Source organism: Roseateles sp. So40a, assembly GCF_048081605.1.
In the GTDB taxonomy this organism is placed as follows: Bacteria; Pseudomonadota; Gammaproteobacteria; order Burkholderiales; family Burkholderiaceae_C; genus Roseateles.
Map to the genome: position 1 here is coordinate 4571782 of NZ_CP182288.1, position 57671 is coordinate 4629452.

General features: G+C 67.3%; 46 protein-coding genes and 4 tRNA genes (2 of these 50 only partly in view). 12 read left to right on the top strand and 38 right to left on the bottom strand.

The genetic code is table 11. The features are described 5' to 3' along the window. The 3 genes from fusA to rpsL all read right to left on the bottom strand — a co-directional run. Positions 1-690 carry the 5' end (the start) of an elongation factor G gene (fusA, locus tag ACNI65_RS20835; RefSeq protein WP_416759108.1) on the bottom strand. Its footprint begins 1413 nt before the window's first position, so only the first 690 of its 2103 coding nucleotides appear in the window; its start codon is at positions 688-690; its stop codon lies off the left edge, out of view. Positions 691-759: 69 nt separating this feature from the next. Beyond that, positions 760-1230, bottom strand: a complete 471-nt coding sequence (gene rpsG, locus ACNI65_RS20840; protein ID WP_067070490.1) for a 30S ribosomal protein S7 — start codon at positions 1228-1230, stop codon at positions 760-762. Positions 1231-1384: 154 nt separating this feature from the next. After that, the gene (gene rpsL, locus ACNI65_RS20845) at positions 1385-1762 is read right to left on the bottom strand and encodes a 30S ribosomal protein S12 (protein WP_058933591.1); all 378 of its coding nucleotides are present in this window, start codon (positions 1760-1762) and stop codon (positions 1385-1387) included. A gap of 235 nt (positions 1763-1997) precedes the next feature. On the opposite strand from rpsL, the gene ACNI65_RS20850 reads away from it, so the two are divergent. Then, positions 1998-2489 (top strand): PIN domain-containing protein, encoded by a 492-nt coding sequence (locus tag ACNI65_RS20850; protein ID WP_416759109.1) that lies wholly within the window; start codon positions 1998-2000, stop codon positions 2487-2489. Between the two features lie 97 nt (positions 2490-2586). Here ACNI65_RS20850 and ACNI65_RS20855 read toward each other — a convergent pair. From ACNI65_RS20855 to ACNI65_RS20920, 14 genes are all read right to left on the bottom strand, one after another. Continuing rightward, a protein-coding gene (locus ACNI65_RS20855) for an IS3 family transposase (RefSeq protein WP_416759111.1) occupies positions 2587-3812 on the bottom strand; the annotation gives its coding sequence in 2 pieces (ribosomal slippage) (positions 2587-3470 and positions 3470-3812; 1227 coding nt in all). 143 nt (positions 3813-3955) lie between these two features. After that, a complete protein-coding gene (gene rpoC / locus ACNI65_RS20860; protein ID WP_416759112.1) occupies positions 3956-8179 on the bottom strand; it encodes a DNA-directed RNA polymerase subunit beta' in 4224 nt (1407 codons plus the stop codon). 18 nt (positions 8180-8197) lie between these two features. Continuing rightward, positions 8198-12319, bottom strand: a complete 4122-nt coding sequence (rpoB, locus tag ACNI65_RS20865) for a DNA-directed RNA polymerase subunit beta (RefSeq protein WP_416759114.1) — start codon at positions 12317-12319, stop codon at positions 8198-8200. Positions 12320-12698: 379 nt separating this feature from the next. Then, positions 12699-13079: a 50S ribosomal protein L7/L12 gene (rplL, locus tag ACNI65_RS20870; protein WP_416759115.1), complete on the bottom strand. Its 381-nt coding sequence runs from the start codon at positions 13077-13079 to the stop codon at positions 12699-12701. Positions 13080-13128: 49 nt separating this feature from the next. Then, the gene (gene rplJ / locus ACNI65_RS20875; protein WP_416759116.1) at positions 13129-13656 is read right to left on the bottom strand and encodes a 50S ribosomal protein L10; all 528 of its coding nucleotides are present in this window, start codon (positions 13654-13656) and stop codon (positions 13129-13131) included. A 316-nt stretch (positions 13657-13972) separates the two neighbouring features. Next, positions 13973-14680, bottom strand: a complete 708-nt coding sequence (gene rplA / locus ACNI65_RS20880; protein ID WP_377158121.1) for a 50S ribosomal protein L1 — start codon at positions 14678-14680, stop codon at positions 13973-13975. Position 14681: 1 nt separating this feature from the next. Continuing rightward, complete coding sequence (rplK, locus tag ACNI65_RS20885; protein ID WP_416763671.1) at positions 14682-15113, bottom strand: 50S ribosomal protein L11; 432 nt, start codon at positions 15111-15113, stop codon at positions 14682-14684. Positions 15114-15331: 218 nt separating this feature from the next. Further along, positions 15332-15916 carry a transcription termination/antitermination protein NusG gene (gene nusG, locus ACNI65_RS20890; protein WP_416759117.1) on the bottom strand — a complete coding sequence of 195 codons (585 nt, stop codon included), beginning with the start codon at positions 15914-15916 and terminating at the stop codon, positions 15332-15334. A gap of 22 nt (positions 15917-15938) precedes the next feature. Further along, a complete protein-coding gene (secE, locus tag ACNI65_RS20895) occupies positions 15939-16322 on the bottom strand; it encodes a preprotein translocase subunit SecE (RefSeq protein WP_416759118.1) in 384 nt (127 codons plus the stop codon). Positions 16323-16470: 148 nt separating this feature from the next. Continuing rightward, positions 16471-16546: transfer RNA gene (locus ACNI65_RS20900), tRNA-Trp, on the bottom strand. A 17-nt stretch (positions 16547-16563) separates the two neighbouring features. Next, a complete protein-coding gene (tuf, locus tag ACNI65_RS20905; protein WP_416759106.1) occupies positions 16564-17754 on the bottom strand; it encodes an elongation factor Tu in 1191 nt (396 codons plus the stop codon). Positions 17755-17796: 42 nt separating this feature from the next. Continuing rightward, a tRNA-Thr gene (locus ACNI65_RS20910) sits at positions 17797-17871 on the bottom strand. 72 nt (positions 17872-17943) lie between these two features. Further along, positions 17944-18017: transfer RNA gene (locus tag ACNI65_RS20915), tRNA-Gly, on the bottom strand. A gap of 82 nt (positions 18018-18099) precedes the next feature. Then, positions 18100-18185 (bottom strand) — tRNA-Tyr (locus ACNI65_RS20920). Positions 18186-18686: 501 nt separating this feature from the next. Between ACNI65_RS20920 and ACNI65_RS20925 the strand changes: the two genes are divergently transcribed. After that, positions 18687-21332, top strand: a complete 2646-nt coding sequence (locus tag ACNI65_RS20925) for a TonB-dependent receptor (protein ID WP_416759119.1) — start codon at positions 18687-18689, stop codon at positions 21330-21332. Positions 21333-21441: 109 nt separating this feature from the next. On the opposite strand, the gene ACNI65_RS20930 is transcribed toward ACNI65_RS20925, so the two are convergent. The 15 genes from ACNI65_RS20930 to trpE form a co-directional block, all read right to left on the bottom strand. Beyond that, the gene (locus ACNI65_RS20930) at positions 21442-22143 is read right to left on the bottom strand and encodes a DUF6445 family protein (RefSeq protein ID WP_416759120.1); all 702 of its coding nucleotides are present in this window, start codon (positions 22141-22143) and stop codon (positions 21442-21444) included. Positions 22144-22212: 69 nt separating this feature from the next. Continuing rightward, positions 22213-23286: an acyltransferase family protein gene (locus ACNI65_RS20935; protein WP_416759122.1), complete on the bottom strand. Its 1074-nt coding sequence runs from the start codon at positions 23284-23286 to the stop codon at positions 22213-22215. 46 nt (positions 23287-23332) lie between these two features. Continuing rightward, a complete protein-coding gene (locus tag ACNI65_RS20940) occupies positions 23333-24232 on the bottom strand; it encodes a glycoside hydrolase family 16 protein (RefSeq protein WP_416759123.1) in 900 nt (299 codons plus the stop codon). Between the two features lie 8 nt (positions 24233-24240). Continuing rightward, positions 24241-25593, bottom strand: coding sequence for an MFS transporter (locus tag ACNI65_RS20945; RefSeq protein ID WP_416759124.1), 1353 nt, complete (start codon positions 25591-25593; stop codon positions 24241-24243). A 38-nt stretch (positions 25594-25631) separates the two neighbouring features. Further along, positions 25632-27116 carry a beta-N-acetylhexosaminidase gene (nagZ, locus tag ACNI65_RS20950; protein WP_416759125.1) on the bottom strand — a complete coding sequence of 495 codons (1485 nt, stop codon included), beginning with the start codon at positions 27114-27116 and terminating at the stop codon, positions 25632-25634. Between the two features lie 63 nt (positions 27117-27179). Next, on the bottom strand, positions 27180-28190 hold the full coding sequence (locus ACNI65_RS20955; protein WP_416763672.1) for an SIS domain-containing protein: 1011 nt from the start codon (positions 28188-28190) through the stop codon (positions 27180-27182). Beyond that, a complete protein-coding gene (gene nagA, locus ACNI65_RS20960; RefSeq protein WP_416759126.1) occupies positions 28180-29319 on the bottom strand; it encodes an N-acetylglucosamine-6-phosphate deacetylase in 1140 nt (379 codons plus the stop codon). The genes ACNI65_RS20955 and nagA overlap by 11 nt, the downstream gene beginning before the upstream one ends. Further along, the gene (locus ACNI65_RS20965) at positions 29316-30059 is read right to left on the bottom strand and encodes a GntR family transcriptional regulator (RefSeq protein WP_416759127.1); all 744 of its coding nucleotides are present in this window, start codon (positions 30057-30059) and stop codon (positions 29316-29318) included. The genes nagA and ACNI65_RS20965 overlap by 4 nt, the downstream gene beginning before the upstream one ends. A 16-nt stretch (positions 30060-30075) precedes the next feature. Beyond that, complete coding sequence (locus ACNI65_RS20970; protein WP_416759128.1) at positions 30076-31020, bottom strand: BadF/BadG/BcrA/BcrD ATPase family protein; 945 nt, start codon at positions 31018-31020, stop codon at positions 30076-30078. A 278-nt stretch (positions 31021-31298) separates the two neighbouring features. Next, positions 31299-32000, bottom strand: a complete 702-nt coding sequence (locus tag ACNI65_RS20975) for a uracil-DNA glycosylase (RefSeq protein ID WP_416759130.1) — start codon at positions 31998-32000, stop codon at positions 31299-31301. Then, the gene (trpC, locus tag ACNI65_RS20980) at positions 32000-32791 is read right to left on the bottom strand and encodes an indole-3-glycerol phosphate synthase TrpC (RefSeq protein ID WP_416759131.1); all 792 of its coding nucleotides are present in this window, start codon (positions 32789-32791) and stop codon (positions 32000-32002) included. The genes ACNI65_RS20975 and trpC overlap by 1 nt, the downstream gene beginning before the upstream one ends. 11 nt (positions 32792-32802) lie before the next feature. Further along, entirely contained in the window at positions 32803-33843 is a 1041-nt protein-coding gene (gene trpD / locus ACNI65_RS20985) for an anthranilate phosphoribosyltransferase (protein WP_416759133.1), read from the bottom strand. A gap of 14 nt (positions 33844-33857) precedes the next feature. Further along, a complete protein-coding gene (gene ltaE / locus ACNI65_RS20990; protein WP_416759135.1) occupies positions 33858-34925 on the bottom strand; it encodes a low-specificity L-threonine aldolase in 1068 nt (355 codons plus the stop codon). After that, complete coding sequence (locus tag ACNI65_RS20995) at positions 34922-35506, bottom strand: anthranilate synthase component II (protein ID WP_416759137.1); 585 nt, start codon at positions 35504-35506, stop codon at positions 34922-34924. Before ACNI65_RS20995 ends, ltaE begins: the two co-directional genes overlap by 4 nt. A gap of 20 nt (positions 35507-35526) precedes the next feature. Then, positions 35527-37011 carry an anthranilate synthase component I gene (gene trpE, locus ACNI65_RS21000; protein ID WP_416763673.1) on the bottom strand — a complete coding sequence of 495 codons (1485 nt, stop codon included), beginning with the start codon at positions 37009-37011 and terminating at the stop codon, positions 35527-35529. 381 nt (positions 37012-37392) lie between these two features. On the opposite strand from trpE, the gene ACNI65_RS21005 reads away from it, so the two are divergent. Beyond that, entirely contained in the window at positions 37393-38070 is a 678-nt protein-coding gene (locus tag ACNI65_RS21005; protein ID WP_416759138.1) for a chalcone isomerase family protein, read from the top strand. A gap of 18 nt (positions 38071-38088) precedes the next feature. Here ACNI65_RS21005 and gph read toward each other — a convergent pair whose 3' ends face one another. Next, the gene (gph, locus tag ACNI65_RS21010; protein ID WP_416763674.1) at positions 38089-38715 is read right to left on the bottom strand and encodes a phosphoglycolate phosphatase; all 627 of its coding nucleotides are present in this window, start codon (positions 38713-38715) and stop codon (positions 38089-38091) included. A gap of 278 nt (positions 38716-38993) precedes the next feature. Here gph and ACNI65_RS21015 point away from each other — a divergent pair, with 278 nt between their 5' ends. After that, on the top strand, positions 38994-39206 hold the full coding sequence (locus ACNI65_RS21015; protein ID WP_416759139.1) for a cold-shock protein: 213 nt from the start codon (positions 38994-38996) through the stop codon (positions 39204-39206). 3 nt (positions 39207-39209) lie between these two features. Here the strand turns inward: ACNI65_RS21015 and ACNI65_RS21020 are convergent, their stop codons facing one another. Both ACNI65_RS21020 and ACNI65_RS21025 read right to left on the bottom strand, forming a co-directional pair. Continuing rightward, entirely contained in the window at positions 39210-40157 is a 948-nt protein-coding gene (locus ACNI65_RS21020) for a LysR substrate-binding domain-containing protein (protein WP_416759141.1), read from the bottom strand. An 88-nt stretch (positions 40158-40245) separates the two neighbouring features. After that, positions 40246-41763 carry a methyl-accepting chemotaxis protein gene (locus ACNI65_RS21025; protein ID WP_416759142.1) on the bottom strand — a complete coding sequence of 506 codons (1518 nt, stop codon included), beginning with the start codon at positions 41761-41763 and terminating at the stop codon, positions 40246-40248. 224 nt (positions 41764-41987) lie between these two features. On the opposite strand from ACNI65_RS21025, the gene ACNI65_RS21030 reads away from it, so the two are divergent. Together ACNI65_RS21030 and ACNI65_RS21035 are read left to right on the top strand one after the other, a co-directional pair. After that, the gene (locus ACNI65_RS21030; protein WP_416759143.1) at positions 41988-43115 is read left to right on the top strand and encodes a patatin-like phospholipase family protein; all 1128 of its coding nucleotides are present in this window, start codon (positions 41988-41990) and stop codon (positions 43113-43115) included. A gap of 21 nt (positions 43116-43136) precedes the next feature. Next, positions 43137-44294, top strand: a complete 1158-nt coding sequence (locus ACNI65_RS21035) for a hypothetical protein (RefSeq protein WP_416759144.1) — start codon at positions 43137-43139, stop codon at positions 44292-44294. Between the two features lie 44 nt (positions 44295-44338). Here ACNI65_RS21035 and ACNI65_RS21040 read toward each other — a convergent pair whose 3' ends face one another. Continuing rightward, entirely contained in the window at positions 44339-45859 is a 1521-nt protein-coding gene (locus tag ACNI65_RS21040; RefSeq protein ID WP_416759145.1) for a CHAT domain-containing protein, read from the bottom strand. Next, positions 45852-48368 carry a PAS domain-containing protein gene (locus tag ACNI65_RS21045; protein ID WP_416759147.1) on the bottom strand — a complete coding sequence of 839 codons (2517 nt, stop codon included), beginning with the start codon at positions 48366-48368 and terminating at the stop codon, positions 45852-45854. Before ACNI65_RS21045 ends, ACNI65_RS21040 begins: the two co-directional genes overlap by 8 nt. Positions 48369-48789: 421 nt before the next feature. Between ACNI65_RS21045 and ACNI65_RS21050 the strand changes: the two genes are divergently transcribed. Together ACNI65_RS21050 and ACNI65_RS21055 are read left to right on the top strand one after the other, a co-directional pair. Continuing rightward, on the top strand, positions 48790-49722 hold the full coding sequence (locus ACNI65_RS21050) for an endonuclease/exonuclease/phosphatase family protein (protein WP_416759149.1): 933 nt from the start codon (positions 48790-48792) through the stop codon (positions 49720-49722). Beyond that, on the top strand, positions 49719-50126 hold the full coding sequence (locus tag ACNI65_RS21055; RefSeq protein WP_416759150.1) for a hypothetical protein: 408 nt from the start codon (positions 49719-49721) through the stop codon (positions 50124-50126). Before ACNI65_RS21050 ends, ACNI65_RS21055 begins: the two co-directional genes overlap by 4 nt. A gap of 197 nt (positions 50127-50323) precedes the next feature. Here the strand turns inward: ACNI65_RS21055 and ACNI65_RS21060 are convergent, their stop codons facing one another. Then, positions 50324-52417, bottom strand: coding sequence for a sigma-54-dependent Fis family transcriptional regulator (locus ACNI65_RS21060; protein ID WP_416759152.1), 2094 nt, complete (start codon positions 52415-52417; stop codon positions 50324-50326). A gap of 321 nt (positions 52418-52738) precedes the next feature. On the opposite strand from ACNI65_RS21060, the gene ACNI65_RS21065 reads away from it, so the two are divergent. The 4 genes from ACNI65_RS21065 to ACNI65_RS21080 form a co-directional block, all read left to right on the top strand. Continuing rightward, complete coding sequence (locus tag ACNI65_RS21065) at positions 52739-54259, top strand: aldehyde dehydrogenase family protein (protein WP_416759153.1); 1521 nt, start codon at positions 52739-52741, stop codon at positions 54257-54259. Between the two features lie 96 nt (positions 54260-54355). Next, positions 54356-55456 carry a carbohydrate kinase gene (locus ACNI65_RS21070; protein ID WP_416759154.1) on the top strand — a complete coding sequence of 367 codons (1101 nt, stop codon included), beginning with the start codon at positions 54356-54358 and terminating at the stop codon, positions 55454-55456. Positions 55457-55494: 38 nt separating this feature from the next. Next, positions 55495-56430: a pseudouridine-5'-phosphate glycosidase gene (locus tag ACNI65_RS21075; protein WP_416759155.1), complete on the top strand. Its 936-nt coding sequence runs from the start codon at positions 55495-55497 to the stop codon at positions 56428-56430. 282 nt (positions 56431-56712) lie between these two features. After that, positions 56713-57671: the 5' portion of an efflux RND transporter periplasmic adaptor subunit gene (locus ACNI65_RS21080; protein ID WP_416759157.1), read on the top strand. It continues 355 nt past the right edge of the window; only the first 959 of its 1314 coding nucleotides appear in the window; it begins with the start codon at positions 56713-56715; its stop codon lies beyond the right edge, outside the window.

Sequence of the window (57671 nt, forward strand, 5' to 3'; positions counted from 1 at the left end):
GGTGGCCTCGGCAGCCGCCTCGACCATCTTCTCGCGCCATTCCTGGGCCACTTCGACCAAGTCAGCCGGGATGTCCTCGAAGGTGAACTTCATGCCCTGGGACGCTTCGTCCCAGATGATGGCCTTCATCTTGAAGAGGTCCACCACGCCCTTGAAGTTTTCCTCGGCGCCGATGGGGATCACCACGGGCACGGGGTTGGCCTTCAGGCGGGTCTTCATCTGGTCGACGACCTTGAAGAAGTTCGCGCCGGTGCGGTCCATCTTGTTGACGAACGCCAGACGGGGCACCTTGTACTTGTTGGCCTGGCGCCAGACGGTTTCCGACTGGGGCTGCACGCCACCGACGGCGCAATAGACCATGCACGCGCCGTCCAGCACGCGCATCGAGCGCTCGACTTCAATCGTGAAGTCGACGTGCCCGGGGGTGTCGATGATGTTGAAACGGTGCTCGGGGTAGGACATGTCCATGCCCTTCCAGAAGCAGGTCGTCGCGGCCGACGTGATCGTGATGCCGCGCTCTTGTTCCTGCTCCATCCAGTCCATCGTGGCGGCGCCGTCGTGCACTTCACCGATCTTGTGGTTCACACCGGTGTAGTACAGGATGCGTTCCGTCGTGGTGGTCTTGCCGGCATCGATGTGCGCCGAGATACCGATGTTGCGGTAGCGCTCGATGGGGGTCTTGCGGGACATGGTGTCACTCCAAATGCATGGAGCCGCCATCGGGTCGGTGAAAACCCGAGGCGGCCAGAGAGGTCTTGATTAGAAACGGAAGTGCGAGAACGCCTTGTTGGCGTCTGCCATGCGGTGGACTTCGTCGCGCTTCTTCATCGCGCCACCGCGGCCTTCGGAGGCCTCCAGCAGTTCGTTGGCCAGACGTTGGGCCATCGACTTCTCACCGCGCTTGCGCGCGGATTCCTTCAGCCAGCGCATGGCGAGGGCCAGACGGCGGACGGGGCGAACTTCCACGGGAACTTGGTAGTTCGCACCGCCAACACGGCGGGACTTCACTTCGACCATGGGCTTCACGTTGTTGATCGCGATCATGAAGATCTCGAGCGGATCCTTGCCGGACTTCTGCTCGACTTGCTCCAGGGCGCCATAAATGATGCGCTCTGCAACGGCCTTCTTGCCCGATTCCATGATGACGTTCATGAACTTGGACAGATCGACGCTACCGAACTTCGGGTCCGGCAGGATTTCGCGCTTGGGTACTTCGCGACGACGTGGCATGGGATTTTTCCTTCAATGCTTCAGTTGGTCAGGGCTCTCGCCCCGCCGCGGATCACCACCGACATCTGGGGGGATCCACTTACTCGGCTGCCAGTGCACCAGCATCTGGGCCGCAAAAATTCGATGACCTCTCGGCCACCAAGACCTTGGCTGATTAAGCCTTCTTCGGGCGCTTCGCGCCGTACTTGGAACGCGACTGCTTGCGATCCTTGACGCCCTGCAGGTCGAGCGAACCGCGCACGATGTGGTAACGCACACCGGGCAAGTCCTTGACCCGGCCGCCGCGCACCAGCACGACGCTGTGCTCTTGCAGGTTGTGGCCTTCACCGCCGATGTACGAGATGACCTCGAAACCGTTGGTCAGGCGCACCTTGGCGACCTTACGAAGCGCCGAGTTCGGCTTCTTCGGGGTGGTGGTGTAAACGCGGGTGCAGACGCCACGACGTTGCGGGCACGACTGCATGGCCGGCGACTTGGATTTCGTCACCTCGGTCTCACGACCGTGGCGAACGAGCTGATTGATGGTTGGCATAAGTAACTTGTTCCCGTTTGAAGTCACATCCCCGGCTTGTCCTGGCCTTGCGCGCACCGCGTGAAATCGGGGCGCTCCACAAGCGACAAAAGCGCAGCACCTTGCGGCACCACGCTCGGATCAACCCCGGATCCGGTTCGAAACCTGGACCCCAGGCGCATCAAGACATGCTGGAGAGCCGGCGATTGTAGGCGAGTTCGACGAATTCGCACAAGGCGCTATGCTCGCGGACCCTATGCACGACGCTGTTTCCCTTCCCTCGACGCCGGAGCCGGCGAACGCAGTCGCGCCCGCTCGCCGGGTCATCCTCGACACGCAGATCGTGATGGACTGGCTGGTGTTCAACGAAGCGAGCCTGTTGCCGCTCATTGCTGCCGTTGAGAGCCGGCACTTACATTGGACAGCGACTGAAGCCATGAAGGCCGAGCTGCTGCACGTGATCGGACGCGGCGTCGCGGCCCGGTACGCCCCCGATGTCGCGCGCGTGCACGCAGCCTTCGACCAACACTGCCACGTCGTCCCCGAGCCCGTCCTCAGCATGGCGCGCCCGCGCTGCAGCGACACCGACGATCAGAAGTTCATCGATCTCGGCCTCGCGCTGGCGCCGACACAGCCGATCTGGCTGATCTCCCGCGACCGCGCGGTGCTGAAAGTGGCCAAGCGGGCCGCCAAGCTCGGTCTGCCGATTCTTTCTCCGGCCGCCTGGCTGAAGCTCCACGCCGGCTGACCGGCGCCCTCCCCCGCCTCCTGCTGAAACGCTGGGGCGACCTCCATGACCCGTCCTGAACTGCGTTGACAGTCTCGGACGGTTGTAAAGGTCGGCGTCAGCCGACCAGTAGCGCCCGATGCACAGCATCGGGCGTTTGCATTTTCAGCGACAAATGCAGTCGCTCCTCGTTGTAGATCTGGACCGACTCTTGCACCATCCGCCTGGCTTCCTTCAGGTCGTTGGGCCTGTCCAGCAGGAACTCCATTTTCAGGATCCCGTTGACCCGCTCGGCCAACGCGTTCTGGTAGCAGTCATACCCGTCTGTCATCGAGCAGGTCAGTCCATGCCGTCCGTGCAGCTCCTGGTAGAGCGTCGAGCAGTACTGGATCCCTCGATCCGAGTGATGCACCAGCCGCTGTCTGGTCTTCCTCCCTTTGAGCGCAACCTTCAGCGCTTGCGCCACTTCCTCCGTTTGAAGACTCGCGTGCACGTGCCAGCCCACGATCTTTCTTGAATACGCGTCCGTGACCAGGCTCAGGTAAACGAATCGCCCCGCCGTCGGCAGATACGTGATGTCAGCCACCCAGACCTGTTCCGGCCCGGTTGGCCTGATCTGCTCCGGCCCAGGCTTGAGCAGGTTCGGATGACGCCTGAAGCGGTGATGGCTATCGGTCGTCTTGTGATACGCCCTGCGCGGCGCCACCAGCAACCTCGCGTTGCGAAGCACATCAAACATCGCATCTCGCCCCACGCTGATGCCTTGGCGCTCCAGCGGCTCGCGCAGCATGCAATGCAACTTTCGCGTACCCACCCGCGGCTGCCTCAGTCGCCTCTCCCGCACCAGACTCACCACCGCCTGCGCCCTCTGCGCCAGCGCTGCCTGGCGGCAGCGGTCCTGGTAATAAGCCTGACGGCTTATGCCCATGTGTCGGCAAGCCCCGCTGACGCTCAACCCTTGGACAAGGTCTTGCTCGAGGACTTGCCTGAAGGCTTTTTTACGACGCGTACTCCGTAATCCTTCTTCAACACATCGATCACGGCTTCAAACAGCTGCGCCTTCTGCTGCGCTTCCTTGAGCTGTACTTGCAACGCCTTGATCTGCTGCTCCGGCGTCAGCGGCGTGGGGGTCTTGTCTATCGGCATGGCTGCCGATGATGCCCCAGCTCCCCAGCCCAGACGACCATGTTTGCGCAGCCACTTCAACACCGTCGATCGGCCCTGGATGCCGTACTCGGCCTGTGCCTGCCGGTAGGTCAGCTCCCCCCTCTCCACCTGCGCCACGACCGCCAACTTAAAGGCCATCGTGTAATCGCGCTGCGTTCTCCTGATCCCCTTATCCATCGATCCCGCCCTTTCAGCGAGCCCGAGGTGTCAACGTGGGGCAGGACGGGTCACCAAAGAAAAAAAGGCTGCCGCCCTTTCGGGACGGCAGCCTTTGAGGCGACGTCGATCGTGCCGCGGGCGGCACGATCGGATCAGCCGGCTTACTCGCCAGTGGCGGCGTCGCTGGCCGCGTCGAGCGCGGACAGCTGCACCGCGGCCATTTCCTCGGCTTCCTGGATGGCGATGGAGCGACGCTCGGCGTCGTCCATCTCTTCCTTGGCGCGACGCGCCAGGTGGAAGGCCATGCCGGTACCGGCCGGGATCAGACGACCGACGATGACATTCTCCTTCAGACCACGGAGTTCGTCGCGCTTGCCCATGATCGCGGCTTCGGTCAGCACACGGGTCGTTTCCTGGAACGACGCCGCCGAGATGAACGAGTCCGTCGACAGCGAGGCCTTCGTGATGCCCAGCAGCACGTCGGCGTGCGTGGCGATCATCTTGCCCTCGCCGCGCAGGCGGTCGTTGGTGTCCAGCAGCTCCGAACGCTCGACCTGCTCGCCAGCGATGTACGACGAGTCGCCCGGGTTCGTGATCTGCACGCGACGCAGCATCTGGCGAACGATCACCTCGATGTGCTTGTCGTTGATCTTCACGCCCTGGAGTCGGTACACGTCCTGCACTTCGTCGACGATGTAACGGGCCAGCTCTTCGATACCCAGCAGACGCAGGATGTCCTGCGGATCGGCCGGGCCGTCGACGACCAGTTCGCCGCGGTTCACCACCTGGCCTTCGTGGACCAGGATGTTCTTTTCCTTGGGCACCAGCAGCTCGTGCTTGCGGCCTTCCGGATCGGTGATCTCGAGGCGGACCTTGCCCTTGGTTTCCTTACCGAACGAGACCGTACCGGTCTGCTCAGCCAGGAAGCCGGCGTCCTTCGGCGAACGGGCTTCGAAGAGTTCCGCCACACGCGGCAGACCGCCGGTAATGTCGCGGGTCTTCTGGCCTTCCACCGGAATACGCGCCAGGACTTCGCCCGGAGCCAGTTCCTGTCCGTCGCGGATCTGCACCAGCGAGCCGACCTGGAAGCCGATCGTCACCGAGTGATCGGTGCCGGGGATCTTCACTTCCTGGCCGTTCGGATCCAGCAGCTTGACCTGCGGACGGACGACCTTGGCGGCGCCGCGGCGCTTCGGGTCGATCACGACCAGCGTGGACAGACCCGTCACCTCGTCGACCTGCTTGGCCACGGTGACGCCTTCCTCGACGTTCTCGAACTTCGCCTGACCGGCGAATTCCGTGATGATCGGGCGGGTCAGCGGGTCCCAGGTCGCCAGGATCGTGCCGGCCTTGATGGTCTGGTCAGCCTTGATGTTCAGCAGGGCGCCGTACGGCACCTTGTGACGCTCGCGCTCACGGCCGTGCGGGTCGGTGATGATGATTTCGCCGGAACGCGAGATCACCACCAGTTCGCCCTTGCCGTTCGTGACATAGCGCATCGTGGCGTTGAAACCGATGATGCCGTCCGACTTGGCTTCGACGCTCGAGGCCACCGCTGCACGCGAGGCCGCGCCACCGATGTGGAACGTCCGCATGGTCAGCTGCGTGCCCGGCTCACCGATCGACTGGGCGGCGATGACGCCGACCGCTTCACCGGTGTTGACCATGCCGCCGCGACCCAGGTCACGGCCGTAGCACCGGGCGCACAGGCCGAAGCGCGTGCCGCAGGTCAGCGGGGTGCGGACCTTGACCTCGTCCACGCCGGCCGCTTCCAGCACGTCCAGCACATCCTCGTCGAGCATGTTGCCGGCGGTCAGCAGCGTCGCTTGCGTTTCCGGGTGCAGGACGTCGATGGCGGCCACGCGACCCAGGATGCGGTCACGCAGGGACTCGATCACCTCACCGCCTTCCACCAGGGCGCGCATGTTGATGCCGTTGTCGGTGCCGCAATCGGATTCGGTCACGACCAGATCCTGCGTCACGTCCACCAGACGACGGGTCAGGTAACCCGAGTTCGCGGTCTTCAGCGCCGTGTCCGCCAGGCCCTTACGAGCACCGTGGGTGGAGATGAAGTACTGCAGAACGTTCAGGCCTTCGCGGAAGTTCGCCGTGATCGGCGTCTCGATGATCGAGCCGTCCGGCTTCGCCATCAGGCCGCGCATGCCGGCCAGCTGACGGATCTGCGCCGCGGAACCCCGCGCGCCCGAGTCGGCCATCATGTAGATCGAGTTGAACGACTCCTGCTCGACTTCCTTGCCGTTGCGGTCGAGGATCTTCTCCTTCGACAGCTGCGACATCATGACCTTGCCGACCTCGTCACCGGTCTTGCCCCAGATGTCGACGACCTTGTTGTAGCGCTCGCCGGCGGTCACGAGACCCGAGACGTACTGCTGCTCGATCTCCTTGACTTCCTTCTCGGCGCGGTCGATCAGCTCGGCCTTCTGCTTCGGGACCAGCATGTCGTCGATGGCGATCGAGATGCCGGCGCGCGTGGCGAGCTTGAAACCGGATTGCAGCAGCTTGTCTGCCAGCACCACGGTTTCCTTCAGGCCGCACTTGCGGAAGGACGTGTTGATCAGTCGCGAGATTTCCTTCTTCTTCAACGCCTTGTTGATGTTGGAGAAGGGAAGGCCCTTGGGCAGGATCTCGGACAGCAGCGCGCGACCGACGGTGGTGTCGGTCAGCTTGGTCTCGGGGACCCATTCGCCGGTGTCCTTGTCCTTGCTGTACTCGGTCAGGCGGACGCTGATCTTGGCGGTGATCTCCACCGCGCCGTTTTCCAGCGCACGGATCATCTCGGGGATGTCCGTGAAGATCATGCCCTCGCCCTTGCCGTTGGTGCGCTCGCGGGTCGCGTAGTACAGACCCAGCACCACGTCCTGCGACGGCACGATCGACGGCTCGCCCGAGGCCGGGAAGAGCACGTTGTTCGAGGCCAGCATCAGCACGCGGGCTTCCATCTGCGCTTCGATCGACAGCGGCACGTGGACGGCCATCTGGTCACCGTCGAAGTCGGCGTTGAACGCCGCGCAGACCAGCGGGTGCAGCTGGATCGCCTTGCCTTCGATCAGCACCGGCTCGAACGCCTGAATGCCCAGGCGGTGCAGCGTCGGCGCGCGGTTCAGCAGGACCGGGTGTTCCTTGATGACCTCTTCCAGGATGTCCCAGACGACGGGGGTGCCGCTCTCGACTTCCTTCTTCGCGGCCTTGATCGTGGTCGCGATGCCCATCGCTTCCAGGCGCGAGAAGATGAAAGGCTTGAACAGCTCCAGCGCCATCAGCTTGGGCAGTCCGCACTGATGCAGCTTGAGCGTCGGGCCCACGGTGATGACCGAACGGCCCGAGTAGTCGACGCGCTTGCCCAGCAGGTTTTGACGGAAGCGACCGCTCTTGCCCTTGATCATGTCGGCCAGCGACTTCAGGGCACGCTTGTTCGCGCCGGTCATCGCCTTGCCGCGGCGGCCGTTGTCCAGCAGCGAGTCGACGGCTTCCTGCAGCATGCGCTTTTCGTTGCGCACGATGATCTCAGGGGCCTTCAGCTCGAGCAGACGGGCCAGGCGGTTGTTGCGGTTGATGACGCGACGGTAGAGGTCGTTCAGGTCGGAGGTCGCGAAACGACCGCCGTCCAGCGGCACCAGCGGACGCAGGTCCGGCGGCAGCACCGGCAGCACTTCCAGCACCATCCAGTTCGGCTTGATGCCCGAGCGTTTGAAGGCCTCCATCACCTTGAGGCGCTTGGAGTTCTTCTTGATCTTCAGCTCGGAGCCGGTCATGTCGTTGCGCAGACGGTCGATCTCGACATCGAGATCCATTTCCGCCAGCAGCTTCTGGATGCCTTCGGCGCCCATCAGCGCGATGAACTCGTCACCGTACTCGACGCGCTTCGCGTCGTAGTCGTCCTCGGACATGATGCTGAACTTCTTCAGCGGGGTCATGCCCGGGTCGACGACGACGTACGCCTCGAAGTACAGCACGCGTTCGATGTCGCGCAGCGTCATGTCGAGCACCATGCCCAGACGCGACGGCAGCGACTTCAGGAACCAGATGTGCGCGCAAGGAGCGGCCAGCTCGATGTGGCCCATGCGCTCACGGCGCACCTTGGTCTGGGTGACTTCGACGCCGCACTTCTCGCAGATCACACCACGGTGCTTCAGGCGCTTGTACTTGCCGCACAGGCACTCGTAGTCCTTGATCGGGCCGAAGATCTTGGCGCAGAACAGGCCATCACGTTCCGGCTTGAACGTCCGGTAGTTGATGGTCTCGGGCTTCTTCACTTCACCGAACGACCACGAGCGGATCTTCTCGGGCGAGGCCAGCCCGATCTTGATCGCGTCGAAATGTTCGTCCGGCGTGAATTGCTTGAACAGGTCCAACAAACCCTTCATACGATTCTCCTGTTCTCTTTAGTTGCGCTCGAGCTCGATGTCGATGCCCAGCGAACGGATTTCCTTCACCAGCACATTGAACGACTCGGGCATGCCAGCTTCGATCGAGTGCTCGCCCTTGACGATGGACTCGTACACCTTCGTACGGCCGTTCACGTCGTCGGACTTCACGGTCAGCATTTCCTGCAGGATGTACGAGGCGCCATAGGCTTCCAGCGCCCAGACTTCCATCTCACCGAAACGCTGGCCGCCGAACTGCGCCTTGCCACCCAGCGGCTGCTGCGTGACGAGCGAGTACGGGCCGGTCGAGCGGGCGTGCATCTTGTCGTCGACCAGGTGATGCAGCTTCAGCACGTGCATGTAGCCGATCGTGGTCGGGCGCTCGAACTGCTCGCCGGTGCGGCCGTCATACAGGAAGGCCTGCGTGCGGCTGGGCGTGAGGCCCTTCTTCGCGGCGATGTCGTCCGGGTAGGCCAGCTTCAGCATGTTGCGGATTTCCTGTTCCTTCGCGCCGTCGAAGACGGGCGTCGCGAACGTCGCGCCATGCTGCAGGTTGCGGGCCATGCCCAGGACTTCGTCGTCGCTCAGCTGGGCGATGTCCTCGGACTTGCCGCCGTTCTGGTTGAACAGCTGGTCCATGAAGTCACGCAGCTCGGCCACGCGGGCTTCGCGCTGCAGCATGTCGCCGATGCGCTGGCCGATGCCCTTGCCGGCCCAGCCCAGATGCACTTCCAGCACCTGACCCACGTTCATCCGCGACGGGACGCCCAGCGGGTTCAGCACGATGTCGGCAGGCGTGCCGTCGGCCATGTAGGGCATGTCCTCGATCGGGGTGATCTTGGACACGACACCCTTGTTGCCGTGACGGCCGGCCATCTTGTCGCCAGGCTGCAGGCGGCGCTTGACGGCCAGGTACACCTTGACCATCTTCAGCACGCCCGCGGGCAGCTCGTCGCCTTGCGTCAGCTTCTTGCGCTTCTCGTCATAGGCGAGGTCGAAGCTGTGACGGGTCTGCTCCAGCGAGTTCTTGATCGACTCCAGCTGGTTGGCGATGTCGTCCTCAGCGGGACGGACGTCGAACCAGTGGAACTTCTCGACCTCGGCCAGGTAGTCCTTGGCGATGACGGTGCCCTTGGTGATCTTCTTCGGACCGCCATTGGCGACCTTGCCCACCAGCAGCTTCTCGACGCGGTCGAACGCGTCGGCTTCCACGATGCGCAGCTGGTCGTTCAGGTCCAGGCGGAAGCGCTTCAGCTCGTCGTCGATGATCTGCTGGGCGCGCTTGTCGCGCTGGATGCCTTCACGGGTGAACACCTGCACGTCGATGACGGTGCCGTTGGTGCCCTGGTCCACGCGCAGCGACGTGTCCTTCACGTCCGAGGCCTTCTCGCCGAAGATCGCGCGCAGCAGCTTCTCTTCCGGCGTCAGCGTGGTCTCGCCCTTGGGCGTGACCTTGCCGACCAGCACGTCGCCCGGGTTCACTTCCGCACCGATGTACACGATGCCGGATTCGTCCAGACGAGCCAGTTGCTGTTCGCTCAGGTTCGGGATGTCGCGGGTGATTTCCTCGCTGCCCAGCTTCGTGTCACGCGCCATGACCACCAGTTCCTCGATGTGGATCGAGGTGTAGCGGTCTTCGGCCACCACGCGTTCGGAGATCAGGATCGAGTCTTCGAAGTTGTAGCCGTTCCACGGCATGAACGCGACCAGCATGTTCTGGCCCAGAGCCAGTTCACCCAGGTCGGTCGAGGCGCCGTCAGCAATGATGTCTTCCGCGGCGACGCGGTCGCCACGCTTGACGATCGGACGCTGATGGATGTTGGTGTTCTGGTTGCTACGCTGATACTTGATCAGGTTGTAGATGTCGACACCGACTTCACCGGCCACGGTCTCATCGTCGTTCACACGGATCACGATGCGGTTCGTGTCGACGTAATCGACCACGCCACCGCGGCGTGCGGCCACCACCGTGCCCGAGTCCTTCGCGGCGACGCGCTCGACGCCCGTGCCGACGAAGGCCTTTTCCGGACGCAGGGTCGGGACGGCCTGACGCTGCATGTTGGCGCCCATCAACGCGCGGTTCGCGTCGTCGTGCTCCAGGAACGGCACCAGCGACGCCGCCACCGACACGATCTGCGTCGGCGCCACGTCCATGTACTGGATGCGCTCGGGCGAGGTCAGCACCGAGTCGCCGTTCTCACGCGCGGAGACCAGCTCGTCGACCAGCTGGCCGCCTTCGTTCAGCGACGCGTTCGCCTGGGCGATCACGTACTTGCCTTCCTCGATGGCGGACAGGTAGTCGATCTGGTCCGTGACCTTGGAATCGACCACGCGGCGATACGGCGTCTCCAGGAAGCCGTACTCGTTCAAGCGCGCATACAGCGCCAGCGAGTTGATCAGACCGATGTTCGGGCCTTCCGGCGTTTCGATCGGGCAGACGCGGCCGTAATGGGTCGGGTGCACGTCACGGACTTCGAAGCCGGCGCGCTCGCGGGTCAGACCGCCCGGGCCCAGTGCGGAGACACGACGCTTGTGCGTGATCTCCGACAGCGGGTTGGTCTGGTCCATGAACTGCGACAGCTGCGACGCACCGAAGAACTCCTTCAGGGCCGCGGAAATCGGCTTGGAGTTGATCAGGTCATGCGGCATCAGGGCTTCGGTCTCGGCCTGGCCCAGACGTTCCTTGACGGCCTTCTCGATACGCGCCAGACCCGAGCGGTACTGGTTCTCGGCCAGTTCGCCGACGCAACGCACGCGACGGTTGCCCAGGTGGTCGATGTCATCGACCTCGCCGCGGCCATTGCGCAGCTCGACCAGGATCTTGACGACGTCCAGGATGTCCTCGTTGGACAGGGTCATCGCACCGGTCGGGATGTCGCGGCCCACGCGGGCGTTGAACTTCATGCGGCCGACGCGCGACAGGTCGTACGTGTCGTCGCTGTAGAACAGGCGGTTGAACAGCGCTTCCACCGCGTCTTCCGTCGGCGGCTCGCCGGGGCGCATCATGCGGTAGATGGCGACGCGCGCGGCCAGCTGGTCGGCGGTTTCGTCCGAGGCCAGGGTCTGGCTGATGTACGCGCCTTCATCCAGCTCGTTCGTGAACAGGCACTGGATGTCCTTGATGCCGGCGCCGCGCAGCTTCTTCAGCAGCGAGTCGGTCAGCTCATCGTTGGCCTTGGCGATGATCTCGCCCGTGTCCGGGTCGACCATGTTCTTGGCCAGCACGCGGCCGAGCAGGAAGTCTTCCGGCACGGTGACGTGCTGCGTGCCGGACTGCTCCAGCTGACGCACGTGACGGGCGGTGATGCGCTTGTCCTTCTCGACCAGCACGTTGCCGCTCTTGTCGGTGATGTCGAAGCGCGCGACTTCACCCTTCAGGCGTTCGGCCACGAACTCCATCTGGGCGCCCGAGTCCATCAGGCGGAAATTGTCGAAGACGAAGAAGTGCGCCAGGATCTGCTCGGGATTCAGGCCGATGGCCTTGAGCAGGATCGTGACCGGCATCTTGCGGCGGCGGTCGACGCGGAAGTACAGGATGTCCTTCGGGTCGAACTCGAAGTCCAGCCACGAGCCGCGGTAGGGAATGATGCGGGCCGAGAACAGCAGCTTGCCGGACGAGTGGGTCTTGCCCTTGTCGTGTTCGAAGAACACGCCGGGCGAGCGGTGCAGCTGCGAGACGATGACACGCTCGGTGCCATTGATGATGAACGAGCCGTAATCGGTCATGAGCGGCACTTCGCCCATGTAGACCTCTTGCTCCTTGATCTCCTTGACCGTCTTCGGCTGGGGGCTTTCCCGGTCATAGATGATCATCTGCAGCTTCGCGCGCACGGCGGCGGCGAAGGTCAGACCACGCTGCTGGCATTCGCGAACGTCGAACGGCGGCTTGGCGATGTTGAATTCGAGGAACTTCATTTCCACGAACCCGTTGTGCGACACGATCGGGAAGGTGGAGAGGAACGCCGCTTGCAGGCCTTCCGGCTTGCGCTTGAGCGGTGCGACATCCTTTTGCAGGAAGTCGACGTACGACTCCTTCTGCATCGTCAGCAGGTACGGAACGTTGAGCACGCTCACGCGCTTGCCGAAGCTCTTGCGGATACGCTTGCGCTCGGTGTAGCTGTAGGGGGTTGCTTGCGCCATAAAGACTCCGTGTCGAGCGCGCCACTGGCCGTGAGGCGCGCTGCGTCGGCGACTGGCTGTTCGGGCGTTGCACCCGAAGCTTGGTGGTTGGCCACTACCAACCGCTGGCGGACAACCCCGATCACCGGGCGGCAAGGAGGGCGTTGCACCCCACGCTTGACGCACGATTGGACCGCGGTCCGACCAAACCGTTCTCTGCAGTCGGATCAGAGAACACTCGAAAGAACCGTGCATGATACCGCACGATGCTTTCGATTGCTCTTTGTCAACCGAAGACATCCAGGGACAAACCCTGAAACGAGGAAAGGGGAGGCCCCATGGGACCACCCCTCTCTCGGTGTGGAACCCGGTGAACGAGTCACCGGATCCCCGCAAGGTCTTACTTGAGTTCGACCTTGGCGCCGGCTTCTTCCAGCTTCTTCTTGGCAGCTTCGGCGTCGGCCTTGGAGATGCCTTCCTTGACGGGCTTCGGAGCGCCGTCGACCAGGTCCTTGGCTTCCTTGAGGCCCAGGCCGGTGATTTCGCGAACGGCCTTGATGACCGAGACCTTCTGGGCGCCGGCGTCAGCCAGGACCACGGTGAACTCGGTCTTCTCTTCAGCGGCGGCAGCGCCACCGGCGGCGGCGCCACCAGCAGCCGGAGCGGCCATCGAAGCGGCGGACACGCCGAACTTCTCTTCAATCGCCTTGACCAGGTCGTTCAGTTCCAGAACGGTCATGCTGTCCAGGGCAGCCAGGAAAGCGTCTTTGTCGAATGCCATGATAGGTTCCTAAATACAGAGTGTTTTGATTGCGCGAATGCAGCGTCGATCAGGCGGCAGCAGGAGCTTCTTCGGCAGCAGCGACTTCGCCGCCACCCTTCTGCTGAGCCAGGGCAGCCAGCACGGCCGCGGTGCGTTGCACCGGCGACTTGAGCAGGCCGGCGATCTGCGACAGCAGGACTTCCTTGCTCGGGACAGCCGCCAGCGCCTTCACGCCGTTGACGTCCAGAGCCTTGCCGCCGTAGGCACCACCCTTGATGACGAGCTTGTCGTTGGTCTTGGCAAAGTCAGCGATGACTTTGGCAGCCGCGACAGCGTCTTCCGAAAAGCCGTAGATCAGCGGGCCGACCATGGCATCCGAAGCAGCCTCGAACGACGTGCCGGCGACAGCACGGCGAGCCAGGGTGTTCTTCAGGACATGAAGGTACACGCCTTGGGCACGCGCGGTGACGCGCAGCTTGTTCAGGGCTTCAACGGTGAGGCCACGGTACTCAGCCAACGCCAGCGTCTGGGACTTGGCGGCTTGCGCTGCCACGTCGGACACGACGGCTGCTTTCTCGTTGCGATTGAGACTCAAGGTCTACTCCTCACATTACGCCCTCGAAGCGCTGCTCGCGCATCGCCTCTCGGGCACCGGAATCAGCGACCTTCTGTCAGGAACCCATCGCGTCGAAACGCGAGTCGAATCCTTTCAGCGGGACCGCCATCTGCGCTGGCCGAGGACCGAAATCCCCGATTAAGCGATCACCCCATCAACTGCGGGATCTCTCGCCAGCGGTCTTGGATGACCTGGCCGGATTGCTCCGGCCAGCCCACCAATTCATCAGCATCACGCCAGACTCGCGTGACGCCTCATCTGAAGCATCGGGCCGCGGACGCGGCCCGAGGCGTGCTTAGGCAGCAGCGGCGGCGTTGATCGTGCCGACGTCCACGCGGGCGCCAACGCCCATCGTCGACGAGACAGCGACCTTGCGCAGATAGATACCCTTGCTCGAGGCCGGCTTGGCCTTGTTCAGGGCTTCCACCAGAGCGCGCAGGTTGCCTTCCAGCTTGTCGGTGTCGAACGAGCGACGGCCGATCGTGCCGTGGATGATGCCGGCCTTGTCGACGCGGAACTGGACTTGACCAGCCTTGGCGTTCTTGACGGCGGTGGCGACGTCCGGGGTCACGGTGCCGACCTTCGGGTTCGGCATCAGGCCGCGCGGGCCCAGGATCTGACCCAGGGTACCCACGATACGCATCGTGTCCGGCGAGGCGATCACGACGTCGAAAGGCATGTCGCCCGCCTTGACGCGCTCGGCCAGGTCTTCCATGCCGACGACGTCGGCGCCGGCGGCCTTGGCTTCTTCAGCCTTGGCGCCTTGGGCGAACACGGCGACGCGCTTGGTCTTGCCGATGCCGTTGGGCATCACGACGGCGCCACGGACGACCTGGTCCGACTTCTTCGCATCGACACCCAGCTGGATCGACACGTCGATGGCTTCATCGAACTTGGCGGTGGCGCATTCCTTGACCAGGTTGATCGCGTCGGACAACGCGTACAGCTTGGTCGATTCCACCTTGCCCTGCAGGGCTTGTTGACGCTTGGTCAGCTTGGCCATGTCAGACACCCTCCACGATGATGCCCATCGAGCGGGCCGAACCAGCGATCGTGCGAACGCCGGCGTCCAGATCAGCAGCGGTGAGGTCCTTCTGCTTGGTCTTGACGATCTCTTCGAGCTGGGCGCGGGTCAGCTTGCCGACCTTGTCCAGGTGGGGGCGCTGCGAGCCCTTCTCGATCTTGGCAGCCTTCTTCAGCAGCACGGTCGCCGGGGGCGACTTGATGATGAAGGTGAAGCTCTTGTCCGCGAAGGCGGTGATCACCACCGGCAGCTTCATGCCCGGCTCATAGCTCTGCGTCTGGGCGTTGAACGCCTTGCAGAATTCCATGATGTTCAGGCCGCGCTGACCCAGCGCGGGACCGACCGGCGGCGACGGATTCGCCTTGCCAGCCGGGATTTGCAGCTTGATGTAGCCGACAATCTTCTTGGCCATGTTTTCTCCTGATGGCGAGACGACGGCCACGCCGTTTCGCCTGAGTGCTAACGCCAGGGGCTGGTCCGGAGGACGTACCCTGGCTCCTCTTGCCCGCCTCTCGTTGCGGACTGTTCACGGACGGTTGCGCCGGCTTTCGCCGGCGAGCACCATCGGGCTCTTGTTCTTGCGCTGGAACGGCCGATGGCGGCCAGGGCCGCCATGCCAGTCGCGAGCGATCAGACCTTCTCGACCTGCGCGAAGTCCAGTTCGACCGGCGTCGCACGACCGAAGATCGTGACCGAGACGCGCAGCTTCGACTTGTCGTAGTTGACTTCCTCGATGCTGCCGTTGAAGTCGGTGAACGGGCCTTCCTTGACGCGCACGACCTCGCCGACGATCCATTCCACCTTCGGCTTGGGCTTGTCGACGCCTTCTTGCATCTGGTTGACGATCTTCATGACCTCGGCTTCCGAGATCGGCGCCGGGCGATTTTTCGCGCCGCCGACGAAACCGGTGACCTTGGACGTGTGCTTGACCAGATGCCAGCTGTCGTCGTCCATGACCATCTCGACCAGCACGTAGCCGGGGAAGAAACGGCGCTCGGTGACGGCCTTCTTGCCGTTCTTCAGCTCGACGACTTCCTCGGTCGGCACCAGGATGCGACCGAACTTGTCCTGCATGCCGGCGCGATCGATGCGCTCGCGCAGGTTGCGCTCCACCGCCTTCTCCATGCCGGAATAGGCGTGCACGACATACCAGCGCTTGGCCGGGCCAGCGGGCGCGGTCGACTCGGTCGCAACGACGTTTTGATCTTCGCTCATCTTGGTCCCTATCCGTTCCCGCTCAGCGCTTCCAACCCAGAACCAGGTCGTACAGCACCCATTCCAGCGTCTTGTCGGTGAGCCACAGGAACAGCGCCATCACGACGACGAACGCGAACACGTACAACGTCATCTGGCCGGCTTCCTTGCGGGTCGGCCAGACCACCTTGCCCACTTCCTTGTACGAGTCCTGACCGTAGGCGATCAGCGACTTGCCGGACTCCGACGTGAAGAACGCGGCGACCGCGGCAGCCAGCAGCGCCAGCAGGGCACCCCATTGCACCCAGGGCCCCTGCTTGCTCAACGCATAGAACGCCACGATGGCCGCGACCAGCAGCAACACTGCGCCGGCCAGCTTGACCTTGTCGGCGCCCGTGGTCACGGTTTCGACTTGAGGATTGGACATTGAACTCACTTCCGTGTCGCCGCTCATCGCGGAGACCTTTGCCCGCCTAGATTGATCGAGGCGAACCCACCAGCAGCAAAGCCCGCCGAGATGACTCCCGCGGGCTTGGCGTGACCACTAGGACCAACGTTCGCTTATCGCTGATCGTTGGCAGGGGCAGAGGGTCTCGAACCCCCAACCTTCGGTTTTGGAGACCGACGCTCTGCCAATTGAGCTATGCCCCTGTGGCCTTTGACTTGAATTACTCGATGATCGTCGCCACGACGCCCGAGCCGACGGTACGACCGCCTTCACGGATGGCGAAGCGCAGACCCTGCTCCATGGCGATCGGAGCGATCAGCTTCACGGTGATGCTGACGTTGTCGCCAGGCATGACCATTTCCTTGTCCTTCGGCAGCTCCACGGCACCGGTCACGTCCGTCGTGCGGAAGTAGAACTGGGGACGGTAGTTGTTGAAGAACGGGGTGTGACGGCCGCCTTCTTCCTTGCTCAGAACATAGATCTCAGCAGTGAAGTGGGTATGCGGCTTGATCGTGCCGGGCTTGGCCAGCACTTGGCCGCGCTCGACGTCTTCACGCTTGGTGCCGCGCAGCAGGATGCCCACGTTGTCGCCGGCTTGACCTTGGTCCAGCAGCTTGCGGAACATTTCCACGCCCGTGACGGTGGTCTTCTGGACTTCGCGGATACCGACGATCTCGATTTCCTCGCCGACCTTGATGATGCCGCGCTCGACACGACCGGTCACCACGGTGCCGCGGCCCGAGATCGAGAACACGTCTTCCACCGGCAGCAGGAACGCGCCGTCAACGGCACGGTCCGGCTGGGGGATGTACGTGTCCAGCGCGTCAGCCAGGCGCATGATGGCCTGCTCGCCCAGATCGCCCGTGTCGCCTTCCAGCGCCAGCTTGGCCGAACCCTTGATGATCGGGGTGTCGTCGCCGGGGAAGTCGTACTTGCTCAGCAGCTCGCGGACTTCCATTTCCACCAGCTCCAGCAGCTCGGCGTCGTCCACCATGTCGCACTTGTTCAGGAAGACGATGATGTACTTCACACCGACCTGACGCGCCAGCAGGATGTGCTCGCGGGTCTGGGGCATCGGGCCGTCAGCGGCCGAGCACACCAGGATCGCGCCGTCCATCTGAGCCGCGCCCGTGATCATGTTCTTCACATAGTCAGCGTGGCCCGGGCAGTCAACGTGCGCGTAGTGGCGGTTGGCCGTCTCGTACTCGACGTGCGCGGTGTTGATCGTGATGCCGCGCGCCTTTTCTTCGGGCGCCGCATCGATCTGGTCGTAGGCCTTGGCTTCGCCGCCGAACTTCTTCGACAGCACGGTCGCGATCGCAGCCGTCAGCGTGGTCTTGCCGTGGTCAACGTGACCAATCGTGCCCACGTTCACGTGCGGCTTGGTACGTTCAAACTTGCCTTTTGCCATCTTGCGCTCCTGGCGAACAGATCAAGAAACGAGAAATGAGGTTGGTGCCCATGGCGCGGATCGAACGCGCGACCTCTCCCTTACCAAGGGAGTGCTCTACCACTGAGCCACATGGGCATCGACACAGGATTGGCGACCTTATCAGCAAACCTGTGTCGACATCTCGACACGACACCTTTGGACTTCCGATGGAGCGGGAAACGGGAATCGAACCCGTGTCATTAGCTTGGAAGGCTAAGGTTCTACCATTGAACTACTCCCGCCCGGGAGCTTTCCAATTCCAGCTGCCTGAACCGCGAAGCGGGTGTCGATCACCCGCTTCGTTGCCCTTGCATCTGTTTGCCTTGGTGGAGGAGGCTGGATTCGAACCAGCGTACGCGTTAGCGGGCAGATTTACAGTCTGCTGCCTTTAACCACTCGGCCACCCCTCCGAGGCAAGCCCACGACTATAGCACCGTTATTTTTTGGCGCAAACACTTTTTGCTGGGGGAACTTCTGGCGTGCGATTGGCGCTCGCCGGCCGGAGAGACTCAACGCTCCGCTCACCCCCAGCCCGCAATCGCCGGCCGCGCCCCTTCCAAAGTGGCCTGACACACGCTCAGAACGGTCATCGCGCGGACCACTGGTAATACCAATTTGCGACCAAGTGGTCTCATGCCGGACGCCTGGCGCGGCCGCCGCGTCCGCCTTGCGGGAAACGCGCGGACACCGCTGTCCATGCGGGTCGCGGCGATGCCACAGCAGGGAAAACACGGTCCTTGAACTGGTAGCAAAGTGGCTTTACCGACCGTTATAGTGGCATGGCATTGGTTGTATTGAGGTGTATTCGGGGGCGCCAGCTGCATGCCACTTTGCCGAAGGGTGTCGTGATGTCGGGTGCCAAGTCTTCATCCAGGCCAACAACTCCCTGGCCACTCGAGGAGCAGTTCATCATGAAGGTCAACAAGACCCCCATCGCGGCGGCAGTGACGCTGACGTTGCTGAGCGCGGCGTTCGCCGTGCAGGCCCAAGAACAGAAGAAGGACGACAGCACGCAGCTGGAGCAGGTGGTCGTCACCGGCATCCGCGCGTCGCTGCAGAGCGCAGCCAACATCAAGAAGAACGCCAGCGCCGTGGTCGATGCCGTGTCCGCCGAGGACGTGGGCAAGCTGCCCGACGCCGACGTCGGCCAGGCGCTGGGCCGCATCCCCGGCATCTCCGTGGGCCGCGACTTCGGCGTGGGCGCCTCGGTGTCCATCCGCGGCACCGACCCGCAGATGACCCTGACCACGCTGAACGGCCAGAGCGTCGCCTCGACCGGCTGGTATGACCAGAAGGCTATCGACCGGTCGTTCAATTACTCGCTGCTGCCGCCTGAGCTGATCGGCGGCATGGAGGTCTACAAGTCCTCCCAGGCCGACCTGACCGAAGGCGGCATCGGCGGCACCGTGATCGTCAAGACCCGCAAGCCGCTGGACCTGGACCCGAACGCGGTCTTCGTCAGCGTCAAGGGCGGCAAGGGCACGGTCAGCAAGGACTGGACCAAGGAAGTGTCCGGCCTGTACAGCTGGCGTGACAGCGCCAAGATGTTCGGCGTGCTGGTCTCCGGCGCGCTGGAGCGTGGCGACTACATGCGCCGCGGCATCGAGGCCGACGGCCGCTGGTCCGGCGACGTGACGCCGGGCACCTTCGTGCAGGAACGCGAGCGCAAGGCGCTGAACGTCAGCCTGCAGGCGCGTCCGACCAAGGGCGTGGACCTGGGCCTGACCTACACCCGCCTGGAATACGACGCCAACGCATCCAACACCACGCACTACCTGTTCACGCTGCAGGACCCGGGCAAGGGTTACGCCGACACCGGCGCCTGCGTGCAGCCCAGCCCGGATCCGGCGCTGCTGTGCCAGAAGACCAACATCACGCAGGCCAACGCGACCAGCACCTTCCTGCAGACCTGGGCCCGCGCCGCCAAGATGACCTCGGACACGCTGGTGGCCGACGGCTCGTTCAAGGGCGACGGCTTCAAGCTGGAGGGCTCGGCCGGCACGACCAAGGCCGACGGCGGCACCTCGCTGACGACCAACTACAGCTACATCGGCTGGGACAACGCGCCAGGCCTGCCAAAGTGGTGGGGTTCGACCGACGCCACGGGCAAGAAGATCTCGATCAGCCCGGGACAGGACATGAGCGTCCCCTTGAGCGCCCTGCCCGCCACGTCGAAGCCGGAATCTTGGGCCACCGCTCGCGGTCCCAACAAGGACAAGGAGGACTTCGCCCAGGCCGATCTGACGATCGACATGGACTACGGCATCCTGACCGGCTTCAAGACCGGCGTGCGTGCGACCAAGCACACGTTCACGAAGGACGAGTACCGGCCGATCATGACGACCACGCCGGTCAGCGCCAGCACCGACAGCTTGTTCAGCGGCACCATCCCGATGGGCACGCCGGGCTGGAGCGTGCCCAAGCCCAACCTGGACGCCATGTTCGCGCTGGCCAACGCCAACGTCGCGAGCTGGGTGCAGTCGCGCGGCGGCTACGGCCAGATCGAGGAAAAGAACACCGCCCTGTACGGCATGTTCAATTTCGAGAAGGACGCGCTGCACGGCAACTTCGGTCTGCGCTACATCCGCACCAAGGCCAGCAATGACGCCTACGTCTTCGACGGCACGCCGCTGGCGGCCGGCGACGTGGCGGCCAACGTGGGCTGGAGCAAGAACAAGCAGCAGCAGAACGCCAGCTACAACGACTGGCTGCCCAGCCTGAACCTGGTGTACGACCTGAATCGCAACACGCTGCTGCGCTTCGCGGCCTCGAAGGCGATCACGCGTCCGAACTACGACAACATGTTCGCCGGCGCGACGCAGGGCTGGAACGACACCGTCAAGAACAACGAGACGGTGAACTACGGCACCCCGGACCTGAAGCCGCAGTCGTCCAAGCAGTTCGACCTGGGCATCGAGTACTACTACGGTCGCGGCAACCTGGTGTCGGCGGCGATCTTCCACAAGAAGATCGACAACTTCATCACCACTTCGACGCAGATCAACCAGAAGATCGGCCTGATCAGCCCGGACACCGGCCTGGACAACTGGACGGTGAACCGCTACATCAACGCGGGCGGCGGCAAGATCAACGGCATCGAGACGCAGCTGAACCACTCGTTCGACAACGGCTTCGGCGTGGTGGCGAACTACACGTTCACCGACGCGAAGGCCCCCAAGACGAGCTACCAGGACGAGCTGAACATGTTCACGCTGTCCTCGCGTCACAACGTCAACCTCGTGGGCTTCTACGAGAACGACGTGTACAGCGCGCGTCTGGCCTACAACTGGCGCTCGAAGTACATGGTCCGCGAGACCGGCTACTACGGCAACCGGATGCATGACGACTACGGCACGCTGGACCTGAGCCTGGGCTGGAACGTCACGAAGAACATCCGTCTGAGCTTCGAGGCGATCAACCTGACCAAGGAAGACGACGTGCAGTACGGCGCCGCCGGCTCGAGCACCACGCTGCGCCAGTCGCTCAAGGGCGGCTACCCGGCCTGGTCCTTCCTGGGCGAGACCACCTACCGCATCGGCCTGAACGCCAAGTTCTGATTCCAGGACATCTCCGAGGAGCATCAAGCTCCTCTTCAAGCCCGGCTTCGGCCGGGCTTTTTTATTGGCCGCGCGGGAAGGCGGCGTGCCGCGGCGCGCGGCGGTGCGCCTAGAAGTCGACGAAGGTATTGACGGTGAGGCGGCCGGCGCGCGGGTCGTCGTTGATGCTCAGGCCGGGGTTCACGCAGGCGGTGTGGATGAGCCCGCCCGAGTAGACGACCAGCCGGTTGAACTTCGCGGGCACCATGCCGAGGAACTCGAAGTGCTCGTCGCCGGCGTCGAAGTAGCGTTGAGGCGGCGCGCGCCGCGCCAGCTCCTCGCGCACGGCGGCGGCATACCGCTCGGTGTCCGCGGCGCCGATGCGCTGCAGCCCGGTGGCCTTGTGGCGATAGAAGCCCGTGCCGCCATGGCGCCCGTCGCAGAGGTACAGCAGCGCGGCCATGTAGCGCGGCGCGCTCGAATCGAAATGGGGAATGCGCTGCAGCGGACCGAGCTGCGACGGCGGCATCGTCGTCAGCGAGAACATGCACGGCGTCTTGCGCAGCGGCAGCGACTCGTCGATCTGGAAGTTGATACGGATCAGCGGATCCAGCAGCGAGATCAGCTCCTGCGAATAGGCCTCCGGAGCCGTCGCGCGGATGCCCGGATAGCCCTTGCCTTCCGCGGCGCCAGGACAAGGATCGAAGCGGCTGTCGCAGGCGGCCTGCACGAGCGCGTGCGGGTTCTCGAGGAAATCATCGATCAGCAGGACCTGCTGCCCGGCGAGGTCGATGGACTGGACGTCCGGCGGCATGCGGATGGCAAAGCTCATCGCGCGATTGTCCGTCCGCGCGCCTCGGCGCGCGTCGGGGTTCACACCTTGATGCTCAGGCTTTGAAGCTCACACCTTGATGTACACGCGCCGCGCGTCGAGCACGCGCACGATCGCCCACCACACGCCGACGAACACCAGCGCGAAGGCGAGCGAGCGCCCATACGGGCCGACCAGCGGATCCAGCCAGCCGAAGCCATGCGCGTAGACCGGGCCCATCCAGCCGAGGCCTTCGAGCACGACGGTGCAGATCCACGCGCCCGCATAAGCGGCGATCGCGTTGACGCCGAAGCTGCGAAACAGCGGCGGCCAGCCGGCGCGATCGATCAGCGCGTGCGCGCCGAGCAGCGCCAGCGCGGCCAGGCCACCGGTCCACAGCACGAAGGCCGGGGTCCAGAGGTTCTTGTTGATGGGCATCAGCCCGATCGCGTCGAGCGCGAAGCCGGCCGCCGCGGCCAGCAGGCCGATCGTCGCGAGGCGCGTCAGCGCGCCCGCGCGCAGCGCCTCGCCGCAACGCCAGCCGAGCAGCGTCGTGGCCAGCGCGCCGAGCGTGGACACGATGCCCTCGGGGTCGTGGCCGAGTCCGGTCACCGGATCCCATTCATAGCCATGCGGGCCGAGCAGCCACGCATCGACGCGGCTGGCGATGTTGCCGGCCTTGTCCAACGGACCGCCCCACAGCAGCAGCCCGCCATAGGCCAGCAGCAGCACGGCGAGCCACACGCGTTGACCGGTCGCGCGCCAGTGGATCGCGATCAGTCCGGTGAACGCGAAACACAGCCCGATGCGTTGCAGCACGCCGGGGATGCGCAAGGCCGGCTTGCCCATCACCAGCCAGGCGAGCACATGCAGCGCCAGCCCCAGCAGCAGGATGCGCATCGCGCGCTTGATCACGACACCGCGCAGCGCATCGCCGCCGCCCGCCTCGATCTTGGCGCCCATCGCCAGCGACAGCGACACGCCCACGATGAACAGGAAGAACGGGAAGACGAAGTCGGTCGGCGTCCAGCCGTTCCAGGCCGCGTGTTCCAGCGGCGCGTAGACATGGCCCCAGTCGCCCGGGTTGTTGACCAGCAGCATCGCGGCGACGGCGAGACCGCGCAGCGCGTCGACCGACGCGATGCGTTGAGAGGGAGCGTTCATGGCGGCAGGAACGGAAGCGGAAACGGGAACGGAGGACTCGAAGGAATCAGAAGTCGCAGCGGCTCTCGAGCGCGGGTTGCGCGGCCGGCACCTGATCCAGGCGAGCAACGCCGCCGGCGCGCCAGCGCCCCACCTGCGCATCGACCTGCGCGGGGCTCAGCACCGTGTCCTTCACATGGAAGACCCAGTCGACGTCCTGCTCATACACGCGCGGCGCACCGCCCGCGGCGCCTTGCGGCAGCGGCCCATTCGGCGAGAACCACAGGTTGAAGTTGATCGACATCGGCACCACCGGATAGTTCCGGCCGCCGTGCTCGTCGATCTTGCGGCCGTCGATGAACCAGTGCGTGCGGCCATCGGCGACCTGCATCACCAGCGTGTGCCAGTCCTTGCCGGGCGCGCCCAGCGCGCCGAACTCCTCGTGCTGCTGGTTGAAGGCGAGCCACGGATCCAGCCGCACCGTCTGCCAGGTGATGCCGTAGATGCGCGTCTTGTCGCTGCCCCAGCCGCCGTTGGCGAGGTACTCCCAGTCCAGCTCGCTGAACTCGGGATCGAAGTCGTGCTTGAGCGGGCTGACCGCGTAGAAGGTCTGGATCACCGGATCGCCATCGGCGCCGCTGACCGGCTGGTCGCTGAAGCGGATGCGCGCGGCATAGGTGCCGGCCAGGTACTTGCGCTGGTGACAGACCTGCACCTGCGTCGTGCCCGCGCCGGTGCCATCCGTCGTGCCCTTCAGCCGCAGCTTGCCGTCGACGACGCTCAGGCCCTCGGGCGCCCAGCGCGATCCCGGAATCCCGGGATGGCCCGCGGCGCTGCGCGGCGTCCAGCCCTGCTGGAACATCGCCGCCGTGTCGGGATAGCTGAAGTCGTCGAAGAAATACTGGGGCGCCGCGGCTTGCGCGCTCGCCATCGTCAGCAACGCGCCCGCGAGGAGAGCGCCCTTCATGTCGCGCTTCATGTCGCGCTTTCGGCCGGCGTTCCGGCGCCATTGCCGTTGCCCTTGCCGTGCTGGCTGTCCTTGGCCTGCTTGCCGGGCATGCGCACGAAGAGCAGCAGCAGCAACGCGGGCACGCCGCAGGCGATGGTCCACAGGAAGAAGTGCTCGTAGCCCATCTTGATCTGGATGTCGCCGCTGATGGTCTTGGACAGGATGAAGCCCAGCTGCATCACGCCCGAACCCAGCGCGTAATGCGCCGTCTGGAATCGGCCCGGCGCGACCGCCTGCATGATGTACAGGATCATCCCGACGAAACCGAAGCCGTAGCCCAGCATCTCGATCGCGACGGCCGCGCCGACATGCCAGAGGTCCGCCGGCATCGTCACCGCGAGGTAGTAGAAGGTCGCATTGGGCACGGCCATCGCCACGATCAGGAAGGGCATCGCGCGGCGCAGGCTCATCCAGCTCGTGAAGTAGCCGCCGACGATGCTGCCCACCAGGAAGGCCGCCGTGCCCACCGTGCCGTAGATGCCGCCGACCTGCTCGGTCGTCAGCCCCAGGCCGCCCTTGGCGCGCGCCTCGATCAGGAACAGTGGACCGATCGTCTGCACCTGGCCCTCCGCGAAGCGGAACATCACGATGAACAGGATGGACAGCCAGATGCCGGGCTTGTTCAGGAAGTCATCGACGACCTCCACCAGCGTCTTCCAGACGCCGCTCACCGTCAGGTCGCGATGTTCCGTGTTCAGCGCGCCCGGCAGGGCATAGGCGTTGTAGCTGGCGAGCACGAACAGCAGGACGGCGAGCATCCCGAAGATCACCGACCACGCGTTCATGACGCCGATGCCGCGCTCCAGGTAACCGGCCAGCACCAGCAGGCCGCCCAGCGTGAGGAACTTGGACGCATTGAAGAACGCGCCCTGCCAGCCGGCGTAGGCCGCCTGCTGCCTGTCGTCGAGCGAGGCCATGTACAGGCCGTCGCACGCGATGTCGTGAGTGGCCGAGGCATACGCCAGCAGGAACAGCACGCCGATGCTCGCGGCGAACCACATCGGCAGCTGCAACGCGACGACCATCAGCGCCAGGCCCGCCGCGCCGGTGAACTGCATCGCCACCACGATCAGCTTCTTGCTGCGGGCGAGCTCCAGGAACGGACTCCACAGCGGCTTGAAGGCCCAGGCCAAGCCCAGCACGCCGGTCCAGCGCGCGATCTGGTCGTTGGCCACGCCCATGTTCTTGAACATCAGGCCGGCGATCAGCATGACGACGAAGAACTGCATGCCCTGCACGAAGTACAGGCTGGGCACCCAGCGGATCGGGTTGCGCGCGGGGCTCGCCGTGTTGGCGGCGGGAGTCGGCGAAGAGCTCATGGGGGAGGCCTCGATGCGATGCGTTGCGTGGCGCGGAATCAGGCCGCGAGCGTCACCGGCGACTGACCGCCGGCCTGGCCGCGGCCCTGCAGCCAGGCGCCCAGCGCGGCGAGCGCGCCGTCGGCATACCCCCAGCTGATCACCGTCGGGCCGCTGACATCCAGCGCCTGGAACGGATTCCACAACACCAGGTGCAGATCGGGCCGCCACGCCGCGGCGTGCTCGCCGTAACGCGCGCGGTGCGTCGACGCGACGATCGTGAAGCGGCCATCGGCGGGCACCGTCGCCCAGTCGAGCGCGGCGATGTCGGTCAGCGAGACGAACTCGACATCGCGGTAGCCCTCGAAGAGCGCCCTCACCTGCGCGCCGGTCGGTCCCGCTTCGGACACGCCGTCGGTGGGCACCTCGTCCTGCACGAGCACGCGGATCGCGCGATCGGCCGACGGCGGCGTCGCGCCGCGCAGCGCGCTCAGGCCCGCGGCCCAGGCGCGTCGCATCAGCACGTCGTCCTGCTCGCGCCGCGCGCCCGCGTAGTCGTCGAAGCGCACGGGGAAATCGCGGGCCAGCTTGTCCAGCCGCGCTTCGGCCTGACGGCCGCGCTCGACGCTCAGCCCGCCGCGCGACAGCGCGTCCTGCAGGGCGAGGATCGCCTGCGCCTGCTCGTCCAGCGAGCCCTGCGCGAGGATCATGTCGGCGCCCGCGTTGATCGCCAGCACCGCCGCCTTGGCGTAGCCGTAGCGCTCCGCGATCGCCTTCATCATCAGCGCGTCGGTGATGACGACGCCGTCGTAGCCGTATTCGTCGCGAAGGATCCCACCCAGGATCGTCTTCGACAGCGTCGCCGGGTACTGCGGATCGATCTTCGGATAGACGATGTGCGCGGTCATGATCGACGGCGCCGCGTCGCGCAAGGCCTTGAACGGCTTGAGCTCCAGCGCGTCCAGCTCGGCGCGGGTCTTCTCGACCGTCGGCAGGTCCAGGTGCGAGTCCACATGCGTGTCGCCGTGGCCGGGGAAGTGCTTGATGCAGCAGGCCACGCCCGCGTCCATCGAGCCCTTCATCCACGCGCCCGCCAGCCGCGTGACGGTGTCCGCGGTCTCGCCGAAGCTGCGCTCGGCGATCACCGGGTTGGCGGGGTTGTTGTTGATGTCGGTGACCGGCGCGAAGTTCCAGTTGATGCCGATGCCGCGCAGCCCGCGCGCCACCGCCGCGCCGACCTGCTCGGCCAGCGCCTCGTCACCGGCGGCGCCCAGCGCCATCGCCGAGGGCGGTTGCGGCAGGAAGGTCGCCCGCACGACCGAGCCGCCCTCTTGGTCCAGACCGATCAACGCGTCCGGGCCCATGGCCTCGCGCAGGTCCTTCGTCAGCTGGCGGACCTCGGCCTCGGTGCCCAGGTTCTTGCGGAACAGGCAGACCGCGCGGATCTGGTTGTCGCGCAGGAAGGCCGCGGTGGTTGCATCCAGCGTCTTGCCCTGGATGTCCACCATCACCAGCCGGCCCGGATGGAAAACTTGCTCGCTCATGTCGCTCTCTTCTGCCTGGCCCGCGGGTCGACGGCTGGGGATGGGAAGACCGGTGGGTCGGGATCAGTGGGTCTTGGTGACCTTGGCCAGATGGCGCGGCTGGTCCGGGTTCAGACCGCGCGCCTGCGCCAGCGCCTCCACCATCGGATAGAAGCTCTGCACCGCGGCGATGGGATCGAGGTCCTCGTTGCCGGTGCAGGTCAGCGGCAGCTCGGCGCCGGGCGTGCCTTCAGGGGCGGCCAGCAGCACGCGCGCGCCGCGGCCGCGCATCTCCTCGGCCAGGGCGATCAGCCCCGCCTGCGCCGGACCGCGCGGCGCGAAGACCAGCAGCGGATAGCCCTCCTCCACCAGCGCCATCGGGCCGTGCTTGACCTCGGCGCCGGAGAAGGCCTCGGCCTGGATGCCGCAGGTCTCCTTGAACTTCAGCGCCGCTTCCAGCGCGATCGGCAGCGAGGTGCCGCGGCCGATGACGAAGAGCTTGTCCGCGCCCTTGAGCACGTCCACGGCCACGTCCCAGCGTTGCTTGGCGGCCTGCTCCATCGCCTGCGGCAGCGACTGCAGCGCGGCGGCCAGGTCCTCGTCGCCCTGCCAGGCGGCGACGACGCGCGCGCCGGCCACCAGCTGTGCGATGTAGCTCTTGGTCGCGGCCACGCTCTGCTCGACGCCCGCATGCAGGCGGAACACGTGCTCGGCGGCGGCTTCCAGCGGCGAGCCGTCGGCGTTGACGAACGCGACGGTGCGCGCGCCGTTGGCGCGGAAGTACTGCGTCGGCGACACGAGGTCCGGGCTCTGACCCGACTGCGAGAACGCGAGCGACATCAGGCCCTTGCTCTCGATCTTGCTCTGGTACAGCGTGATCAGCGACATCGGCAGCGAGGTCACCAGACGGCCCAGGCGCGCCATGATCAGGTAGGCGAGGTAATGCGACGCGTGGTCGGAGCTGCCGCGGGCGATGGTCAGCAGCGAGCTCGGCGGCTGCTCGCGCAGCGCGTGTCCCAGCGCCGCGTAGGCGTTCTGATCGGCGGCCAGCTGACGGGCCACCACCTGCGGCGCGCTCAGCGCCTCATCCAGCATTCGCGAGGTCAATTGCTTCTCCTTCGATGACCACGCTGCGCAACTGCAAGCCACGGTCCAACACCACAAAGTCCGCCCAGGCGCCCGGAGCCAGTCGGCCCCGATCGTCCAGACCCAGGTAATCGGCCGCGTTCGTCGAGACGCGCCGCGACGCATCCTCGATCGGCAGGCCCAGCTTGAGCACCAGGTTGCGCAGCGCCTGGTCCATCGTCAGCGTCGATCCGGCGAGCGTCCCGTCGGGCAGGCGCACGCCGCCCAGGCACTTGGTGACGCGGTGGCGGCCCAGGCTGTACTCGCCATCGGGCATGCCGGCCGCGGCTGTCGAATCGGTGACGCAGAACAGGTGCGGGATGCTGCGCAGCGCGACGCGGATCGCGCCTGGATGCACGTGCAGCAGGTCCGGGATGATCTCGGCGTACTGCGCGTGTGCCAGCGCGGCGCCGACCATGCCGGGCTCGCGGTGGTGCAGGCCCGTCATCGCGTTGAACAGATGGGTGAAGCCGCCGGCGCCGCGGCCCAGCGCGGCCACGCCGTCCTCGTAGGTGCCCAGCGTGTGTCCGATCTGGATGCGGAAACCGGCCTCGCTCAGGCGCTCGACGAGCTCGAGGTTGCCCGGCAGCTCCGGCGCCAGCGTGATCAGCCGGATCGGCGCGAGCGCGTGCAGCTCGCGGATCTCCGCGATCGACGCGGCCTTGGCGAAGTCGGGTTGCGCGCCCAGCTTGCCGGGGTTGATGTACGGCCCTTCCAGGTGCACGCCCAGCACGCGGGCGCCGCCAGCGGGGCGTTCGGCGCAGGTGGGCGCGAGGTCGCGCATCGCGTGCCGGATCTCGTCCAGCGGCGCCGTCATCGTGGTCGCCAGCAGCGAGGTCGTGCCGTAGCGCGCATGCAGCCGGGCGAGTTGCGCGGCGGCGTCGCCGCCTTCCATCGTGTCGCGGCCGGCGCCGCCATGCACGTGGGTATCGATGAAGCCGGGCAGGATCAGCGGCAGGTCCTGCGCGCCGTGACGCGCCTCGTGCTCCGGCGCGGCGTGTCCGTCGATGCGGGTGATGCGCCCGCCTTCATGTTCCAGCACACCGCGGATGAACCCGCCAGGTGTCAATATGAATCCGTCGATGTGCTGGGCCGTCATCCGTCTCGCCTCATCTCCGCGACGAAGTCGTAGTAGTCGCTGCGGCAGTAGGAATGCGTGAGCTCCACGGCCTGTCCCTGGTCGAGGTAGCCCACGCGGGTGATGAAGAGCACGGCCTGACCCACCGGCACCTCGAGCAGCCCCGCCAGACGCGAGTCCGCGTTGATCGCGCGGATGTGCTGCAGCGCGCGCACCGGCGCGCCGCCATGCTGGGCGAGGTGCTCGTACAGCGAGGCATCGACCTTCTGCGGATCGGGCAGCACGGCCTCGGGCAGGATCGACAGCTCATAGGCCATGACCACGGCATCCGCCAGGCGCAGGCGCTCCAGGCGCGCCACGCGTTGACCGGTCGTCAGGCCCAGCGACAGCTGTTCATCGGGCGCGGCCATGGCGAAGCCGCGCGTCAGCCAGCGGCTGCTCGGCTTGAAGCCGCGTTGATGCAGTTCCTCGGAGAAGCTCGTCAGGCGCGACAGCGGCTGCTCGAGCTTGGGCGCGATGTAGTTGCCCGAGCCGCGCTTGCGCACGATCAGGCCCTGTTCCACGAGCCGGTCGATCGCCTTGCGCGCGGTGACGCGCGACAGGTCCAGCGACTCGGACAGCACGCGCTCGGACGGCAGCGCCTCGTCGGCCTGGTACTGGCCCTCGCGGATCGCTTGGGCCAGCTTGTGCGCGAGCTGCATGTACAGCGGCGAGGCGGCTTCGGAATCGGGCTTGAACTGGAAGGGCAGCTTGGTGCTCATCGGGCTTCTCTGCGTCTCAACGGGTTTCGGAGAGAGCGCCGCGGACCAGCCGCAGCGCGCCGTCGGCCGAGTCGCCTTGAGGCGACACGCAACGGGCCCGAATGTTGCCTGAGAAAAGCGCGGCGAGCCGCTGCGCCACGCTGCCCGCCAGCGACAGCGGCAGTTGCTGCGAAGGGTCCAGCGCGAGCGCGAGCTGCTCGAGCTCCGCCACCGCCTGCGCCACGAGCGCGGCCGCGGCGGGATCCGATCCGGCGTGCTCGAACACGAGCGGCGCCAGCTGCGCGTACGCGTGCTGCCCGGCCTGGGCGACCCAGGCGTTGATCGCGTCGCGGTCCTGTTCGTTCTGGCAGCCGGCGGCGCCCCAGACGGCCTGCGCGAGCGGGCCGGCCTCGACGCGGCCGTCCATGGCCTTCTGCGCGAGGCGCATCGCCTGGATACCGAGCCAGGCGCCGCTGCCCTCGTCGCCGCCGATCCAGCCCCAGCCGCTGACGCACACCAGCGAGCCGTCGGCCCGCAGCGCCTCGCCCACCGTGCCGGTGCCCGCGGCGATCACGCCGCCGGGCTGGCCCGCATGGGCGCCGATGACGGAGGTGGTGCCGTCATTCACGAGTTCGATGTGGAGGTAACCGGGCTGCTGCGCGATGAAGGCCTGCGCCTGCGCGGCGACGCCGGCGCCGGAAAGGCCCAGGCCGATGGCGGTCTCGGCCAGCGGCAGCCGGTCGATGCCGGCCTTCACGGCGGCTTCCTGCACGGCCATCTGGATGTGGCGCCAGGCCTGGGCGATGCCCTGTCCCAGCGCGGACGGACCGGCCCATCCCTGGCCGAGCAGCCGTCCGTGGACATCGCTCAGCCGGACCCGCGTGCCGGTGCCGCCGCCATCCACCCCCACCAGGAAGCGAACGGCCGCGAAGCGCGGCTGCAAGGGCGCGGACCAGGCGTCCGCCAGGGGGTGGCTTGTCATGATTAATACCAGTTTAGTACCAAAAAACGCAGAGCGTCAATTGGTAGCGCACTGGACTTAACCCTGATGCCGATGACGCGCTGCGCGGGGATTGGAGGTTATGACCACCACCGTACCAGTTATGGTTTCAGCGGAGATCGGGAGGACCACGTAGGGCGGCTTGCGACGAGCCCTCACCCCCCGCCCTCTCCCGCTCCGCGGGCGAGGGAGCCTCGGGTAGCCCCTCGCCCGCGGAGCGGGAGAGGGGTTGGGGTGAGGGCTCTGGGCGGGGCTCGATATCAGTCGAGCGACCAACCGAGCTCGACGCCCTTCCCTCGCAGCCACTCGCTCGCGGCCGAGAAGTGCCCGCAGCCGATGAAGGGCGCCGGTCCGCGCGTCGCGGACAACGGCGACGGATGGTTGGCCTGCAGCACCAGATGCCCGTGCCCGGCCGCCTCGATCAACGCGGCCTTGGCCTGCGCGTGCGCGCCCCACAGCAGGTAGACCTTGGGCGCGGGATCCTTCGCCGTCGCCGCGATCAACGCGTCGGTCAGCGACTCCCAGCCCTTCTTCGCATGGGAACCGGCCGCGCCGTCCTCCACCGTCAGGCTGGTGTTGAGCAGCAGCACGCCGCGCCGTGCCCACTCGGCGAGATGACCCGACATCGCCGGCTGCTGCCCCAGGTCACGCTGCAGCTCCTTGAAGATGTTGCGCAACGACGGCGGCAGCTTCTCGCCCACCGGCACCGAGAACGACAGCCCTTCCGCCTGCCCCGGCCCGTGATACGGGTCCTGGCCGACGATGACGACCTTGACGTTCGTGAGCGGCGTGAGCCGCAACGCGCGCAGCGGATCCGGCGGATAGATCACCGCGCCCTCGGCGATCCGCGTCTTCAGCAGCGCCTCGATGCGCTGCCCATCGGCGCTCACGCGCCACGCGTCGATGAGCGGCTGCCAGCCGTCCCCGGCCGACCAGTCGAGGGCCTTCAGCGTCGCGGACATCAGCGGAACAGCGCCGACAGCGCCGCGCCCGGATCGGGCGCGCGCATGAAGGCCTCGCCGACGAGGAAGGCATTCACCCGCGCGTCGCGCATGCGTTGCACATCGTCGGGGCCGAGGATGCCCGACTCCGTCACCAGCAGCCGGTCCGCGGGCACTTGCGGCAGCAGCGCCAGCGTCGTGTCCAGCGTGACCTCGAAGGTCTTCAGGTTGCGGTTGTTGATGCCCACCAGCGGCGTCTTCAGGCGCAGCGCGCGTTCCAGCTCCGCGCCGTCATGCACTTCCACCAGGACGTCCAAGCCAAGTCCCATCGCGCAATCCTCGAGCTCGGCCATCTGCCCGTCGTCCAGGCTGGCGGCGATCAGGAGGATGCAGTCCGCGCCCATCGCCCGGGCCTCGTAGACCTGGTACGGGTCGATCATGAAGTCCTTGCGCAGCACCGGCAGCGCGCACGCCGCGCGCGCCTGCTGCAGGTAGGCGACCGAGCCCTGGAAATGCGGTGCGTCGGTCAGCACGCTCAGGCAGGCCGCGCCGTGCTGCTCGTAGCTGCGGGCGATGTCGGCGGGACGGAAGTCCTCGCGCAGCACGCCCTTGCTCGGGCTGGCCTTCTTCACCTCGGCGATGACGCCGCTGCGGCCCGCGGCGATCTTGGCGCGCAGCGCGGCCTCGAAACCTCGCGTGGGTTCGGCGCGCGATTCGGCCTCGGCCCGCAGCGCGCTCAGCGGCTTGAGCGCCTGCGCCGCGGCGACTTCCTCGCGCTTGACGGCGTTGATGCGATCCAGGATGTCAGACATGGAATTCCTCTTCAGCCCTGCGCCGCGGCGAGCCGCTGCGTCTGGGCGACGAACTGGTCCAGCTTGGCGCGCGCCGCGCCGGACTCCAGCACCACGCGCGCTCGCGCGACGCCATCGGCGATGGACTCGGCGACATTGGCCGCGTACAGCGTCGCGCCGGCGTTCAGCAGCACGATGTCGCGCGCCGCGCCGGGCTCGTTGTCCAGCACGCCGAGCAGGATGCGGCGGCTCTCCTCGGGACCGCTCACGCGCAGGTTGCGGCTCGCGACCATCGGCATGCCGAAGTCCTCGGGATGGATCTCGTACTCGCGGATCTCGCCGTTCCTGAGCTCGCCCACCAGCGTGGCCGCGCCCAGCGAGATCTCATCCATGTTGTCCTTGCCGTAGACCACGACCGCGTGCTGCGCGCCCAGGCGCTGCATCACGCGCACCTGGATGCCGACGAGGTCCGGGTGGAACACGCCCATCAGGATGTTGGGCGCGCCGGCCGGGTTGGTCAGCGGGCCCAGGATGTTGAAGATCGTGCGCACGCCCAGTTCCTTGCGGACCGGCGCGATGTTCTTCATCGCCGGATGGTGGTTGGGCGCGAACATGAAACCGATGCCGGACTCGCGCACGCATTCGGCCACCGCCTGCGGCGACAGCGACAGCGTCACGCCCAGCGCCTCCAGCACGTCCGCGCTGCCGGTCTTGGACGACACGCTGCGGTTGCCGTGCTTGGCGACCTGCGCGCCCGCCGCGGCCGCGACGAACATCGAGCAGGTCGAGATGTTGAAGGTGTGCGCGCCGTCGCCGCCGGTGCCGACCACATCGACCAGGTGCGGGCCGGGCTCGATCGGCACCTTCACGGAGAACTCGCGCATCACCTGCGCCGCGGCGGTGATCTCGCCGATGGTCTCCTTCTTCACGCGCAGCCCGATGAGGATGGCCGCCGCGGTGACCGGCGAGATGTCGCCGCTCATGATCCGGCGCATCAGCGCCAGCATCTCGTCGTGGAAGATCTCGCGGTGCTCGATGACGCGGGTCAGCGCCTCGTTGTCGGTGATGGGCATCGTGACTCTCCCGCTCAGGCGTTGAAGAAGCGGCGCGTGGCCGCGATCGCGCGATCGACGCCCGCGGCGTCGACATCGAGGTGGGTGACGAAGCGCAGCTTGTACAGGCCGGTCGTCAGCACGCCCTCGCCCTTGAGGTGCGCGACCAGCTTCGCCGCGATGTCCTTGTCGACGTCGCAGAAGATGATGTTGGTCTGCGGCGCCTCGACCGTCAGGCCCGGCAGGCCCTGCAGCCCCTCGGCCAGCCGCTGGGCCAGCGCATGGTCCTCGGCCAGGCGCGCGACCTGGTGGTCCAGCGCGTAGTGCGCGGCGCTGGCGAGCAGCCCGGCCTGGCGCATGCCGCCGCCGAGCATCTTGCGCCAGCGGTGCGCGCTCTTGATCAGCTCGCGCGAGCCGCACAGCACCGAGCCGACCGGCGCGCCCAGGCCCTTGGAGAAGCACACCGACACGCTGTCGAAGTGCGCGCAGATGCGCCGCGCGGCGGCATACGCGTCACCGCCCTCGCGCGCCGCGATCGCGACCGCGGCGTTGAACAGCCGCGCGCCGTCGAGATGGCGCGACAGGCCGTGGCGGGTCGCGAGCCCGGACGCCGCGGCGAGGTAGTCCATGGGCAGCACCTTGCCGCCGATGGTGTTCTCCAGCGCCAGCAGCCGGGTGCGCGCGAAGTGCGCGTCATCGGGCTTGATGCTGGCCTCGATGTCGGCCAGCGGCAGCGAGCCATCGGGCGCGTGGTTCAGCGGCTGCGGCTGGATCGAACCGAGCACCGCCGCGCCGCCGCCTTCCCAGCGGTAGGTGTGGGCGAACTGGCCGACGATGTACTCGTCGCCGCGCTGGCAATGCGCCATCAGCGCGGCGAGGTTGCTCTGCGTGCCGGTGGGCATGAACAGCGCGGCCTCGAAACCGAGCCGCTCCGCAAGCGCCGCCTGCAGCCCGTTGACGCTGGGATCGTCGCCGAAGACGTCGTCGCCCAGCGGCGCCACGGCCATCGCCGCGCGCATGCCGGCGGTGGGCTGGGTGACGGTGTCGCTGCGCAGATCGACGATCGCGCCGGATGGACCGCTTGCCTTGCTGCCTTCGTTCATCGTGCCAACTCCAGGAAGTTCTTGAGCATCGCGTGGCCGTGCTCGGAGAGGATGGATTCGGGATGGAACTGCACGCCCTCGAGCGGCGTGGCCGTGCCGGCCAGCGCGCGATGACGCACGCCCATGATCTCGCCGTCCTCGCTGCGCGCGCTGATCTCGAGCTCCTTCGGGATCGTCGATTCCTCGATCGCCAGCGAGTGGTAGCGGATCACGTCGAAGCGCTCGGGCAGTCCGCTGAAGACGCCCTGCGTGTCGGTCGCGATCGTCGAGGACTTGCCATGCATCTGCACCTTCGCGCGGACGATGTTGCCGCCCAGCGCGGCACCGATGCTCTGGTGGCCCAGGCACACGCCAAGAATGGGGAGCTTCCCGATGAAGCGCTGGATCGCCGGCACGCACACGCCGGCTTCCTTGGGCGTGCACGGGCCGGGCGAGAGCACCAGGTGCGTCGGGTTGAGCGCGGCGATCTCGTCCAGCGTGATCTGGTCGTTGCGGACAGTCTTCACGTCGGCGCCGAGCTCGGCGAAGTACTGCACCAGGTTGAAGGTGAAGCTGTCGTAGTTGTCGATCATCAGCAGCATGTCGTTCTCCGTCTTCAGCTTCAGAAACCTTCCTCGACCAGCTCCGCGGCGCGCAGCAGCGCGCGCGCCTTGGCCTCGGTCTCCTTCCACTCGAGCTCCGGGACCGAGTCGGCCACGATGCCTGCGGCGGCCTGCACGTACAGCACCTGGTCCATGACGACGCCGGTACGGATCGCGATGGCCAGGTCCATGTCGCCGCCGAAGCTCAGGTAGCCGCAGGCGCCGCCGTAGATGCCGCGCTTGACGGGCTCGAGCTCGTCGATGATCTCCATCGCCCGGATCTTGGGCGCGCCCGAGAGCGTGCCCGCGGGGAAGCTGGCGCGGAAGACGTCCATGTTGGCCACGCCGGGCTTGAGCAGGCCTTCGACGTTGCTGACGATGTGCATCACATGCGAGTAGCGCTCCACCGCGAAGGCATCGGTCACCTTGACGCTGCCGGTCTGCGCGATGCGGCCGATGTCGTTGCGCGCCAGGTCGATCAGCATCAGGTGCTCGGCGCGTTCCTTGGGATCGGCCTTGAGCTCGACCTCCAGCGCCTGATCCTGCTCGGGCGTGCCGCCACGCGGACGGGTGCCGGCCAGCGGCCGGATCGTGACCTTGCGGCCGTCGGGCGTCTGCTCCTGGCGGACCAGGATCTCGGGCGAGGCGCCCACGATCTGGAAGTCCCCCATGTCGTAGAAGTACATGTAGGGGCTGGGATTGAGCGAGCGAAGCGCGCGGTACAGGCTCAGCGGCGACTCGGTGTAGCGCTTCTTGAGCCGCTGACCGAAGACGATCTGCATGCAGTCGCCCGCTGCGATGTAGGCCTTGGCCTTGTCGACCGACGCGAGGAAATCGGCCTTGGCGAACTCCCGCTCGACCGGATGCGCCTGACCGCGCACCACGCGCGGCGCCGCCACCGAGTAGCCCAGCTTGTCCTTGAGCTCGGTGAGCCGCTTCTTGGCCTTGAAGTAGGCCTCGGGCTGCGCGGGGTCCGCGTAGACGATCAGGTAGAGCTTGCCCGACAGGTTGTCGATGACGGCAAGCTCCTCGCACTGCAGCAGCATCACGTCGGGCGTGGGCAGGCCGCCCTCGGGCGTCGACGCGGCCAGGCGGGGCTCGATGTAGCGCACCGCGTCATAGCCGAAGTACCCGGCCAGACCGCCGCAGAAACGCGGCATGCCGGGCCGCAGCGCGACCTTGAAGCGCTGCTGGTAGGACTCGATGAAGGCGAGCGGATCGCCCTCGTGCGTCTCGACCACGTCGCCGTCGCGGATCACGCGGGTGATGGGGCCTTCGCTCTTGAGCACGGTGCGCGCGGGCAGCCCGATGAAGGAGTAGCGCCCGAAGCGCTCGCCGCCGACCACGGATTCCAGCAGGAAGCTGTGGCGCCCGGGGCCGTTGCCGGCGCACAGCTTCAGGTAGAGCGAGAGCGGGGTTTCAAGGTCCGCGAAGGCCTCGCTGATCAGCGGGATGCGGTTGTAGCCGTCGGCGGCCAGGCTTTGGAATTCCAGTTCGGTGATCACGTCGTCAAACCTCATGTCCGTTGCGGCGTGCCGTCAGTGACGCGGTGGTCCCGGCGCGCGCGCAAGCGCATAACTCAGGTCGCCTGTTGGACCTGCCCCGTACGGTAGGGTGCAGCGGATATGTGACGGTGTCCCGCGCCCGGGGGTGAGGGTGGACGGCGGGTGGCAAGCAGCAGGCGGCTTCAGGTGAAGTCGTGCCAGGATCGCCAGGGCCAGGCTCCCCGGTCGTTCGACCCCTTGATGTGCTTGCGCGTGATAAACATGGTGCGGGCGAGTGTAGCAGGACGATCCCCGATGGCCTGGCGCCGGGCGCATGGCGGATACTGCGCGCCCAGAGTCGGCCGTGGAGCCGGCCGTTCCTCCTGGAGGGAAGGAGACACGATGTCCAAGCGCAAGGTCCTGATGGCTGCGGGTGCGCTCGCGGCCGCGATGCTGACGCCGCCCGCGGCGTTCTCCCAGACGACGACAGCGGCCTCGGCCGCCGCGCCGGCCGCACCGATCGAGGTGGCCGGCGTCAAGTACGACGGCAACGTCGAGGTGGCGGGTCAGAAGCTCGTGCTCAACGGCGCGGGGATCCGCTACAAGGCGATCTTCAAGGTCTACACGGCCGGGCTGTACCTGAACGCGAGGGCGGCGACGCCCGAGACGGTGCTCGCCAACACCGGCCCGAAGCGCATCCACATCCAGATGCTGCGCGACATCGACGGCGAGGAGCTGGGCAAGCTCTTCACCAAGGGGATGGAGCAGAACGCGACGCGCGAGGAATTCGGGCGGTCCATCACCGGCGTGCTGCGCATGTCGGAGATCTTCGTGCAGAAGAAGAAGCTCAAGACGGGCGAGAGCTTCGGCGTGGACTACATCCCGGGCACGGGCACCGTGGTCTTCGTCAACGGCCAGCTGATTCCCGGCGAGCCGATCAAGGGCGAGGACTTCTTCAACGTGCTGCTGAAGATCTGGCTGGGCAAGTCCCCGGCGGACAGCGACCTGAAGGTCGCGCTGCTGGGCGGCGGCAAGGCCGCGCCCACGAGCTCTCGCAACGCGGCGGGCAGCAGCCGCTGATCCGCACGCGACGGGCGCTCAGCCGAGCAGCTCGTCCAACCGGTCCAGATGTCGATCCGCGGGCACGCCGCGGATCGGCTCGCCGTGGTTGTAGCCGTAGCTCACCAGCGCGATCGGGCAGCCCGCGGCGCGCGCGGCGCGCGCGTCGTTGCTCGAGTCCCCGATCATCCACGTCGTCGCAGGCGCGCTGCCCAGCGCCTCGCAGGTCTTGAGCAGCGGCATCGGGTCGGGCTTCTTGCGCTCGAAGTCGTCGCCGCCGAAGACGCGGTCGAAGTAAGGCGCCAGGCCCTTGCGCTGGAGCAGCTCGCGTGCGAAGGCCGCGGGCTTGTTGGTCAGGCAGGCCATCGGCAGGCCCAGCGCCTTGAGCGCGTCCAAACCCTCGATGACGCCGGGGAAGACATCGGCGTGCTCGCCGTTGAGGACCTCGTAATGGCGCTGGTAGAGCGCCCAGGCGGCCTCGTAGCGGTCCTGCGGCGCGCCGACCTCGGCGAGCACGCTGCGGATCAGGTGCTCGCTGCCCTGGCCGATCGTGTGCTCGATGAAATCGCGCGAGACCGCGGGCAGCGACAGGTCGGCCGTCACGCGGTGGAGGACGGCGACGAAGTCGCCCAGCGTGTCGACGAGCGTGCCGTCGAGATCGATCATGAAGGCGGTGGGCGTGGGATGCAGCACAGGCGGGTCCGTCAGGTGTGGGGGGAATATCGGGTGATGTCAGGCGCGCATGCTAGAGTGCAGCCCCATAGATTCGCGCAAGACCTTTCTTCTGAGGTCTTTTTCTGCGGCCCCTCGGGTCCTCTCCGGACCTATTGCGAGCGGCCTGTTCCAGCATCACCCCCCGCTGACGGCTCTTGAGTGTTTCTGTCCCGGTCCGCTTCGTGCCGCCCGGGTTTTCCTGTTCATTCCAATTCCTAGAAGGAAACACCATGTCGAGCAAGCAAGGCACCGTGAAGTGGTTCAACGACGAGAAGGGCTTCGGCTTCATCACGCCGACCGACGGCAGCAAGGACCTCTTCGCCCATCACAGCGAAATCCAGAGCAGCGGCGGTTTCCGCACGCTGGCTGAAGGCGCCAAGGTCGAGTTCGAGACCAAGGAAGGCCCCAAGGGCCTGCAGGCGACCAACATCCGCGTGGTCTGACGCTCAGGGGCGGCGCGCGGGCTTCGTGCCCGGCGCCTGCTCCGCACCGGCCGCGGCCACCTCGGCCGCGACCTCCGCGACCAGCGCCCGCAACCAGCGGTGCGCCGGGTCGTCGCGATACCTCACATGCCAGGCGATCTGCACCGGGAAGGTGCCCAGATCCACCGGCGACGGCAACACCGTCAACCGTTTGTCCGACGCGAGCTTTCGACAGATCTGCGCCGGCAGCGTCGCGCAGTAGTCGGTCACTGCGATCACTTCGGGCACCGCCAGGAAGTGCGTCACCGACACCGCCACATCGCGCTTGAGCCCCTGCCGTTCGAGCGCCTGGAACAGCCCCGCGCGCAACCGCCCCGGCGGCACCACGTTGACGTGCTTGAGCTGCTCGTACTGCTTGCGCGTCATCTTGCGATCCACCGTCGGGTGGCCTCGTCGCACGATGCACGCCAGACCGTCCTCCATCACATGCTGCACGACGAGGTTGTCCGGCGGCTCGACGATCCGCCCCAACACCATCGCCGTGGAGCCTGACACCACGCCGGTCTCCGCCAGGTCCGTCCCATACGGCGTGAGCCGCACCGACATGCCGGGCGCGCGCTGGCGCAGCCGCGCCACGATCGCGGGCACCAGCACCAGCTCCACGTAGCTGTTGGGCGCCAGCGTGACGAGCTGCGTGGACTTCAGCGGATCGAAGTCCTGCTGGCCGAGGATGGCCGCGTCCAGGCTCGCGAGCGCCGCGGCGATGACCGGCGCGAGCTCCTCGGCCTTCTGCGTGGGCTGCATGCCGTAGCGCTCGCGGATGAACAGCGGGTCCATCAGCATCGCGCGCAGCCGCGTCAGCGCGTTGGACAGCGCCGGCTGCGTGATGCCCAGCCGCTGCGCCGCGCGCGTCACGCTGCGTTCCTCCATCACGGCGAGGAAGACGGGCAGCAGGTTGAGGTCGTATCGCATCCAGATATCGTGCCTCAACCGCGCGATCAAGCGGAGGGAACGCCCCGTGAAGCGGCACTCGCCACCGCCGGCATGCGCCTCATGACGATCAGGAGAACGCCCCCACCGCCGTGACCAGGGACTGGGACTGCTGTTCCAGCGACTCGGCCGCGGCAGAGGCCTGCTCGACGAGCGCGGCGTTCTGCTGCGTGGCTTGATCCATCTGCGCGATGGCCTGGTTGATCTGCTCGATGCCGGCGGTCTGCTCCTGACTCGCGCTCGAGATCTCGCCCACGATATCGGTCACCCGCTTCACGCTGGCCACGATCTCCGACATCGTCGCGCCCGCCCGCGTCACGAGCGCCCCACCCGCCTCGACCTTCTCCACCGAATCGCCGATCAGCGCCTTGATCTCCTTGGCCGCCGCGGCGCTGCGTTGCGCCAGCGTGCGGACCTCCGAGGCCACCACCGCGAAGCCGCGTCCCTGCTCCCCGGCACGCGCGGCTTCCACCGCGGCATTCAGCGCCAGGATGTTGGTCTGGAAGGCGATGCCGTCGATCGTGCCGATGATGTCGACGATCTTGTTGGACGAGGTGCTGATCGACGTCATCGTCGCCACCACCTGATCCACGACCTGGCCGCCCTGGACCGCGATCTCCGAGGCCGACATCGCCAGCTGGTTGGCCTGGCGCGCGTTGTCGGCGCTCTGCTTGACGGTGGCGGTCAGCTCCTCCATCGACGCGGCGGTCTCCTCCAGCGCGCTGGCCTGGGACTCGGTGCGCGAGGACAGGTCACGGTTGCCCATCGCGATCTCGCCGGCCGCGCTGGCGATGGTGTCCGTCGAGCCGCGGATCTGCGACACGGTCGTGGACAGGCTGCGTTGCATGCGGTCCATCGCCGCGAGCAGGCTGTCGTGATGCGCGCCGCGCAGGTCCACGGCCACGTTCAGGTCGCCGCCGCCGATGCGGTGGACGATGTCGGACGCATAGGCCGGCTCGCCGCCCAGCTGCCGGTAGATGCTGCGGGCCATGTTCCAGCCCAGCACGCCCACCACCGCCATCAGCAGCGCGCCCAGCGACAGCAGCACCACCGCGCTGCGCCAGAACGCGTTGTCGATGTCGTCGATGTAGTCGCCGAAGCCGATGATCCAGTCCCAGGGCTCGAAGCGGGTCACCGCGTAGAGCTTCTCGACCGGGTCCTTGGTGTTGGGCCGCGTGCCGGGGGCGATCACCGTGCCCACCTTCTCGCCCTTGAGGGCGGCGCGGTAACGCTCGCCGGCTTCCTTGCCGCCCTTGGCGTCGACGATGCCGACGCGTTTCGGATTCGGATGCACCAGGTTCACGTCGTCGCTGTAGCCGCGGACGAAGAAGTAGAGCTCGTCCTTGCGGAAGCTGCCGATGATCAGCTTGCCCTGCTTCTGCGCTTCCTCGCGGGTGATCTGCCCCGCGACCTCCTGCGCATGGAGCTTCTCCAGCGCGGAATGCGCCAGCACCACCAGCGTGGACAGCTGCGCGGTGCGCTCCTTCATCATCGTCTGACGCAGCGTCGTGAGCGACACCGCCGCCAGCACCAGCATGCCGATCAACGCGGCCAGGCACAGGAAGAGGATTCGGGTCTTGAGTTTCATGGGCAGGAGGAGGCTGGCATCCGCGCACGCGGACGGGACCGGCCCTTCAAGGGCCATCCGGCTTTATCGGCCAGAACGTCTCGCCAATGAAGGCCCTGGCCGCTAACGGACACCGTCTGGCGTCACAAGCGCACGCTTCGGGTCGACCCGCCCCCACGATTGACGCCTTGCGACGCCCTGCCCGGGCGCCTAGGCTGATCGATCGACATCACGGGGAGACGGCCATGCCCTTCGATCAGGACGCGCGCGACAGCGGCATCGCGCTGGCGCTCTCGGGCGGCGGATTCCGCGCCGTCCTCTTCCATGTCGGCGTGCTGTGGCGGCTCAACGAGCTCGGCACGCTCGGCCGGATCGCGCGCTTTTCCAGCGTCTCCGGCGGCTCCATCACCGCGGGTGTCCTCGCCGTGCGATGGCCGCGGCTGGCCTTCGACGCCAACGGCCGATCCGCGCGATTCCAGGACGAGATCGTCGCCCCGCTGCGCGAGTTCTGCGCCCGCAACATCGATGTGGCCTCGGTCCTCGCCGGCGCCTTCAACCCCTTCCGCTCCGCCGGCGAGGCCGTCGCCGACGAGTACCGCAAACGCCTGGGCCTCGGCGTCTCGCTGCAGACGCTGGCCGACACGCCACGTTTCGTCTTCAACGCGACCAACTACGCCACGGGCGTGAGCTTCCGATTCTCCAAGCCCTATGCCGGCGATTACCGCATCGGTCTGATCCACAAGCCCGCCTTCGACGTCGCCACCGCCGTGGCCTGTTCCAGCGCGTTCCCGCCGGTGCTCGCGCCCATCGAGATCGACGTGCGACCCGAGGACTTCGCGCGCGTCGACGGCGCCGATCTCTACGACCAGATCGACTATCGCCGCCGCCTGATGCTGGCCGACGGCGGCGTCTACGACAACCTCGGCCTGGAGACCGTCTGGGGCCGTTACGAGACCGTGCTGGTCAGCGACGCCGGCAAGCCCTTCGACATCGACGCCGGCATCGGCACCCTGGCGCCGCGTCAGATCCTGCGCGCGATGGACATCGGGCTCAATCAGGCCCTGTCCCTGCGCAAGCGCATGCTGATCGCGGCCTACGCGCGAGGCGATGCCAAGGGGGCGTTCTGGGCCATCGACACCGATCCCGGCGACTACCCCGCGACCGAGCTGCCCGCGCTGCGCGTGGCCCCGGAACGCATCGCCGACCTCGCGGCGATCCGCACACGCCTGGATCGCTTCAAGGAGCAGGAGCAGTGCGAGCTCATCAACTGGGGCTACGCGGTCACGGACGCCGCGGTGCGCTCACGCGCTCCGCACGTGGCCTTCCTCGCCGAGAAACCCGCCTGGCCCTACGCGGACCACGCGCTGCACTGAGCCCCAGCGCACGCGACGCCGATGGCCGACGTCTTCCGCATCGAGATGCTGCCGGCGCTGCACGGCGATTGCCTTCTGCTCGAATACGGCGACGCCGCCCGGCCGCATCGCGTGCTGATCGACGGCGGCCCGATCGGGGCCTGGAACGCGCTGTCGGCGCGACTCGACGCGCTGCCGGCCGACCAGCGCGAGCTCGATCTGCTCGTCATCACCCACGTCGACGCCGATCACATCGAGGGCTGCCTGAAGCTGCTGAACCACGGCGAGCTCGCGACCTTCCGCGACATCTGGTTCAACGGCTGGCCCCATGTCGGTCAGCAGCTCAGGGAGCCGGACGGCAGCGCCTACGCGCTCGCCACGCCCCCGCCGCCCGGCCAGCGCAGTCCGATGCAGGGCATGGAGATCAGCGTGCGCATCGATGGACGGCAGTGGAATGCCGCTTTCGGCGGCGCGCCCGTCTTCGTGCCGGCACGCGGGCCGCTGCCCGTGCGCGAGCTGCCCGGCGGCCTGCGATGGACGCTGCTGTCGCCGACGCTGCCCAAGCTCGAGAAGCTGCGCACCGCCTACGAGCGCGCCCTGACGAAGGCCTCGATCGATGCCGAGGACACCGAGGCGCTGCGGGCGCGGCTGGACGCCAAGACCGCGCTGCGCGGCTCCGATCCGTCGCGGCGCCCCACCCCGGCGGAGATCCTGTCCTCGGCCGCGCTGGCCGCGGCGCCGATGGACAACGCCGTCGCCAATGGGTCCAGCATCGCCGCGATCGTCGAGTACCAGGGCCGGCGCCTCGCGCTGCTGGGCGACGCGCATGCACCCACGCTGTCCGACTCGCTGGCGCGCCTGGCGGCCTCGCTCGGAGAGCCCCGCGTGCGACTCGACGCGATCAAGCTCGCCCACCATGGCTCCATCGCCAACCTCGACGAGACGCTGCTGAGCCGCGTGGATTGCGACACCTGGCTGATCTCCACCAACGGCAACCTGTTCAACCACCCGGACACCGAGGCGGTGGCGGCGATCGTGAAGCGCGCGCGCGGCCAGCGCCTGCTCTTCAACTACCGCTCCGATCGCACCGCACCGTGGGACGATCCCGCGTTGCGCGAGACGCATCGCTACACGCCCGTCTATCCGAAGTCGCCGGAATCAGGCCTGGTGCTGGATCTGCTCAGCGGTGCCGCGTCGTGATGCATCGACCGCGCCGGCTCTAGCGCGGGGATCGGTCGCGAACCTCAGGCGCGGAACTCCGGCGTGACCAGCATCGCCGACGCCCACGCGTTGTCGCGCTCGCGGTAGCGCCGATAGATGCGCCGGCGCGCCAGCCCGAAGGCCGCGCCCAGCGAGTGACTGCGCAGCAGCATGCGGTAGAACAGCCGCGCCTGGATCGCCGCGGTTCGGTCGTTGACGCGGCAGCGATAGCCCAGCACCGCGTGGATGCCGGCAGCGGCCGCCAACGCGGCGAAGCCCGAGTTGCCGCTCTCGCAGCTGCTCAGGTAGACGAAGCGCGCGGCGCGCATGTAGCTGACGACGTCGCCGAAGTCGATGCACTCGGGCGCGTCGGGCGCGCCGACGAAGAGGAAGCCCGTGCCGCCGTTCTGCTCGGCGCCCAGCGGCTGGTAATACGTGTGTCCCGCGAAATGGATGAGATCCCAGCTGCCATCGCGCAACGCGGCCTCCAGCGCGCCGCGCGTGACCGGCCCGTCCAGCCCCAGCACCTGGATGTTGTCCGCGTAGAAGAGCGGCTGTCCGGTCCGCGGCGCCACCGTCGTCAGCAGGCGCCGCACCCGCTCGCATTCAATGCGGACCAGCGTCAGCGGGTCCAGCCGCACCATGCCGCCCGCGAGCTTGTCGCTATAGACGCTGCCATGCGTGTCCGCGCAGATCAGCAGCGCGCGCCGCGCGGCCGGTGATCCCGAGAACAGGTCGACCGACGGATCCGCCTCGCTCTCCAGCAGTCGCCGCGCCACCGACGAGGCCCGCGCCAGCCAGGGCTCGGGCAGCAGCGACGGATCGAAGACCGCTTCCAGCATCAGCGGGTAGCAGTCCTCGGAGACGTCGAAGATCAGATGCTCGGGCAGCTTGCGACCCGCGTCGCCGAGCTGCGCGATCGCCTCGGACTGCGCCTTCTCACGCTGCAGCTGGAAGGGCGGGTTGTCCTCGCACAGCGCGATGCGGATGCTCTTGCCGATGCCGGAGAACTCCGCATACCAGTCCGGACGCAGCAGGTTCATGACCCAGCGGCTCGACGCCGCCGCGCTGATCGACAAGGGCCCGTCCCCGTTGAAGCGGAAGCCCACGCCCTTCATCTCGAAGTGCCAGTCGCGGGCCCGGGCCCGCACGCGGATCTGCAGGCCCGGCTCGACGACACGGTCCGGCCGCAGCAGGTCCAGCGCGAAGCTGCCGGCGGTGGCGGGGTCCGCATAAAGCGTGACATCGGGGATGCGCGCGCATTCGCGCACCAGCTCCGAGGTCAGCGCCGGCGCCAGCAGCATGATCGGCGCCGTCGTCACCAGCCGCGCCTGGCGGCAGAAGGCGAGCCCGCCGCCGTCCTCGACGACCGCGCCGGAGTCCGCGGCCAGGCGGCTGCCCACGATGATGAAGTCCATGCGCTGCTGCTGCAGGAGCTGCAGCCCGGTCTCCGCGATGAACTCCTGCTGCACGGTGTGCGGGCCGAGCTGACGCAGCTGCTTCTTGATCGGCTCGTCGTCGATGCCGACCTGCAGCCGGTTGAGCACCAGGAGGAACTCAGCCATGGGGCCTCCGGTGCGGGAAGCCGAGCACGAACTCGGTGGTGTCGTCGGGCAGCGCGTTGAGCTTGAAGCTGCCGTTCTGGCTCTTCATGAGCCGCGCGATCAACGGGTTGGCCAGGCGCAGGTCGGCCTGCGCGGCCTCGGGTGCGCCGAAACGCGCGCCCTGTCGCCGCGCCGGCGGCAGCTTGCCGCGCAGCCGCAGGAACACCGCGTCGTCATCGGGCACCAGCGTCAGCAGCACGCGGCCCGTCTCGGGCGAGGCGCGCAGCAGCACCGACAGCAGGCTCTCCACCGCGATGTGCAGCTGGGTGTGGTCGGCCTCGATCTCCACAGCCTGCTCGAAACCCTTCAACTCGACCTTGGCCCGCTCCGACACGGTCAGGCTCGCCAGCAGCGCCTGCAGCTCGCTGTCCAGGCGGATCACGCAGGGCAGGCGCGAGCGGTTGCGGGCCTCGCGGTTGTACATGGCCAGGCGCGTGAAGGCGTGCTTGACGCGGCCGAGCTGGCGCAGCACCGCCTGCAGGTCGCGCATGCGGGTGGTGTCGCCGCGGCCAGCGGATTTCTGCGTGGCTTCGTGCGCGGCTTCCAGCTGGCTTTCCAGCCACGACATCGCCAACCCGAGCGGCGCCTGCGTCTCGACGGCCAGCTCATAGGCGGTCTCCTCCAGGAACTCCAGTTGCACCGAGCGCCGGATCGGACGCAGGTCGCGGGCGATGAAGACGTGGCCGCCGAGTTGCCCCGGGAAGTCGCGACGCGTGACGAAGACCGAGGTCGGCGGCGGCTCGGCGGCCCCGCTCACGCCTGCCGCTGCGGCCGGCTCGACGCTCGAACCCGCATCGCCGCTCGTCGACTCGCACGGCGGCCGGGCGACGCGCATCTCACCGATGCGCTCGCCGGCCTCGGTGCCGCGCAGCAGGGCCTCCAGCGGCTGCGGGTCCTCGAAGAGCGGCAGCAGGCTCTGGCCGACGAGTTGCTGGCGGCTGCGGTCGAAGAGCTGCTCCGCGGCGCGGTTGACGCGACGGATGCGCAGCCGCGCGTCGGTCGCGATGATGGGATCGGAGACGTTGTCCACGCACTCCGCGAGCAGCGTCAGGTCGCTGATGCGCTGCATCGCGCCGGCGACCTCGGCGGCCAGTCCCGTCAAGCGGGCCACGTGGTCGCGCGAGAACGCATTCACCCGCGGATCGTCGACGTGGACGATGAAGCGCACGCGCTCGGCATCGTCGAACAGGATGGGCACGGCCAGCACCGAGCGGATCGACAGATCCTCGGGCGGCGGGCCGAACGCGTCGGTGCGTGTGGTGTCGGGCACGTTGACGGCGCTCATCGACTCGACCACGTGTCCGAGCACACCCTGGCGAATGTCGCGCACGTCGTCGCCCCAGATGGCGCCGGTGTCCACCGCATGGCCCATCGCATCGCGTCGCGCGGAGGCCACCCGCACGATCGCGTCGCGCGCGCTGTCCACGCGGAACAGCGCGACATGGGCCCAGTCGAAGATCTCGACCAGCGCGTCGGCCAGGCAGCGGCAAGCGCCCTGGATGTCGGTGCTTCGATTCAGATCGCGGAACAGTCGAAGCTGGCGCTCGTCGCGTTGCTGCGCGGCATGGTCCAGCGCGCACAGCACGGTCTCCACCAGCGGCAGCTGGTTGAACAGCGCCTGCTGCGTCTCGTCGTAGGCGCCGCGCTCGCGGCTGAGCAGCGTCAGCGTGGCCACGGTGCGTTCGTCATCGCCCTGCCCGCGCGTGATGCGGCGCCACATGCTGGACTTCAGGGCCATCGCGTGCATCTGACGACAGATCGGCTCATCGGCCATCTCGGCCCATGGGGCCTCGCTCATCGCGGTCTCGAAGTCGTGGAAGCCTCCGTCGTGGGTCTCCATGTAGACGCGCTGCGCCTCGTTGAGCGGATACCAGGCGGTGGGCACGTCCTGCTGGAACGGCGGATGGTTGAAGACGATCTCCGACTCCCAGCTCTGCTCGTCGGCCACCACGCGCGACACGAGCATCAGGTCGAAGGGCAGCTCGGCACGCAGCGCCTCGGCCATGCTCGGGAGCAGGTCGGCTCGGCCGGCGTGTCGCAGCGTGAGTTCACGCAGGCGGTCGGTCAGCACCTGATGCTGCAGGCTTCGGAAGAAGCCCAGCGAGCCGACGACCTGTCCGCGCGCATCCATCAGGGGCAGCCCGGTGACCTCGACGGCGACCTGCCGGGAGGGGTCGTCCTGGCGGGTGAGCGTGACGCGGTAGGCGCCGAGCTCGCCATTGCGGCGGCCGCGGGTCTCGTCATCGAGCACGCGTCCGGCCTCGCCCGCGAAGAGCAGGTCCAGGCGCAGGTCCTCGACGTGGGCCACGCCGCTCATCGCGAGTGCCGCGGCGTTGGCGTAGAGCACGTGGTTCTCGAGGTCGCGCTGGATCACGGCGATCCGGGACCCGTCGAAGATCGCGCGCTTCATCTGCCCGAGCAGCGCGGCGGCCGCGACCGATGAGGGGCGCTCTCGAGCGGTGTCGTCCATGTGGGTCTCCCTGGCCATCGCTGGCCATCCTTCCCGCCATCCACGCCGCGAAGGCTACGCCGTTCGGCGCGGACGCGCGCCTGACAACATAGGGATCCGAGGCCCTCGAGGGCCGATTTCATCGGGGTTTCCCGGAGATGCGAGGCCGATCGGAGGCGTCAAGCGTGGCTGCAGCGCCACGCGCGCCGCGAAGGCCTCGATCGAGTCGGCGGAAGGCGACCTACAGATTCCAGTGGGCGCGCTAGTTCATGCACGGGTGGATCGATGCGAAGTCCACCAATCGGAGAGCGTCGATTCGCTGGCTTGGGTGGAGGCGGCCGCATAGAGTGACCAGTTCCCCGCGAGACCACGCGGAGCAGCACCCGCCGGCGCGCATGCCCCGGCCTTTTCCCCTTCGCCATTGCCGAGGAAGTAAGCGGCCATGAAACCTTTGACTCCATCGCCCGACCCCGGGCTTCGCATCGTCTGGTGGAACACCGGGCTGGCGCCAGGCGCCACGGATGAAGAGCCAACCAACACGCTTATCGACGCAGCGGCCCATGTCCTGGACCACCTCCTGAATGAGGTGGGCGCCGATCTCATCGTGCTAGGCGAGATGTGCCACAGCACTCTCGCGGCGCTGAGGACCGCCTGCCCGCGTGCGCGCGAGCAATGTGACTGGCTGCCGGCCTTCGAGAAGGCAGGGCGCAGCGGTTTCTCGATCTGTGTGCTCGGTATGAGGCATCGGCTGTCTGTGTGGGCCGGCGCCTCCATCGTCTTGAAACATGACGCGCGACACCGACGGGTCGGGCTGCATTTCCGCGTCCAGGTCGAGGGTGGTGGAGGCGCATTCGATCTGATCGCCTCCCATTGGCCGAGTCGTCTGCACCTCGGCCGCTTCGACAGCGAGCGAACTCACATCGCAGCGCATCTCCGGCGCTGGATGTCGGACCACCTCCATGGTCTCGCGCAAAGGAACGTCGTGCTCGTGGGCGACTTCAATGAAGAACCCTTCGACGAAGGGGTGGAGCGATACCTGCTGTCCAGCCGCGACAGCGGCAAGGTTCGGCGCCGCAAGGACCTGCTCTACAACCCGTTCTGGCGGCACCTGAGCTCGTTCCGACCGAAGGGCGATTCGCCTGGACACGGCGATCCCGGGACCCACTTCTATCCGAAAGCGCCTCATTCGGATTGGCACACCTTCGACCAGTTGATGGTGTCGTCGCCGCTGGTCTCGGGCCGTTCCGGCTGGCGCCTCAACGAGGACAACACGCGTGTCGTCCAGTTGCCGCTTCTTCCGGATGGGGCTTCCATCCCCTCACGCTGCTTCGACCACCTCCCCATCGTGGGCCACCTGGAAAGGTCTTCTCAATGACGAACTTCGCTCCTCACATTGCACGCGGCTTGCTGGCCGCAGAGAACGCCGAATGCGAGCGCGCCGAGATCCGTAGCATCCTGGATCGACTCGACTCGGAGATCCGGACCGTGACACTGGGCAATGCGCATTTGCATGTCGGTGAGTTCGACCATCCCGAGGATGAGAAGGTCATGAGCATCGCCGACCTGAAACAGCGACTCGTGGTGCGCAGCACCACGGACAAGACTCGAGGGCGAATCATCGCGGGCTGGGATCCGAGCCGTGACGGCGGCTATCTGGTCAGCATCGTCTACGACGAGATGAGCATGGCCTGTCACAACGGCGGGCAACTCGTCGAGGAGCTGGAAGCGCTGATGCACACGCCACGGGTCGGCCGCGCGATCCGCGAGCTCACGGGCTGAGCACGCCCCAAAGACGAAGGCGGACATCCTTTCGGATGCCCGCCTTACCCATTGACGTCCGGCTTGCGCCTCTGCAATCCACCACCAAAAACCTGGACCGCATGACCGAAAGAATACGGACCCGGACGCTCCCCCGGAAGCCTCGTTTTCCACACCGGACCTTCAGCCGATTGCTGATCGGCATGTGAGGGAATGCCCTACGCGCCGGGCGATCGCAGCATCCGGTACAGCGTGTTGCGTCCGATGCCCAGGCGCCTCGCCGCCTCGGAGTGGTTGCCGTCGCAGGCCGCGAGGACCCGCCGCGCGTGCGCGATCGCCTGCGCCCGCAGCATCGTGGTCGTGCCCGTGATCGCCTCCGGTGGCTCGGATCTCCGAGACGACCTCAGCAACGGCCCCGACGCCACCTCGGCCACCCCCTCCAGATCCGTTCGTGTCGGCGAGCGCTCCGGGACCTGCGCGGCTCCGAGGTCCAGCTCCTCCACGAGGTCATCCGGCAGATGCCCGCGCCGGATCACCGATTCGCCGGGCTCCATGAGCGCGCACGCGATGCGCAACGCCTGCTCGAGCTGGCGGACGTTGCCCGGCCAGCCGTAGCGCTCGAACTCGCGCGACAGTTCGGGATCGATCGTCACGGCGCGCTCCGCCTCGATCGCGGCCAGCAGCGTCTCGATCAGCCGCGGCTGATCCTGCCGCTCACGCAGCGGCGGCAGGACGAGCGTCAATCCGTTGAGCCGGTAATAGAGGTCCTCGCGGAACAGCCCTTCAGCGACCAGTTGCCGCAGCGGCCGGTGACTCGCGCAGATCAGCTGGAAGTCGACCGCCACCGACGGCCCGCCACCCAGCGGCTGCACCAGCCGGTCCTGCAGGACGCGGAGCAGCCGCGCCTGCAGCGCCAGCGGCATGTCGCCGATCTCGTCCAGGAAGAGCGTCCCGCCGTGCGCCTCGCGCAGCCGTCCGGGCGCTCCTTCTCGCGATGCGCCGGTGAAGGCGCCCGGCCGATAACCGAAGAGCTCCGCCTCGATCAGCGCCTCGGGCAGCGCCGCGCAGTTCACCGCCACGTACGGCCGCGTCGCGCGCGGCCCGCTGTCATGCACGGCCCGGGCAAACAGGTCCTTGCCCACGCCCGATTCGCCCTGGAGCAGCAACGGGATCGGCTTGTCGATCACGCGTCGCGCGCGTTGCACCGCCTGATGCATCGCGGCGTCGCCCAGGTCCAGGGCCTGCAAGGCATCGATGGCCAAGGGCGGTAGGGACCGAGGCGCGTTGAGCGCTTCGGGCTCGGTGGACGCGGTGGACGCGGTGGACGCGGAGGACGTGGAAAGCGTCTCCATCACCGCGCGGACCTCGCGCCGCTGCCAGCCGCGCGGCGCCGACACGCGCAACCACAAGGCGGGGGCGTCATCGCGCATGAGCAACCGAGCGCCCTCCGCGTCGCGGCGCGCCCAATCCATCAGCTCCGCCCAGCGCAGCGGCAGCAGCGATTCCAGCGGGATCGGCCGCATCGCGTCAGGCCCCAGCCACGTCTGGGCGGCCTCGTTGCAGCCGAGGATCCAGCCATCCTCGCTCAGCGCGAGCAGCCCTTCGGTGGGCGTGCCCAGCCCCTCGGGCTGCAGGTGGAGGTGCAGCCGAAGCCCGTCCGCGTGGCGCGTCTGGAAGAGCCGGTGCTCCACCATCCGCGCCGCCGAGCGCACCAGGGCCAGCGTGTGGCGCTGGAAGCCGCGCTGCTCGCCCGACAGGTCGAGCACACCCAGCACGCGCCCCTGCGGATCGCGGATCGGCGCCGCGGTGCAGCTCAGGAAGGCATTGCGCTCGAGGAAGTGCTCGCCGCCCAGCACCGACACCGGTCGCTGTTCCGCCAGCGCGGTGCCGATCGCGTTGGTCCCGCGCCAACGCTCGTCCCAGATCGCGCCCGGTCGCAGCGCCACGCGCTGCGCGCGATCGACGAAGCGGCCATCGCCCAGCGCCCCCAGCAACAGCCCCTGCGCGTCGGCCAGGATGACGAGCGCATCGCCGTCGCGGGTCTGCTCGAACAGGTCTTCCATCACCGGGCGGGCATGCGCGACGAGTTCATGCTGACGCTCCAGCGCGCGGCGCAACTGCGCGCCCGACGCATGCGGCGCGCCGGGTGGTCGGCCCACCGGGCTCAGCCCGAAGTCACGGCTGCGCAACCAGCTGCGGCTCAGGCCCTCCTCGAGGCATTCGGCGCTCAGCCGGCCGGTGTCGAGCAACTCACGTCGCGCGGCGCGCAGCAGCTTCGGCGCCGTCGCGGCGCCGCTCGGGGTTTTCACCATCGGTCTGTCTCCTCGGGCCCGACCCGCCGTTCCTTGTGGCTCGATGGCGCGCCGTCACGAGGACAGCGGCCGATTCGAGCCGGAATCCGCGCCGGGGTGTTCCATCGCGGAACACCTGTGCCGTCGCGGCGGTGCCAGGACCAGTCTGTGTGCCGATCCTGACCAAAGCCTGTCGCGATGGGAAGGGGCATTCCTCCGATCCGCAGGGTCTTGCGCGCAAGACGCGCGCTGGCACGGCGCGTGCAATGAACGCAGCGGCGTGCCGCGCACGGACACCTCCATGACCTGCACGTCGTCCAAGACATCCACGGAGACACACCCATGATCTACGCCAAGCCCAACGCGGCCGGTGCCCCGTTGCAGTTCAAGCCCCGCTACGACAACTTCATCGGCGGACGCTGGACCGCGCCGCGCGACGGCCAGTACTTCGACGTCATCACGCCCATCACCGGCCAGGTGTTCACGCAGGCGGCGCGCTCGACCGCGGCCGACATCGAGCTCGCGCTGGACGCCGCGCATGCCGCCGCGGAGCGCTGGGGCGCCACGCCGGCCGCCGAGCGCGCCAACGTGTTGCTGCGCATCGCCGACCGCATCGAGCAGAACCTCGAGCTGCTGGCCTACGCCGAGACCGTGGACAACGGCAAGCCGATGCGCGAGACGCTCCACGCGGACCTGCCGCTGGCCGTGGACCACTTCCGCTACTTCGCCGGCTGCCTGCGCGCGCAGGAAGGCGCGCTCAGCGAGATCGACGCCAACACCATCGCGTATCACTTCCATGAGCCGCTGGGCGTCGTGGGGCAGATCATCCCGTGGAACTTCCCGATCCTGATGGCGGCGTGGAAGCTCGCGCCCGCGCTGGGCGCGGGCAACGCGGTGGTGCTCAAGCCGGCGGAATCGACACCGGTCAGCATCCTCGTGCTCGCCGAGCTGATCGCCGACCTGCTGCCGCCGGGCGTGCTCAACATCGTCAACGGCTACGGCAAGGAAGCGGGCATGCCGCTCGCGCAGAGCAAGCGCATCGCCAAGATCGCGTTCACCGGCTCGACCGCCACCGGACGCGTGATCGCGCAGGCCGCGGCGACCAACCTGATCCCGGCCACGCTGGAGCTCGGCGGCAAGAGCCCCAATGTCTTCTTCCCCGACATCGCCGCGCACGACGACGACCTCTTCGACAAGGCGATCGAGGGCCTGGTGCTGTTCGCGTTCAACCAGGGCGAGGTCTGCACCTGCCCGTCGCGCGCGCTGATCCATGAATCGATCTACGACCGCTTCATCGCCCGCGCGATCGATCGCGTCAAGGCGATCAAGCAGGGCAACCCGCTGGACACCGACACGATGATGGGCGCGCAGGCGTCTTCGATGCAGCTCGACAAGATCATGTCCTACCTCGAGATCGGCAAGCAGGAAGGCGCGCAGTGCCTGATCGGCGGCGGACGCGCGCAGCTCGGCGGGGACCTGGCCGGCGGGTACTACATCGAGCCCACGCTGTTCAAGGGCACCAACGACATGCGCATCTTCCGCGAGGAGATCTTCGGACCGGTGCTGGCGGTGACGACGTTCAAGACCGAGGAGGAAGCGCTGCGCATCGCCAACGACACGCCCTACGGGCTGGGCGCGGGCGTGTGGTCACGGGACATCAACACGGCCTTCCGCATGGGCAAGGGCATCAAGGCCGGACGCGTGTGGACCAATTGCTATCACGCGTATCCGGCGCATGCGACCTTCGGCGGCTACAAGGAATCGGGCATCGGCCGCGAGACCCACAAGATGATGCTGGACCATTACCAGCAGACCAAGAACCTGCTGGTGAGCTACTCGCAGCAGAAGCTCGGGTTCTTCTGAGGTTCCCGGCCATCGTCGACCAAATGATGCGAACAATTGTCTGTTTAACAGACTTTTGTTTGCATCGACAGTGCGAGGCGCCTAGAATGCGGCGCCATGACGACGTCCAAGGACCTGTCCTCCAAGGCCCAGCTGCTGGCGCTGGTGGAAGCCAACCCCTTCATCGGCCAGCAGGAACTGGCCGACCAGCTCGGCCTGTCGCGTTCCGCGGTGGCCGGCCATCTGGCGCAGCTGACCCGCGACGGCCGCATCCTGGGCCGCGCCTACGTGCTGCCGCAACGCCAGCCCATCGTGTGCATGGGCGGCGCCAATGTGGACCGCAAGCTCCGGGCGATCGCGCCGCTGCACATGGGCAGCTCCAATCCGGCGCGCCAGCATGAATCGGCCGGCGGCGTGGCGCGCAACATCGCGGAGAACCTCGCCCGCCTGGGCCTGCCCGTGCACCTGCTGACCGCCGTCGGCCGCGACGCGGCGGGGCAGTCGCTGCTGGACCAGCTGCAGGCGCTCGGCGTCGACAGCGCGGGCAGCCTGCAGGCGCCCGACGAGGCCACCGGCAGCTACACCGCGGTGCTCGATCCGCAGGGCGATCTGGTGCTCGCGCTGGCCCACATGGCGCTGACCGAGCGCCTCGATGCCGCGTTCCTGCGCCAGACCGCGCCGCGGCGAGCCGCCGCCAGCCTGGTGGTCGCCGACCTGAACCTGCCTCGCGACACGCTGGACGGCCTGCGCGCCGAGGCCCGCCTGCGCGATCAGCGCCTGCTGCTGGTGGCGGTGTCCGAGCCCAAGATGAGCCGGCTCGGCACGGACCTGCGCGGCGTGTCGCTGCTGGTGCTCAACCGCGGCGAGCTGCAGACGCTGGTCGGCCGCGACCTGCCCGACGAGGACGCGCTGGCGCAGGCCTGGCGCGCGCTGCGCGAGGCCGGCCTGAAGCAGCTCGTGATCAGCGATGGCGCGCGCGGCGTGTGGTTCTCCGACGGCGATGCGCTCGCGGTGCTGCCCGCCCCGGCGCTGGACCCCGCGTCGATCCGCGAGGTCACCGGCGCCGGCGATGCCATGACCGCCGGCATCGCCGCGGGCCTGCATCGCGATCCCGAGGACCTGCGCGGCGCCTGCGCGCTGGGCCTGCGCCTGGCGGCGCTCACGCTGCAGAGCGATGCCACCGTCAGCGAGGCCCTGGGACCGGCGCTGCTGGTCTGAGGTCCGTTCCCGATGTCCTGAATTCCGAGAGAACGCCCATGAACACGCAAGACCTGATCGACCGTCAACTGATCGACTTCTCGCCCGAGGTCGCGGAGGCCCGCGCGTCGGGACGCCCGCTGGTGGCGCTGGAGTCGACCATCATCTCGCACGGCATGCCCTATCCGCAGAACGTGCAGACCGCGCGCGAGGTCGAGGCCATCGTGCGCGCGCACGGCGCGGTGCCCGCGACGATCGCGGTGCTGGACGGCAAGATCCGCGTCGGCCTGAACGATGAGCAGCTGGAGCTGCTGGGGCAATCGCCCGACGCGATGAAGCTGAGCCGCCGTGACCTGCCGTTCGCGATCGCCACCGGACGCGTGGGCGCGACGACCGTGGCCGCGACGATGATCTGCGCGCGGCTGGCCGGCATCGAGGTCTTCGTGACCGGCGGCATCGGCGGCGTGCATCGCGGCGCGGAGACCTCCTTCGACATCTCCGCCGACCTGCAGGAGCTCGCGCGCACGCCGGTGGCGGTGGTGTGCGCCGGCGCCAAGAGCATCCTGGACCTGGCATTGACGCTGGAGTACCTGGAGACGCACGGCGTGCCGGTGCTGTCCGTGGGACAGGAGAACTTCGCCGCGTTCTACACGCGAGACAGCGGCTTGAAGGCCGACTTCCGGATCGACGCGGCCGCGGATCAGGCGAGGTTCCTGCGCGCCAAGTGGGCGCTGGGGCTGGGCGGCGGCGCGGTGATCAGCAATCCGGTGCCGGTCGAGCATGCGATGCCGTCGGCCGTGATCGACGGCTACATCGCGCAGGCGCTGGCCGAGGCCTCGGCCCAGGGCATCAGCGGCAAGGCGGTCACGCCGTATCTGCTCGCGCGCATCAAGGACCTCAGCGCCGGGGCCAGCCTCGTCACCAACATCGCGCTGGTCAAGCACAACGCCACGGTCGGCGCGGCGCTCGCAAAGGCGCTCCTGCAGGACCGCTGACGCTCCACGAGCCCTCACCCCCCGCCCTCTCCCGCTGCGCGGGCGAGGGTGCCTTCCTGCCCCAGTAGGACCATTCCGACTGCGCCGCCTTGCTCCCTCTCCCGCTTTGCGGGAGAGGGCGGGGGTGAGGGGTGTCTCGGTCTCTCGGCAACGCTCATTCACGTTCCTATCGCACAGGTTTTCCTGACGCTCGCGCAGGATTAACCTGAACGAAACAATCGTCGTCGGACCGCGCCCTAAGCTTCCGCGCCCCCTCGAAGACTGTCGTTGGAGAACGTGTTCATGCGCCGCAAGTCCCTTGCCCTGTCCCTGATCGTCCTGTTGCTGGTCGCCGGCGGCGGCTGGTGGTGGAAGGCACGGTCCACCGAGGGCAAGACCGCCGAGGCCGCCGGCGCGCCCGCCCGCGGCGCTTCCGGCCCGGGCGGCACGCAGATGGTCGGCGTCGTCACCGCGCTGCGCCGCGACGTCCCCGTCACCGTCGAGGCCAGCGGCACCGTCACCCCGATCAACCAGGTCGACATCCGCGCCCAGACCACGTCCACCGTGCGTGACGTGCTCGTGCACGACGGCCAGACCGTCGCCAAGGGCCAGTCGCTGTTCCGCTTCGACGAGCGCGCCGACCGCGCCAACCTCGACAAGGCCCGCGCCCAGCTCGCCCGCGACAAGGCCAGCCTCGCCGACCTGCAACGCCAGTACGAACGCGCCAAGGACCTGCTCGCCCAGAAGTTCGTCGCCCAGAGCGCGCTGGACACCGCCCAGGCCAACCTCGAGGCCGGCCGCAGCCTGGTCGACGGCGACGCCGCCGCGGTCCAGGCCGCCTCCGTGGCGCTGAGCTACAACGAGCTCCGCGCCCCCTTCGCCGGCCGTGCCGGCGCGGTCAACGTCTGGCCGGGCAGCCTCGTGCAGGCCAGCGCCACCGGCACGCCGCTGGTCAACATCGTCCAGATCGATCCGATCGCCATCAGCTTCAACCTGCCCGAGACCGAGCTCGCGCCGGTGCTCGAGGCGATGCGCCCCACCGACGGCGCCAAGCCCTCGACCGCCACGCCGCTGGAGGTGCAGGTCGTGCTGCCGCGGATCGAGGGCGGCCCCTCCAGCAAGGACGGCAAGGACAGCAAGGGCGGCAAGTCCGCGGACGCCGTCGCGCGCGGCCGGCTGAGCTTCGTGGACAACCTCGTCGACGCCACCACCGGCACGATCAAGCTCAAGGCTGAATTCGAGAACGGCGCTCAGAAGCTCTG

Bases quoted from the DNA above. Each gene is read 5' to 3' on its own strand.
- tuf (WP_416759106.1), bottom strand. From the start codon at position 17,754: ATGGCAAAAGGCAAGTTTGAACGTACCAAGCCGCACGTGAACGTGGGC.
- ACNI65_RS21040 (WP_416759145.1), bottom strand. From the start codon at position 45,859: ATGGCTGAGTTCCTCCTGGTGCTCAACCGGCTGCAGGTCGGCATCGAC.
- ACNI65_RS20975 (WP_416759130.1), bottom strand. From the start codon at position 32,000: ATGTCCGCGACGCTGAAGGCCCTCGACTGGTCGGCCGGGGACGGCTGG.
- ACNI65_RS20930 (WP_416759120.1), bottom strand. From the start codon at position 22,143: ATGAGCTTTGCCATCCGCATGCCGCCGGACGTCCAGTCCATCGACCTC.
- rpoB (WP_416759114.1), bottom strand. From the start codon at position 12,319: ATGGCGCAAGCAACCCCCTACAGCTACACCGAGCGCAAGCGTATCCGC.
- ACNI65_RS20965 (WP_416759127.1), bottom strand. From the start codon at position 30,059: ATGAGCACCAAGCTGCCCTTCCAGTTCAAGCCCGATTCCGAAGCCGCC.
- rpsL (WP_058933591.1), bottom strand. From the start codon at position 1,762: ATGCCAACCATCAATCAGCTCGTTCGCCACGGTCGTGAGACCGAGGTG.
- ACNI65_RS20945 (WP_416759124.1), bottom strand. From the start codon at position 25,593: ATGAGCTCTTCGCCGACTCCCGCCGCCAACACGGCGAGCCCCGCGCGC.
- ACNI65_RS21020 (WP_416759141.1), bottom strand. From the start codon at position 40,157: ATGCGATACGACCTCAACCTGCTGCCCGTCTTCCTCGCCGTGATGGAG.
- ACNI65_RS21030 (WP_416759143.1), top strand. From the start codon at position 41,988: ATGCCCTTCGATCAGGACGCGCGCGACAGCGGCATCGCGCTGGCGCTC.
- ACNI65_RS21055 (WP_416759150.1), top strand. From the start codon at position 49,719: ATGACGAACTTCGCTCCTCACATTGCACGCGGCTTGCTGGCCGCAGAG.
- nagZ (WP_416759125.1), bottom strand. From the start codon at position 27,116: ATGAGCGAGCAAGTTTTCCATCCGGGCCGGCTGGTGATGGTGGACATC.
- rplL (WP_416759115.1), bottom strand. From the start codon at position 13,079: ATGGCATTCGACAAAGACGCTTTCCTGGCTGCCCTGGACAGCATGACC.
- ACNI65_RS20925 (WP_416759119.1), top strand. From the start codon at position 18,687: ATGAAGGTCAACAAGACCCCCATCGCGGCGGCAGTGACGCTGACGTTG.
- trpC (WP_416759131.1), bottom strand. From the start codon at position 32,791: ATGTCTGACATCCTGGATCGCATCAACGCCGTCAAGCGCGAGGAAGTC.
- ACNI65_RS21045 (WP_416759147.1), bottom strand. From the start codon at position 48,368: ATGGACGACACCGCTCGAGAGCGCCCCTCATCGGTCGCGGCCGCCGCG.
- rpoC (WP_416759112.1), bottom strand. From the start codon at position 8,179: ATGAAGGGTTTGTTGGACCTGTTCAAGCAATTCACGCCGGACGAACAT.
- ACNI65_RS20850 (WP_416759109.1), top strand. From the start codon at position 1,998: ATGCACGACGCTGTTTCCCTTCCCTCGACGCCGGAGCCGGCGAACGCA.
- ACNI65_RS21070 (WP_416759154.1), top strand. From the start codon at position 54,356: ATGACGACGTCCAAGGACCTGTCCTCCAAGGCCCAGCTGCTGGCGCTG.
- secE (WP_416759118.1), bottom strand. From the start codon at position 16,322: ATGTCCAATCCTCAAGTCGAAACCGTGACCACGGGCGCCGACAAGGTC.
- ACNI65_RS21015 (WP_416759139.1), top strand. From the start codon at position 38,994: ATGTCGAGCAAGCAAGGCACCGTGAAGTGGTTCAACGACGAGAAGGGC.
- ACNI65_RS20940 (WP_416759123.1), bottom strand. From the start codon at position 24,232: ATGAAGGGCGCTCTCCTCGCGGGCGCGTTGCTGACGATGGCGAGCGCG.
- nagA (WP_416759126.1), bottom strand. From the start codon at position 29,319: ATGACGGCCCAGCACATCGACGGATTCATATTGACACCTGGCGGGTTC.
- rplK (WP_416763671.1), bottom strand. From the start codon at position 15,113: ATGGCCAAGAAGATTGTCGGCTACATCAAGCTGCAAATCCCGGCTGGC.
- ACNI65_RS21035 (WP_416759144.1), top strand. From the start codon at position 43,137: ATGGCCGACGTCTTCCGCATCGAGATGCTGCCGGCGCTGCACGGCGAT.
- trpD (WP_416759133.1), bottom strand. From the start codon at position 33,843: ATGCCCATCACCGACAACGAGGCGCTGACCCGCGTCATCGAGCACCGC.
- ACNI65_RS21060 (WP_416759152.1), bottom strand. From the start codon at position 52,417: ATGGTGAAAACCCCGAGCGGCGCCGCGACGGCGCCGAAGCTGCTGCGC.
- ACNI65_RS20995 (WP_416759137.1), bottom strand. From the start codon at position 35,506: ATGCTGCTGATGATCGACAACTACGACAGCTTCACCTTCAACCTGGTG.
- rpsG (WP_067070490.1), bottom strand. From the start codon at position 1,230: ATGCCACGTCGTCGCGAAGTACCCAAGCGCGAAATCCTGCCGGACCCG.
- nusG (WP_416759117.1), bottom strand. From the start codon at position 15,916: ATGAGCGAAGATCAAAACGTCGTTGCGACCGAGTCGACCGCGCCCGCT.
- ACNI65_RS20935 (WP_416759122.1), bottom strand. From the start codon at position 23,286: ATGAACGCTCCCTCTCAACGCATCGCGTCGGTCGACGCGCTGCGCGGT.
- gph (WP_416763674.1), bottom strand. From the start codon at position 38,715: ATGATCGATCTCGACGGCACGCTCGTCGACACGCTGGGCGACTTCGTC.
- ACNI65_RS21005 (WP_416759138.1), top strand. From the start codon at position 37,393: ATGTCCAAGCGCAAGGTCCTGATGGCTGCGGGTGCGCTCGCGGCCGCG.
- ACNI65_RS20955 (WP_416763672.1), bottom strand. From the start codon at position 28,190: ATGCTGGATGAGGCGCTGAGCGCGCCGCAGGTGGTGGCCCGTCAGCTG.
- ACNI65_RS21075 (WP_416759155.1), top strand. From the start codon at position 55,495: ATGAACACGCAAGACCTGATCGACCGTCAACTGATCGACTTCTCGCCC.
- rplA (WP_377158121.1), bottom strand. From the start codon at position 14,680: ATGGCCAAGCTGACCAAGCGTCAACAAGCCCTGCAGGGCAAGGTGGAA.
- ACNI65_RS21065 (WP_416759153.1), top strand. From the start codon at position 52,739: ATGATCTACGCCAAGCCCAACGCGGCCGGTGCCCCGTTGCAGTTCAAG.
- ACNI65_RS20970 (WP_416759128.1), bottom strand. From the start codon at position 31,020: ATGACAAGCCACCCCCTGGCGGACGCCTGGTCCGCGCCCTTGCAGCCG.
- ltaE (WP_416759135.1), bottom strand. From the start codon at position 34,925: ATGAACGAAGGCAGCAAGGCAAGCGGTCCATCCGGCGCGATCGTCGAT.
- ACNI65_RS21050 (WP_416759149.1), top strand. From the start codon at position 48,790: ATGAAACCTTTGACTCCATCGCCCGACCCCGGGCTTCGCATCGTCTGG.
- ACNI65_RS21025 (WP_416759142.1), bottom strand. From the start codon at position 41,763: ATGAAACTCAAGACCCGAATCCTCTTCCTGTGCCTGGCCGCGTTGATC.